The following is a 57671-nucleotide window of genomic DNA, read 5'->3' as shown; positions in this document are numbered from 1 at the left end:
GAAGAACTGTAATTGTCCCCATCATTCCGTAAGCAGCGGACCCTAAATAGATCACACTTTCTGGAGAACTCGCTCCGCTGATCCATAAAGCCGTTAATAAAGCACCTGTTACGATAAATGCAATGGTTGCCCAGCGCTTTCGTCCTACTTTATCAATTAAAAATGCACAAGCGAATACACCTACGGTCTGTAAAATATTTGTCAGAGAGGCTGCCCTTAATGAATCTCCAACTGGCAAATTGTAAACCGTATTATAAAGACTTGGTAACCAGTTATTTAAACCATTCGATACAAAGTAGGCAGAAAACCATAGTCCCCATACGATCAATGTTCTTTTACGGTAAAAAGTTGAAAAAAGCTCTTTCCAATCGCCCTTTTCAGTACTATTATATACTTGTTTTACAGGCATTCGTTTGTCAGTACTAGCTTCAATTTCTTCAATAATTCTTTCGGCCTCATCTAATCTGCCTTTCGAAATAAGCCATCTTGGAGATTCACGTAACATAAAAAAGAATACAAAGACGATTAGACCTCCAATGCCTCCAATTAAAAACATCCACTTCCACCCAAAGCTAGGTACAACAAATGCGCCGATTTGAGCTGAGATCATTAACCCTAAAGGAAAAATCATCTCATAAAGCATAAAAAATCTGCCTCTCCCTTGAGCCCGGGATAGCTCATTGATATATGAGGCTGCTACCGGCACCTCTCCCCCTACCCCAATTCCTTGTATAAAACGAAAAATAAACAGTGCCATAAAATTACCTGAAAACACACATGCAATACTCATGACGGACATGAGGAGTATAGTCCACTTTGCACTAAAAACACGGCCACGCCTTTCTGCTAACCATCCAAAGAAAATGGCACCAATCGCTTGTCCTATATAACCAGACCCAATAAGAAGACCAATTTGAGCAGGTGATAAACTCCACATGCCGATGAGAACTGGGAGAACAAACGCTAAAGACAGAGCATCAAAAGCATCAAAAAAGGTGGCAGATCCCATAATGATACGAGGCTTTAAATGCCATCTAGAAAAAGGTACACTTTCCATTCTCGTCAATAGTTGTGAAGCTCTATCAACAACTTGCCCATCATGAGAATTTGAATTTCCGCTGACTTCTAACGTCATGATATCTCCTCCTTATTAGAGGAAATGATGCAAAAGTACATGCCGAAGAGCGCTAAAGAAATCGCTTACATTTTAAATCAAGAGACATTCTAGAGCGTTCATACGAGTTTTCAGCATCTATCATTTCTTTTTTGGCGTTCCCGTGGTGCCCCGATCTATGTAGTACATAGGGAAGATATGTTCCATCGCCTCTAACTGTTCTCCTTCTAATACCTGTGTTAATAAAGAAACAGCTTTTCTCCCCATTCCAACTAAATCTACATGAACTGAAGATAAAGAAGGGGTTAGAAAACTTGCAATGGGCACATCATCGGCACCAACGACTGACAAGTCATGAGGTATGGACACATTTGCGTGATCTGCAGCTTTCATGACCCCCATCGCCAAAAAATCTGAAGAGCAAACAACTCCAGTCATGTGCTGGTTTCCTTGGAGAAATTGAGAAACCACTTCTACTACTTTTCCCCCATCAAATTCATCTAGCTCAAACACAAGTTCTTTGTTCATTGTTAACCCTAAATTTTTAAGTGTGCGCTCATATCCCTTGTAGTACCTCACACTATGCATCGAACTCATTGGACCATTGACCAGCCCAATGGTTCGATGACCTTTCTCAAATAAGGCCGTTACGGATTGACACACACCTTCTTCATCATCTGGCCTGACACATGGGAAAGGAGAATCCTCTAAGTAACTTCCAACAACAATAATGGGAATAGCTAAACTTTTTAACCAATCCATACTCAATTCTTCATTTCTTGGAGAAAATAAAATGGCACCATCTACAGCCTGTGTTTCAAGTAATCGCTGCTGCTGTATAGATGTAAATGACATCAACATATTGAATTCAGTTTCATCTAATTCCTTCGCAATACCATCTAAAATCGTCGAAAAAAATGGATTATTCAAAATATATGAACCACGCGGAACCACGACAGCTATATTGCCAGTCTTTCTTTTAACGAGCCCTCTAGCTCCTAAATTAGGGCGATAGCCTAACTCATCAATCACTTGTTTGATTCTTTCAGCCGTTTGAGCACCTACTCCTGGTTTACCACTTAATACTCTGGAAACAGAGGCGATAGACACTCCAGCTTTCAATGCGACATCTTTAATACTTACTGACACATTTCATACCTCCGGGAGTCTGTTGTTTTATACACTATTATAACCTGACTCACCTTCATCATGAAATCAATGGTCTGTTATCTACCGACGTTTTCCTTAAGCAAACCAACACTTTGAAGGCCCTGGCGAATTTCTTCTTTTTCCTCATCAGTTAAAGGTAATACCGGCTTCCTAGCAAGCGAGCTACTGATCAAACCTCGCTGATACATCGCTTCCTTCATGCGCAGATGAGAAGTAGATGAAGGTTCATCCATTTTATACACAGCATGCTTTAATTCAAAGATTCTATCGTAAACTTTATTAGCCGCTACAAGGTCTTTTTCTTCCACACATTTCACAAGTTCAGCGATCAAATCTGGCACGAAACAGCCGAAACCTACAAGTGCTCCATCAATGCCTTGAACCAATGTTGGCAATAAATATTCATCATGACATGTGAGTAACGATACATCTGGTGCATGTTTTTTCAATGCCCGTACATCGACCTCGTATTGTGCCATGTCTCTTTGACCAATTTTAAACGAAACAACATTCTCAATTTCCGACATTTCTAGTAATTGACTGGTTGTATATGAGGTTTTTGTCCATGTTGGATATTGATGGACAATGATTGAAATATCAATCGCTTCTGCAACATCTTTAAAGAATTGGACAGGTGATTCAGGCTGCATACCGAATCTTAGCCATGAATGTGGCGGCATGAGAAGTATACCTTCACCACCAGCTTCTTCAACGGCTTTTGCATGCTGGATCGCTTCAATTGTCCCTTCTGCAGAAACCCCAGAAATGACAGGTACTTCCCCTTTTAATTCGTCGGCTGCAATGCGCACTGCTTCAGCTCGTTCATGTGGCAGTAAAGTCATAATCTCGCCAGTATGTCCATTGACAACGATCCCGTTAATCCCTTTGTGATCCGCCACCCAACGGACAAGCTTACGAAAAGCAGGTTCATCAATTGAATAGTCATCTTTAAAAGGAATTAAGACAGCCGGGAATACACCGCTCCATTTTTCTTTATTTTTCATAAACAAATTCCTCCCCATTCGTTATAGTAAACGTTTACGGTAAGCGTTTACGTAAACTATCATAGAATGATATTGCCGGAGGTGTCAACATTATTTTTTAAAAATTATAATAATTCAAAAAACTATTGTTGAATTTTAGATACTATTTTATTTTTCCAAAAAAGAAAATAAGGGATATATTTTGTTTACCATATCAACCAAAAAAACCTCATCTTCATGAACTGGTTGAAGTATGATACCTCTTTTTCCAAACGTCAACATACCAAAAAAAGGATAAATAAATTTTACTGTCAAAACATCATCCTATCTACGAAGAAAAAGACATCAATAGAAAAAAGTCTACCCTAAATGGTAGACTTTTTTTATTTCGAATATAAATCCCAGCCAAGCTTGAGTGTGTCCACAATATAATTGGCGACTTCCTCAGCCTCTAAATGATCTGTTTCCACCCTGGAGTTATGAAGAGAATAAATCTCCCGGCGTTCTTCAAACAGCTCTTTCATTTCATCAAGCGTCCGGTTGTGAAGAACAGGGCGGTTTTCAATTAAAATATCAAGCCGCTGCTTCCAATTCTCCCAAGATAGGTCAAGGAAAAGAACCGTACAATGCTTCAAGCAGGCACGTTTGATTTCTTCCTGTTTGAATGCACCGCCTCCAAGTGAGACGATCTTGAGTTGTGTATGTTCGCATAAATCGACGATATAATCCTTTTCAGCCTGTCTGAAGAATGCTTCTCCTTTTTGCTGAAACATCTCTGGAATCGTCATGTTGTATTTTTTCTCAATCTCCTGATCGACATCAATAAAATCTCGATATAGCTTTTTGGCAACTAGCTGACCAATGGTTGTTTTCCCAACACCCATAAAGCCAATGAGAACAATATTCCGCTGTCTTACAGGGATTTCTCTATTGATTTTCATGATCGTGACACGTCCTCCTTACGACAAGGAATGCTACATAATGTTTCTATTATATGATAAATGGAGCGCGAAAAGATAGGCAATCTTAAAAATTGTGTTTGACGACGTAGCCGAGCTGTTCAGAAAGCCTCTGTGCCTGTTCTTTCACTTTTTGCTGCAGCTTGGGAATGACTTCTTCAGTAAACCGTTGGGTTGGACCAGATATGGATAAACAAGCCTTCACTTCCCCATGAATGTTAAAGACTGGTGCCGCTACTGCCGCAGATCCTACCTCTCGTTCATCGATGCTGCAAGAAGTATACGTGTCAAGAATATGTTTACATTCCTTTTGCCAGTCATCTCTCATCACATGATCAGCCTCAGACGCTAATACTTTTTGTTGAAATTCTTCACTTTGAAATGCCAATAATACCTTTCCGCCTGCACCTGCGTATAACGGCAGCTTCTCACCAACCTTGACAAGATGTCGAATCGATTGCAGCCCTTCCGCCTGTTCAATACAAACCCTGCTTGTTGCATCCAGTACATACAGGTTGACGGTTTCTTTTGTTTCATCACGAAGTGCGTACATGAGTGGTTTAGCCAGTTCTCTCAATTTAATGGACTTCCCTGCAATGTATCCAAGGAGATAAAGTCTTTGACCCAATCGGTATTTCATTGTGTCTGGATTCTTTTCCACAAAATGATTCATTTCAAGTGCCTTGAGCAGTCTCGTTGTAGTAGACATTGCTAAATTCATCTCTTTTGAAATTTCCGTTAGCGTCAGCTCTTGACGTTCTTCACTAAAACAATAAAGAATATCCAAAGCGCGCTGAACCGTACGCAGTCCTGATTCTTCTTTTGACTTCTTATCAGCCATGTTCACTTTCTCCTTTTCCCCTTTGATTTCTTATCGACATAAACGATCGATTTTGCTATAATCCATTTTAAACGTTCCACTAAAAGAAAACAAATTCCACCAGTCGGAATAAAAACGATTGGAGAGGTTTGATGGAGGAGATATTTGAATGTACCTGCTCGTTTTTACACTTCTTATTAGCCTATATATTGTTCATCAACTATTTCCCGCTCCCATACTCTCCTATTTTGTTGGTCTGCTGGCCGCTGCTTCGCTCATCATTTCTTTTAAGAAAGCAAGTGGGCTTTATTTGAAAACAGGTGCTATGTTTCTCATGATTGGCTTGTTCTTGTTTTTCTTATCCGACGAGCCATTGCACACGTTTTTTCTTCACTTTCATTCCATGCTAGGCTTGCTTTCTCTATTTTTCATGCTGCCTTTTATTCATTCTCTCATACATGTTGGACATTTCGATACACAATTAAATAAACTGCTCACACTGCATACAACGAGCACAAACCAGCTTTATCGCAAGAGTTCATTTGTCACTCATATTCTTGGCATGTTTTTAAATATCGCGACGATCCCCTTACTATATACATCGCTCAAACCGTCGCTGGATTCCCTAAAAGAACAAGTGAGACAACATCTTTATACACGCAACCTTTTAAGGTCATATGCATTATGTTTAAGCTGGAGCCCTGTTGAAGTGCTCGTAAGCGTCACCATTGATGCAACCAAACTCAAATATTATCAAATCGCACCCGTTACTTTTGGTTTAATGGTCATCGTGCTGGCGACAGATTGGATGCTCTTCTCTCGTCAAAGCAAACGATTCACAAACATCATTCAGTCCGCAGAAACAAACTCCAATCCTCGTCGAATTAAGCGAAAAACCCTTCAGCTTGCTTTCATGCTGCTGAGTTTTATGACTGCCGTCTCACTTGTCGATGCATGGATTGGGAAAGGCTATTTATTCGCTGTTGTGCTAACCATTATTCCATTTGCTCTATTATTCTCTTCTGTCATCAAAAAAAGAAAACAATATATCGCCGTCTCTGTCCCTCATTGGAAAGAAAAAACCCGTCAGCTCTCCAACTATATGTGTCTATTTTTAAGTGCTGGCTTCTTTGTCGATATGCTGCTTGCCACAAACAGTATGCAGCCGATTCAAGCATTTATTGTCAGTATATCAGACGATGCCATTTTGGTTTATTGTGTCATTGGGTTATATTTTCTAATCACCGCTCTTTGCGGTTTTCACCCGCTCGTCTCGCTTGCTTTGTTAGTCAGCATGATGGCACCTGTCATCCAAGAACTTCCTGCTCTTCCCATTGCCATCATGCTTATCGTTGCTGGAACATCAACTGTCATGTTTAGTCCTTTTAATGTTTCTGTCTCCCTGTTAGCTGATTTGATGAAGGTCAACCCATACCGTATCACTCGCTGGAATATATGGTTTGCTGGCTTTTATATCAGCATGGGTATCGCATGTGCAACGATCATCACTATTATCTTTTATTCATAAAAAAGAGAACTCAACTTGGTTTGAGTTCTCTTTTGCTTTCTCACTCTGGTTTTAATTGAATACGTTCAATTTTCCCTACGATAAAAATGTACGACAATGCCCCGCCTAATGCGACTAAACTGACGAATAAAATACCCCCGTTGTATGAGCCTGTCGCCGACACGATGAATCCGATAATAAGCGGAGTGATGATCCCAGCTAAATTAGCAAAAAAGTTAAATACACCGCCAGCCAGACCAACCATTTCCCTTGGTGCCACTTCAGACAGCATCGTCCAAGAGATATTAGACAGTCCTTGTGCAAATGAAGCGATGGATAAAATGGTCAGCACAAGCGGAATATTCGTTGTAAAGTTCGCTAAAACAATGGTACTCGTCAGAAGCAAGCCAATCACTACCGGCAGCTTCCTCGCTACATTAACGGATACGCCCTTTTTAAGCAGCCAATCAGACACATAACCTCCAAACAATACCCCAAAGAATGCAGCAATATAAGGAAGAGAAGCCGCAAAACCTACCTTAAGAAATGCCATATTTTTCGCCTCTGCTAAATAGGTCGGAAACCATGTTAAAAAGAAAAAAAGTGTAGACGCTACAGAGAATTGGCCAATATAGAGCCCAATCAATTTACGATATTTTAGAAGGGCGGCAAAGTCTGCCCATTTCAGCTTCCCCTGTGATGCTACTGTCAGTCCATCGCCTTGCCGAATCAATTCTAACTCCTCTTCATTCATCTTCGGATGCTCTTTCGGTTCGTGATAATACTTGTACCAAAAGAAAGCAAATATGATACCGAGCGCACCTGCCGTAATAAAGACGGTTCTCCAATCGAAAGTCGTCATGATCCAAAAAAGAAGAGGTGTCGCAAATGCAAGACCCACATACTCTCCAGCAGTATAAACACCTGTCGCAAAAGCCCGTTCCCGCCTTGGAAACCATGTGGTGACAATGCGGTTATTCGCAGGAAATGCGGGAGATTCTGTAATCCCAATAAACAAACGACAGCCGAATAAAAAGGCAAAGCTGTTCGCAAACGCCTGCAGGCCTGTGAAAATAGACCAGGTAATGAGTGATATCCCATACGTTACCTTTGAGCCAAATTTATCGAGAATAAAACCGCCTGGTATTTGCATCGCTGTATATGTCCAGCTAAATGCTGAAAAAATGAGGCCTAATAAGGCAGGATTTAATTGCAATGAAGATTGAATAGCAGGTGCAACAATGGATACACTGGCTCGATCAATATAATTAATGGCGGTAATAAAAAACAACAGAATCAATATGCCAAAACGGGCTTTCGTTGGCTTCATATAAGCGGGCCGCAATTCATTCCCCTTCAGTTCTGAATGCACTTTCATAACCATCCTCCTTTGTTTCCGCAGCGTGCGGTTCGGTTGAGCGCCTTAAATAACCCCTTTTTCCTCCAATTGTTTACACTCTTCTTCTGTTAAGCCAAGCATATTTGTTAAAATCTCATAATTATGTTCGCCTAAATCAGGTGCAATGTGCCGGATACTTCCGGGTGTTTTTTCAAACTTTGGAATGATCCCAGGCACCTTTACTTTTCCAAGACGGGGGTGATGCACCTCGACGATATTCTCTCGTGCTTTAAATTGCGGATGCTCGAAAATATCCTGAATACTTAAAATTGGGCTCACAGGAACGCCATGAGTATCTAGAATTTCTAATACGTCATCCCTTGTTTTCGACGCGATCCATTGAGAGACGATCGCATCCATCTCTTTGTTATGCTTCAGCCTAGATGCATTGACCGCGAATTTTTCATTCTCTAATAAATCTAATCGATTCATCGCCTCTGCCAATCGATTGAAGGTCGAATCCGTACTCGTCACAAGAACCAAATAATGCCCATCCTTTGTCACATAGGTGCCGGCAGGGCTTGAATGACCGCTTAACCCCGGTGAACGCTCACGCACCTTCCCAAGCTTGTCATATTCTGCAACCAAAAATTCTAACATACGAAACACAGATTCATAGAGGGCCAAATCCACCATTTGCCCAGTTCCTTCTGAATGTGTATCTCTGTAATACATCGCTGTCACAGTAGCAAACGCCACATATATGCCTGCAATATAATCTGTTAAAGAAAAGGAAGGACTGACTGGATGCCGGTCTGGAAACCCTTGAATATATGTAAATCCGCTAAACGCCGTCGCAGGTGTTCCAAATCCGGCCTTGTCCTTAAACGGACCCGTTTGTCCATAACCCGATACACGAATCATAATTAATTGAGGGTTTATTTCTTTTAATACGTCGTACCCTACGCCCCATTTTTCGAGAGTTCCAGGGCGAAAATTTTCAATCAACACATCGACCTGACCTGCAAGCTTTTTAAAAATGTCTTTTGCTTCGTCTTTGTGCAGATCCAGTGTTAGAGATTTCTTATTCCGTGAGAGACCTGACCATCTAAGTGGTTCACCTTCTGCAAAAGGGCCAACATGCCGCAGCGTATCGCCTTTACCAGGAATCTCGACTTTGATGACCTCTGCACCAAAATCCCCTAGAAGCACCGCGCCATAGGGGGCAGCGATCATCGTAGAGACGTCTAATATTTTCATTCCTTCGAGCGGTGTATTCATATTCATTGCTTGACTCCCTTTCATTCAAGTGATGAAGGGCTAAATAACTTTCTATTTTAGCCCTTGTCATCTTTCTGATTAACCCGGAAGACCCTGATGATTCAAAAGGAGGGCTTACCGGAGCAGTTTGTTAATCCTTCGGAAGCTGCCCTTGCGGTGTGTAAAGCCAAATCAGCCATAAAGGTTCATCTCCTGTATTTACATGCTGGTGCGAGACACCGTCTGGAATGAACATGAAATCATTTTGTTTAAAGGACTGCCTTTCTCCATCACAAATGACTTCGCCAGATCCTTTAATCACATAATCAAATTCCTCTGAACCTGGGTGATTGTGCACTGAACTTGCTTCTCCCGGTTCAAAAATGGTGAGACCTGCCATCATATGCTCTGACCCAACAGTATCTGGTGTAATGGTTTGAAATACCTTTCGAATCATTTGCTCCTCTGGATGATCTAAACCTAACCATAATGGGTTCCCATCTTGAAACGGATTCAATACTTTAATTTTCATTGTTACTTCCTCCTCGTTATGTTTAATTCACGCTGACATGTGAGCGCTTTGAATTTGGTGAATAAATATCATTAATATTCCAATGTCCATCCGTAGGGACAGGATCATTTTTCATTGCTACATCGATGACGCAAGGCTCTTGAGATGCAATTGCTTCAGCTAAAGCTTCTTTGAATTCAGAAGCAGAGGTGATTTTAATCCCCTTCATCCCATAACCTCTTGCAATGGCAGCAAAATCCGGAGAATAGCTTTCTCCACCTTTTCTGAAAACAGTACCGTACGTCGTTTCATAGTGCGCCATTTGCAAGCCAGCTATTGTTCCAAACGCACTGTTATTCATCACAATCCACACAACAGGAATGTTCTCTTCAACGGCTGTTGCGAGAACGGATGGATTTTGACCGAATCCGCCGTCCCCAACGAGTGACACAACGACACGGTCAGGCTGGGCAATCTTTGCCCCAAGTGCGGCAGGTGCTCCAAATCCCATCGTTGCAAAGCCGCCTGGTGTTAGAATGGTCCCTGGCGTGAGCACAGGAAATTGCTGTCCGACCCCATTTTTATTCCAGCCAACATCCGTTGTAATAAAGGCATCTGGCGGTAATACTTCCCGCACTTCCTGCAAAATACGCTGCGGCTTCATTGGGAAGGATTCATCTTGAATGTTCGTCAGGTTGCTCGCCTGAAACTCCTTACGATATGCCGCAATTTCCTTTTTCAATTCAGGTCGATTCAGCCCTTCTGGCAGTCTTTCTCTCGCCACTCGATTGAGTACAGTCAAGGCCTGCTTCAGATCAGCTACTGCTCCAATGTCAACAGGATAGTTACGTCCAATTTCATTCGGATCAATGTCAATATGAATGAGCTTGGTTGATGGGAAACGGAACGTATATTCTGATTCCCACGAACTCGCATCAGCTTCAGCAAAACGGGTGCCTAAAGCCAATATATAGTCCGCCGCTTTGCACTGATCATTGATAAATTTTGTCCCCCAAAATCCTGTCATTCCAAGGGTCATTGGGTGATCATCTGGCATGGCTCCTTTCCCCATCAAAGAATGGGCGACAGGGATACTTAGATGATCAGAGAATGCCTTTAATTCTTCAGGTGCGTCAGCTAGTAAAATGCCTCCCCCTACATATAAAAGCGGCCTTTCTGCCTGCAGCAATCGATCTAATATCCGATTGGCCGTTTGATCATCAATTGAAGGCTTTTCAATGGTGTGTGTATGATGGTTGATTTGTTCAAACAGGGACACATCTAGGTCTTTTGAGAACACATCCATTGGAACAGATATCAGCACTGGGCCAGGACGGCCACTTTCAGCTAACTGAAATGCTTTTGATAAAATCTCTGGAAATAATTCTGGAATATCGACTCGCCATGCTCTTTTCACAAACGGCCGGTAAATTTCGTATTGAGAGGCATCGGAATGAAGATTGATCTCTTGATGTGGGTGCTTTCCGTAGTAATGACTCGGGACATCTCCTGCAATGACAACCATTGGAATGGAATCAAGTGCTGCATTCGCTACCCCTGTTGCCGCATTGGTGAGTCCAGGACCTAGATGACTGAGAACAACAGCTGTCTGTTTCTTTGCTCGCGCATAACCATCTGCTGCATGTGCCGCTATCTGTTCATGTCTGACATTTACAAATTGGATCGAGCTTTTTTCAAGCGCTGATAAAAAAGCAATATTCGTATGACCGCAGAGACCAAAAATATGCTCGACTCCCCGATTCTCTAAATACTGAATAACCTGTGTAGAAATATTCTTCTTCATGTTTCTCTCCTCTCACGGTGCAGCTATGAATCTGCTACTCTCTTATTCTTTGAAAAACAATAGATAGAACGCTGTTCAAATCCTGTATTGCCACTTGCCCGGGAGCTGAGCTTTCTTTCCCTACAGCAAAGGTCATGACAGATCCAAAAAGTCCACCAACCATTCTTGTAAAAGCCCCATATTCCCCCATTGCCATCGAAATAACGGGAATCGACAGCTGCTTGTTCGCATGGCTGGTCGCAGAGAGCAGTGTTAATGCATCCTCATAGGAATGCGGCATCACTGCAATCTTTGCGATGTCGGCGCCGACTGATTCTGCATTGACGAAGAGCTGCACGAGACGATCCAACTCAGGGGTACGCTGGAAATCGTGATACGACACAATCAAGATGACCCCATTACTTTTAGCCGCCTGACTGACTTGCTGTAAATGTGTCACATCATGCATCAATTCATAATCAACGGCGTCCACAAGCTGTGTGGAACAAAGCTCGACAAGCAGAGAAACCTTCTCATTTTCTGAGAGTGATATACTTTCGCCGCCCTCCTTTTCAGAGCGGATGGTGAATAAAAATGGTATGCCCTTTGCCTTTTCTACCATCCCCTTAAGGGTTTCTATGACTTGTTCCTTGTCATGAAGGTGATGAAAAAAATCCGCCCGCCACTCTATCACATCAGGCTTCTTCTCAGTTAATACCTCGACCTCATGAAACAATTCTTCCTTTGTTTGCCCGATGAGCGGCGTACAAATCATTGGCTGACCGCCTGTCTGCACACTTTTTACCTTTTGCTGAAATGCATTCACATCCATACGCCCCTTTCACAGACCCTGTGGAAGCACGATCATTTTGGTTTCGGTCATCTCCTCAATAGCGAAACGCGGACCTTCTCTTCCAAGACCACTTCGCTTAATTCCTCCATAAGGCCAATGATCCAGTCTAAAATTTGATGTCCCATTGATGACAACACCGCCAGTTTCAAGCTCTTTTGCTGCGTGTAACGCAACATCCAGCTGATTCGTAAAGATCCCTGCCTGCAAACCATATCGACTATCATTTGCTTCTTTAATTGCCTCCTCCAGCTCCGCATAAGGGAGAATGCTGACAACTGGGCCGAATACTTCCTCACAGACGACCTTGGCCTGTTTCGGAGGGTTGAGCAAAATAGCCGGTGTGATGCTCGCTCCATTTCTTTTTCCCCCACATAAAAGCTGTGCCCCCATACTCTCTGCCTCTTGTATCCATGTCTCAACACGCTGCGCGGCCTGTGCATCGACCATACAGCCGATATCACTCTCACTGGACAGCGGATCTCCAACGACAAGCTGCTCTACTTTTTGTTTTAATACCTCAGTAAAAGACGGCATTATTTCCTGGTGGACATAAATTCTTTGAACAGAAATACAGCTTTGACCAGAATTACTAAAGCCTGTCTTGGCACAAAGGGATGCGGCTTGTTCAATATCAGCATCGTGATGAACAATCGTCGCGCCATTCCCTCCGAGTTCGAGCAATACTTTTTTTAATCCCGCAGAGGTTGTAATATGCTCTCCTCCGGCAGCCCCACCGGTAAAAGAGATGAGATTCGTTCTTTCATCAGTGACTAACTGTTTCCCAGCCTCGACCCCGCCAATCACAAGCTGCAAACTTGCCTCAGGGAACCCTGCTTCGAGAAGGAGTTTGACAAACGCTGTAGCAACAGCTGATGTTTGCGGTGCAGGCTTCAAAATAATGACATTCCCTCCCGCAAAAGCTGGACCAACTTTGTGACAAATTAAGTTGAGCGGTGCATTAAAAGGAGTAATCGCCAGCACAACTCCGACTGGTATTTTAAATGTCATGGCCATTGCTCCCTGCCCACGCGATGATACATTGCCTGGAATGGTCTCACCTACTAATCGATTCGCTTCTTCCGCCGACTGCGCTAGCGTCTCGATTGATCGTGAGACTTCATCTCTTGTATTTTTAAGCGGTTTGCCTAATTCTAACGAAATCAGTTTTGCGAAATGGTCTTTTTGTTCTTCAAGCAAGGTGGCTGCTTTCGTTAGAAGCTTTGAGCGTTCGATTGCCGATATTCCCGCTATTTGTTTTTTAGCATGCTGCGCAATAGAAAGTGCCTGTTCTATGTCTTCTGATGAGGCGAGATATGATGTACCGATCCTTTCTCCTGAGTAAGGATTGATGATATCTGTTTTCACACGATCGGTATCCATCCACTCGCCGTTTATATATGATAACGCTTTCAAACTACTCAAATTTTCTCTCCCTCCTTGAGGTGCCGCGTTCCATGTCCTGCATAACGAACCAATCTTTCTTCGTTTGGACAAGGTCCCTTCACGAGGGCTCCCTTTGTCAGCTCCTCATATGCATGCGCCACGATGCCCATTCCTCTGGATAAGGAAAAAATGCCTTTTGCTGCTTCTGCTGGAATGTTTAATTCACATTGGATTGCAGCAGATACACCGTCTATATTCATCGTGATTTTCTTCCCTTTCAGGTGTTCAAGCTCATGTCTAATCGCTTCGGCTAACCGTAAATATATCCCACTGATAAGACCTTGCTGGACATATGTGTGACTCAGCTCATATAGACGTCTAACCCTCGGATCATCATCATGAAGCTGATGGCCGATCCCCGGGATTTTTTCCTTGCGAGTTAACCATGTGTGACATACTTGCTTGGCCGCAGACTGTATATCCTTTTGATCATCGTAGATCGCTTTGGCTTCGTATAACATACGCATGGCCTTCTCTCCGGCTCCGCCATGAATATCACCTAATAAATTCACCCCTGTTGCAACAGAGGAATTAAACGAAATGCCGCAAGTCACCGCCATTCTGGCAGCTGCAATAGATGGCGCTCTTGGTCCATGGTCCGCGCCTGCGACAAGAACACTTTCAAAAAGAGCTGCTTTTGAATCATCCAATAATTCACCAACAAGCAGTAAATAAAGCATTTGTGGATACGACAGTTCGCCAATCAGTTCTTCAATCGGATAACCTCGAAGTTCAATTGAATTTTTTTGAATATGACTAATCTCAGTTTCCCACCAAGCGCCTCCCTCTTTGTAGATTTCCAGTGCACTTCGATTTTTCATTGTGTCAATCATTCCTTTAGCTTCTTATTTGGAGGTGAACCACCCCTTTATTCCATTCAGTGGAATCTAATTTCACTTTTCGGAATGTGGTTTCATTGTAAGCGTATTCTTTTTCTTCGTCAATCATTTTTTCTGAAAATACTGTAAATAGCAGTGAAATTAAGTGAATCGAACTAATTATGATTGCTTTTTTTGATCAAAAAAATCTTTATTTAGTTAAATGGACTTGAGTAGATCGTTCTACTAATTTAATGAATTTTTGGTTATTTTGTCAAACCCATTTAAAAATTCAACATAAAAAAACCTCTCCGTCTACTGGAGAGGTCGCTTTTTTATTTCCACCAGTCATCAAACATGGAAGCGGGTACTTGGCGTTTATGCTCTGATTGAACATAGCGCTTTTCAATCGCTTCTGCTGCTTGTTCTGACACGGGCTTACCTTCTAAGTAATCATCAATTTCATTGTACGTAATGCCTAGTTCTGTTTCATCCGTTTGCTGAGGTTTGTCATCAAGCAGATCGGCTGTCGGTTTCTTTAAGTATAGGCGCTCTGGTGCTTGCAGCGCTTCTAGCAGTGTCCGGCCTTGGCGTTTCGTCAGACCTGTGAGCGGGAGAACGTCTGCACCGCCGTCACCATATTTCGTGAAAAACCCAGTGACTGCTTCGGCTGCATGATCTGTACCAATGACAAGTAATCCTTCTTCTCCTCCAACAGCATATTGCGCGATCATTCGCATGCGTGCTTTGACATTCCCTTTATTAAAATCAGACAACGGTCCGCCTGTGTCTTTTTGATATTGTTCACTGAATGCCGTCACGGCAGGCGCAATATCATATTTCCACGACTTGTCCGGCTGAATAAATGATAAAGCGAGCTGGGCATCATCTTCATCCTGCTGCACGCCATGCGGGAGACGCACCGCAATAAAGACTGCCTCTTCCTTTCCTTCTTGACGCAGTTCAGATGCAGCGAGCTGTGCAAGACGGCCAGCGAGCGTTGAATCCTGTCCGCCGCTAATCCCGAGAACGAATCCTTTCGCGCCGGTTTTTTTCAAGTAGTCCTTTAAAAATCCAACCCGTTTTTCGATCTCCTGCTTCGGGTCAATTGAGGGCTGCACATGCAACTCTTGGCTGATCTTTTTTTGCAAACTCATACACTTTTCCTCCTAAGCATCCTCTACATGAAGAGAACAGGTTTTACTCTAAATTCATTGATTTGACAACGTTTTTTGAATCTTCATTATACCATGTTTTCAGGAAGAACATTTTGTAAGACGTTCCCCTATTTCATCAATGATCAAACATTCACAAATGAAAAAGACCCTGTCTATACGGACTGGCCTTTTTTTCAATCAATTTCTACCCGTATAGATGTACAGCTTGCGCCATTACACTTCCCAATATCAGCAGGGCATGCGGATACGGCCACAATGAGGTCCATTTCGGCTCGCAGACGAATGTAATCACCGGGAAGAGATTTTGGCAGCTCCACAGACAGCTTTCCTTTTTCATCAATGACTGTATTCATAAAGGCATTAAAAGGATAGTACATATCCTCCTTCGGAATCCCAAATGGTTCAAAGGCAGTCCTTAAATTATCGTAGCATGTATGCATGACCTCTAAATGCGTCCGTCCGTATAAAAGCTGGTACATTTCTTGCCGGCAAGCGGGCATATATAAATCATGGCACTCGACTGTATCTTCAATGACCGTAAACATCGGTTTGTATAAATTAGAATAGAGCTTATCGCCTTTTTTCACTTTGGACGAAAATAGGCTGTCCATTGTCGCGCCTTGGTCAAATTTTTCATAAAAATCCTTTTCGTGATAGGCCATGACATCTGCTACTTGCTGGCCTTCAACATCAACCACCCGCATACATTGGCCTTTTCCTAAACGAAAGCCCAGTCTGCCCTTTGGTAAAATGACATATTCTCCGTTCATCACATACACTCCTTTCCTTGACAGTATGCCCAAAACGTCCTCTTGATCATGTATAAAAAAAAGAGGCGGTCACAAGCTAATGTCATTGAAACAGAAAGGTGTTGCGCATGCATTGAAAGAAGAACAAACTTTATCTTGGTGGCAGCTTTCTCTCATCGGAGTCGGCTGTACGATTGGCACTGGTTTCTTCCTTGGTTCCAGCATTGCCATTACAAAGTCCGGTTTTTCCGTCTGCATTTCTTTTTTACTTGCTGCGGTTGGAACCTATCTCGTCTTTAAACATTTGGCTGCGATGACAGCCGATAATCCTGATAAAGGGTCATTTTGTTCCTATGCTCGTAAAGCATATGGACGCTGGGCAGGGTTTAGCAATGGCTGGGTGTATTGGTTCGCAGAAATGCTGATTACAGGAAGTCAGTTAACAGCGATTTCTCTTTTTACCCGCCACTGGTTTCCATCTGTGCCGCTCTGGGTGTTTTCTGCAATTTATTCCGCTCTTGCCCTGCTCGTGATTATCATAGGGCTCTCTTCTTTTCAAAAGACAGAAAATGTCCTTGCGGTACTGAAGACAGCTGCGATTTTTCTGTTTATGATCCTGGCGGCGCTTGTGTTATTCGGGATTCTGACAGATCATAAACCAACCCTTCACCTCCCAAACAAAGATCACGAATGGATGCCGCTCGGTCCGCTTGGTCTTTGGAATGGATTGATTTATGCGTTTTATGCATTTGGGGGAATTGAAGTCATGGGGCTGATGGCGGTTCATTTAAAGGACCCGAAGGATGCAGCAAAGTCTGGACGCGTCATGCTGATCATTCTAGCGGTCATCTATATCGTCTCAATTGGTCTTGCTCTCTTGCTTGTCCCGGTGACAGCCTTTAATGAAAACAGCAGTCCATTTATTACATCATTAGAGCCATTTCATTTATCAATCTTTCTTCATATCTTTAATGGCATTTTCATTATTGCTGGCTTTTCGACATTGGTTGCCTCACTCTATGCAGTCACGACGCTGCTTGGCACGATGTCGGAGCATCAAGATGCACCTGCTTGTTTTAAACAAAAAGACCCATCTCATGTCGGATGGCCTTCGATTATTTTAACTGCTGCTGGATTAATTGTCTCGATTTTGCTTGCACTCTTTTTGTCCAAACACATCTACGAGCATCTCACAACAGCAGCCGGTCTTACCCTTCTGTACACGTGGGTCTTCATTCTGTTCTCAAGTAAAAAGCTATCAAAGCCATCCACTCGCCAAACGTGCGAAATGTTTCTTGCACTTCTCCTGATTGGAGCCGCCATTTCAGGCACTTTAACAGAGGCAAGCGGACGACCTGGCTTTTTTATCAGCCTTGGGATCATTGCAGTGATTGCCATCATGGTGCTATTTATGAGGAAAAAGTGGAAGCAGCAGGATCAGACCGCATCATAATTTCATCATGTTTCTTAATGCAGTAAAAGGACATTTGGCGGAGGCTGGTTTCTCCGCCTCTTCATCTGGGAGAAAGTATTGCTTCCATTCATGATTGGTCGGATCACCGTACCATTTTAATGATGGATGAACGCCGACCTCATCATACGCTTTGAGCCGCTTGCGAACGAGCTGGCTCATTTTTTGACCAAACTTAGTCGATCCATTCAATTTCTCAAACACCCATCTAGGCTGAAATGCCATTAAGACATAAGGAAAGTGGCGGCTTTTTCTGAGCTTATGAGCCGGTGTGGAGCATAAAATAAAATACGCTTCCCCGTGAAAGCAATACTCCCACTCATGATGATGAGCATCTAGCGGAATATCCTCAGGCCATGGCACTTCATCTTTCTGGTGCAGTCGTTGAAGCAATGACCAAAACTGCTGCTCAAGCTCTTCAAGCGAACTTTCCTTTAAATCCTGCGGTGTTTCAAAAAAGCATATAAATGAAGCATATTGACCCGTTTCTTTCGCACAGCTTTGATATTCTCTCAGCAGCTGCGCTAATTCCTCAACAGCTTCCTCTTTTCTCGGATCACCCACAAACCCATAGCGTAAATGATCGAGAAAAAATCCCTGTCTTCCTGGGACACAAGGGAATGTATCTGCCTCATCTCCTACCATCTCTCCAAATAGCGTAAAAGCATCCTGCTTCCATTCTTCTAGTGATCGTAGATTTTGATCAAGGCAACTTTTTGCATACAACTGGGCCATTTCCTTCCACCTCGTTTTAGCGTCTTCTCCATAGCCTATGAGAAAAAAAGGCTGTGGTGACTGTCCCTAAGCGACTTTCCTTGCGCATTCCAGAGGTGGATGTTCTCATTCAAATTCAGCATGTATGTGCGTCTTTCACTCCATGCTGCTTCTTTTAATAGAGCGCTTTTGTATCTTCCCTATGATCGGTTCTTCATCAAAAAGACAGAATCGAGCACCCAATAAATGAGGGCTGAGCAAAAGCTAAACAGATAGACTTTGTAGCTAATGAACACAACCAGTCCATAATCAATCCATAACGCTAACGCAGAGCAAATCACCCACGCCGCAAGAAAATAAACAAGTAAGTCACGGCCTCGAAACCTTCTAGGATGCCTGTGTAAAACAAGCTGAATCGGTGCAGCAAACACTACATAAGCGATTAAAATCAGCAGACTTGTCATCTCCACATAACCAAAGCCTGATTCAGTCGGGATAAATAGCATGGTATATACGAATGTTGCTGTGATGACTGATAAGATCAGCATGCACAAATAGTTGAATACAGGAAGAAAAATACGCATGGCAAAGCTCCTTGAATCCATTTTATATCTCACCATTATTCAAGAATGTGTTATGTCTGTCAATCCTTACAAAAAAAGCAGACTGACATGAGTCTGCTTTTCTACCCAATCAACGCCATGATCCCTTGATACCCGAAATAAGCGCCGAAACCAAGTAAAGATAAGCCTGCAAGCACGGATAAGCCATGTAAGACACGTTCACTTAAATAGCGCCTAAACGAACTAGCAAGCAGCGCCATGCTGAAATCCCAGATCAACATGCCGATAAAAATAGCCAAGCTGTACATCAGCATTTGAGATGCCCCATACTTTTCGATCGTATTGGCCAAAATACTGCCGTAGATACCAAGCCAAAATAAAATACTGAGCGGATTGGAAAGAGAAATGAAAAACCCCGTCATAAATGACTGACCCATCGAAGTGTTTCCAACATCCTTTTTCGGGCTCTCCTGCAAATTGATTTTACGTAGGCTCTCAATGCCGGTATAGGTCAAAACAAAAAAGCCGAATAGCCACAAAAAGGTTTTCACAAGAGGTGCGGTCAAAAGCTGGGCGACACCAAAATAAATGAGGAGCATATAGACAATATCCGCAGCCATTGCCCCCACACCAAAAATCCACGCGTGCCAAAATCCACTTTTAATCCCTCTGTCGATTTGAGCTGCATTGACTGGCCCAACAGGCGCTGAAAGTGACAACCCTAAAAAGATATAACCAAAAAACACCGCCACATAGACGTCCTCCTTTTGATGCTGACTTGTACATATTATTCAAACGTTCTATGGTTTAGTACAAGTCCTTTTTCATCTTTTCAGGTGGATTCAAGGAGACATTGGATATTGCTTAACGATCGGCTTTCAGCGTTGATTGTTGCGGCAGGACCGTTTCCTTTTTCGTAGCACGTTTCATTTGAATCGCAGCTGCAAACAGAAGAACAGCTAAGAAGGCGAAAACAAAGACGGCACTTGCTGCTCCTGCCCATTCAAGACTAAAGCCGATCAAGAAGGACAAGCAGGCTCCGCCTAAACTTGCGGCTGCAATAAAGTAACTCGTCGCCTCGTCGATCGCATTTTCAATCATTAATGCAGATGCAGTCAGTGCGATTGGGAACATACCAGCTGCACACAGACCGATGAAAAAGATGAGAAGCAGCTGCGCGGCGATGTGGGTTGTCAGGGCAAATACAACGAGCAGCAGAATCATGAGTGCTGCGCTTAGCTTTAAAAAACGCAGCGGGTGCAACTTATCAGCTTTTCTCGCAATGACAGTTCTGCCAATGACGATCGCTGTCCAAAAGGTAGAGACTGCAAAGAGACCCCAATTGTCTCCCCCCTTCTCCAGCATGATCGACGGCAAAAAGTTCGCAAAGTTCGTTTCAATCCCTGCGTAGAAAAAGGCAAAGCAAATCATGATCACCACAATGATTCGATTGTTTCGATCAACAAGTAAGGACGGTTTTCTTACCTCATTGGAAGGAGCAGTCATCTGTCCACTAGGCAATTTGTTCATGAAGGCAAGCCAGAGCATAAGGAAGAATGTCAGTGCACCGACTTGAAATAAAAACACATAGTGCCACGTCTGTTCATTGACAGTTAGTAAAATCACAAGCGGAAATAACAGTGCTCCTAACCCAAAGAAGACCTCCATGATGCTGATTCGCTTCGCACTGTTTGCCATCGAAATCACATACGCTCCGGCTGTTGTCTCAAGACTGCCTGCCCCGCTCCCAAGAAAAAAACCTGCCAGCACAAGTGTTGACCAGCCAGGAACCAAAAGCCCAAGCAGAAGTGACCCGATCATCAGCAAAAGACCCATGGTCAGAACAGCGCCGTAGCCTTTTTTCCTCACAAGGATGGGGGATAAAAGAACCCCTGTCAAAAAACCAATAAACTGAAAAAAGATTAAAGAAGATAATTCCCCAGGACCCTTATCGTAACTAGACAGTAAATAAGGAGTTAAGCTGCCAAAAAACACATGAATGGTCCCAATAAAAAAATAAAAGACACAGCCAAAATAAAATACTTTTTTCATCTTTTCACTTCCTCTAAAAAGGAGCGGAGTTTTGACATCCTCCGCTCCACCTCTTTAATATGTCTGGGCAGACTCGACAGCCTCTTCCCTCTCGAAGCACGTATTAAGCGCTGCTTGTGCGCGATACCCGTCTACAAAATCAGCGACTTTCATATGAGATGGATATGGATCTGTATTCACCCAGTGCATCAGCTGATCACGGAACGTATCAGACCATCCGTAAAATTCGTTTGGCGGATCTGTCAGCAAGGTTTGCGGCATTTGATGACGCTCCACACACAAGCCATCACTGATCTCGTATTCGTTTTTCATGTTCGTATGGTATTTGAATACCTTGTCATGACCAACGACTTCAACACTAAATCCGCATTCCTCAGGCTGCGTGCTTTTGGATGTGACCAAGTGAAAGAACACTTGATTCTCCATCTGACCGAAAATTTCGGTATGATCATCCACCTGCACCTTTTTCTCTTCTTTTTCCTTTACATGTGTCAGCATCTTCGTATTAAGTGATTCTTTCTTCATGTCACTGCCAAATAAGTACCACAGCATATCAATTAAATGAATACCAAGATCTCCTAAAGCGCCGCTCGTGCGCAGACTCTCACCGCTGTCTCTCCATGAAAATGTCTTTCTTCTGAGGGCACTGTTTTTCTTAAAATGAGTCCTGACAGTCAAAATGCGGCCTAATTCACCATTGGCAATCAAGTTCTTCAAAATATTCACAAAGGATAAGTAACGATAGTTAAAGCCCATACTGGCTTGAACCTGGAACTGTTTGGCTGTCTCCACCATTTCCTCCGCTTCCTTCAGCGACACAGCCATCGGCTTTTCACATAAAATGGGCTGTCCTGCTCTTAGTGCCTGAAGGGCATGGTCTTTGTGACAAAAATTAGGGGAGGCAATGATCAACCCATCAGATGCATCTGCTAAAGTTTCGATACTTGAATACACGCGTCCGCCATACTGTTTAATGAATCCCTGTGCAACTGATTCATGTAAATCATAGACACCGGATAACTCTGCACCTTTGATCGTTGATAATGCTCTTGCATGTGCTTTTGCAATATTCCCTGCTCCAACAATTCCAATTTTCTTCATGAATGTGCCTCCTCATGTTTATACATCACTGTTTTCAGTGTTTCATAGATTCCTTTTGCATACCCATGATGACAAATTTGATGATGGTGCCGCTTGGCTTCGGCCGTCGCATTTTGGACGAGAAAACCATGCGTGACGGATTGAAGCATCCGCAAATCGTTCCCACTATCTCCAAAGGCAAAGCCTTGATCTTTCGATAAATCATATTGGTTCAGCATAAAGCGGACAATTTCATCCTTCCCTGTGCCGACTGGTAAAAAATCGACATCATAGCAGTCAGCAGGGTCTCCTGCGAGCGGATTGCATTTGTTGATGTTGACCGCCACCCCGCGCTCTTTGGCAAGTGTTTGGATGAATGATAGATGATGAAGATCTGTCCGTTCATCCTGCTCCTGATAATAGAAATTCTTCTTATACCCTGAGCTGCCCAGCTGCGTTTGCGGTCTGAGATGAATTCCCTTTTCACGTATGGTTTCGAGGATGTCTTCAATTTTTTCATCTGAGAAGCCCTTTGCATCCAGCCGCTTCATCCACTCCGCATCTGGCTGTCCAAAACGAGCATCCGATGTATACACAATCTCAGTCCCTAAGTTCGACGCAATAAAATGCGGGAATTGATAAAAACCGCCTGTTTCCATTTTACTTGTGACAGAATCGAGGCTACTTCCCGTGACCCAGCCAAGCATGAGCTGTCCTGCTTCACTCTTTTCTGCCACAAAGGCTTCCAGCCGCTTGACATCCTCTCTCTGCTCCTCTGTCATTTCGTGAGAATAATAGGTTTCATCAAAGTCACAGAAGACGATCCACTTCGGATTATCCGGCTGATTCAGCAGCTTTTTATTGAATGGAAGACTTGATAACATGATGAACCCCCTCGATGACCTTCTCCTGATCTTGCAGCGGCATGCCTGGATACAATGGCAAGTGAAGTAATTCCTGTGCTGCTTTTTCCGTTTGTGGAAGTGTCGTTTGTTTATACTTTTGAGAAACAAGATTTGTTTGATGCTGATGCGATAGAATCGGGTAATAAACATCTGTTTCTATGCCCATTTTCAGCAATTTTGCTGCAAGCTCATCTCGCTCTCCCTTCAGCACTCTAATTGGGAACAGATGCCAGACGTGGTCATCCGTTAGCTTCGGAAGCTTCAAGTATCCTTCTTCCTCAAGCGTTTGCAGCTGGTCAATGTATCGCTTTGCTAAGTAGAAACGTTTAAAGTTTTGTAATCCTAAATACTTCATGCGTTCGAGTCCGATCGCTGCCTGCAAATTATCAATTTTCGAATTAAAGCCGTAGTCACTGCGTTTGACATTTTTCTTTCCTACTTCAAAGCCGTGATAGCTGATCTCCATGCATTTCTCCGCTAAGGCTTCATCATTTGTTGCAATGGCTCCTGCCTTGCCGCAGACACCAAGATTTTTGTATGGATTAAAGCTGAGAACAAGCCCATCTCCATATGCTCCAAGGCCAGTGCTGCCGATCGCTTGACAGCCATCTTCAATGATTTTTAGCCCATGCTTTTTTGCAATCGCCGAAATGGCCTTCATATCCGCTTGTTTTCCATATAAATGAACCGGAAGAATGCATGCCGTTTGATCTGTGATATGCTTCTCTATTTCACTCGGTGCCAAGCAGTAAGTATCTGGATCAATATCGGCATAGACTGGAACAGCACCAATCGCAAGCACTGCATTTTCTGTTGCAGCAAAGCTATTCGCTGGCAAAATGACCTCATCTCCTGGAGTGACGCCTGCTGATATAAGGCTGATCATTAGGGCATCTGTTCCACTTGACGTGGCAATGACATATTTCTTCCCTAAGTACTCAGCGAGCTGCTTTTCAAACGCCGGGATATATGGCCCTGAAGTAAAACGGCCAGAACTCAATACTTCTTTCAGCACCTGCATAATATCATCGATTTCATCCTCTGAAATCAGTTTATCAACTGGCAGAAACGGTATCTTTTTTTCCTTATTTTGTTTATAATGGAAGAGAATTTTTTCCAAACTTGTGCGCTCTTTATCTTGCTCGAGGAACGTCACCAGCTTTTCATTTGCTAGGTGCTTCTCAACTGAATCAGACTTTACTTGAACACCTTGATTGATCATATCCAGCAAAGGAAGATAATCCTTGCTTTTACCTGATATCTTCGTCAATATTTGCATTCCATTCCCTCCAATTAATCAATTCCATTTGTTAATATTTAACTTGTTTCACATTGTAAATGATGTTATCGATTTCAGAACAATAACTTTGTGTAAAGGATTTGTTAATATGTGTACAATTTATGAAATTGCCAAACGCTGCGGGGTTTCAACCACCACCGTTTCCAGAGTGCTGAATCATCATCCATATGTGTCAGAGGAAAAGCGCCAGCTCATTTTACAGGTGATGAAAGAAATGGAATATACACCGAGTTCAGCGGCTCGCACCCTTCGTTCACATCAGACAAAAACCATTGCTGTGTCTGTCCCGGCTGTGGACCATCCTTTTTTTGCACAATTCATTAAAGGAATTTCAAAAGAAGCACTGGATCAAGGCTATAAAGCCATCGTGCTTCAGACGTTTTATCAGGAATCATTAGAGCTTGAAGGGCTTCAATTATTAAAAAGAAGAGAAGTAGATGGGGTCATATTAGGGGCATTAGAAAATCCGTGGGAAAAGATCGAGCCATTTTTAACGAACGGCCCTATTGTCATGGCGAATGAATATCATCAAACAGCAGACATCCCGATTATTGGATACGATGAGCGGGAAGCTGCCTATAAAGCAGTTGACTACTTGATTCAGTCGGGGCGGAAATCGATCGGGTTTTGCTTTGATACAGAAAGCAGTGAAGCACAGAAACAAAGGAAACAGGGCTATCTCGATGCTCTTTCTGCACACGGCTTGCCGCTGCATGACGATTGGCTGTTCGGCGAGGCCTTCACCATTGAAGACGGTTTTCGCTTAATGGATGTCATCCATGACATGAAGAATGCACCTGATGCCATTTTCACCGGTAATGATCAAGTCGCAGCAGGACTCATTAAACAGGCCATTTCATATGGTTATCAAATTCCTCAGGATCTAGCGGTGATTGGCTATGACAATCAAGACATTTGCGAGGTGACGGCTCCAACGATCACCACAATCGACATCCCGATCGTAGAGCTTGGCCAGCGGTCTGTGCAGCAAATAATCGAGATCCTGCAAGACCAAAAACCATTACAGCGTGAACATATCCAGCTGCCTACCCGGCTCGTGACAAGGGAATCGACATAAACAAAAAAGACTAAGAGCTGTCTCAGTCTTTTTTGGTGACAAAGGGCTAAAATGATCTTTATTTTAGCCCTTTGTTTTCCTTTTTTCAGCGTGATAGAAAACCTTTGCAGTCTAGGAAGGACGAGCAACGGAGCGGAGCGAATTTGACATTCGTGAGCACCGGAGCACAGGCCTGACAAAGAATGCGAAGATTTGTCTACACGCTGTGACTGAGAGCTGTCTCAGTCTTTTTTTAAACCTATATAAATTGAGCAAGAATGAATGTCCATACACACACTATGCCGAGCAGGATGAAGCTGTACTTCACAGTCTTTTGGAAGAGCTCAGATTCTTTACCTGTTTCTCCAACTGCTGCTGTAGCAATGGCGATAGATTGTGGAGAAATTAATTTCGCCATGACCCCGCCTGTTGTATTTGCTCCGATTAACAAACCTGCTTGAGAGCCGATTTGAGAAGCAGTAACCGCTTGAAGGTTACCGAATAAGGCGTTGTTACTCACGACAGATCCTGTAATAAACACCCCGATCCAGCCAAGCACTGGGCTGACAAGCGGGAACAAATCGCCTGTTTTGGCAAGTGCAAGCCCAATGGCTGAACTTAGTCCAGCGAAGTTCGCCAAGTTGGCAAAGCCCATGACAAAACAAATAGTGAGAACTGGTACCCAAAGCTCTTTCACTGATGCTTTTAAGCAGGCAGCGCCTTCTGTTAATGTAATATGTCTGCTAAACAAACCTGTCAGCATCACCGCAATCAGAATGGCAGTACCCGTTGCACTGATCACATCAATTTTAAAGATCGCATCAATAGGTGTTGCTGTTTGTGCAATTGGTGGTAATTTTACAATTTGCTGATGCAAAAATGGCATTTTTACTAAAATGGTTGTCCAGTTGAACGGGCCTCCTACAGCAAACAATGCTTTAAATGCTGGCAGACTCCATACCGTAATCACGGCAGTTAAAATATAGAATGGAGACCATGCTTTCAGCACTTCAACGCCGCGATACGTTTGTTTCTGTTCAATGTCTGGTGCCCCTTCTTCACGATAAATATGTTTCGGCTGCCATTTTCGAAGAAATAAAGCCAAAATCCCCATACTTGCTAAAGCTGAAATAATATTGGCAAGCTCAGGACCCATTGTCACCATTGTGACAGCTTGCAAAATGGCATAGCTTCCACTCACAACAAGCAAGGCAGGGAGCGTTTCTTTAATCCCTTTGAATCCGTCCACAATGAGAATGAGTAGGAACGGAATACAGAATGAAATAAACGGAATCGTAAACACAAGGGTTTGAGATAATGCAAGCGGCGTCATATTGCCCATTTGCGCCCCTGTAATGACTGGGATACCCACAGCACCAAATGCGCCAGACGCAGCATTGGCAATTAAGCAGAGCATCGCAGCTTTCAGCGGTTTAAACCCAAGCTCTGTTAAGAGAGCGGCACTAATCGCAATCGGTACACCAAACCCAGCGGCTCCCTCTAAAAATGCGTTAAAACTAAAACCAATTAATAAGAGCTGAAGACGTTGATCTTGAGAGATTCCTGCAATACTAGAACGAATAACATCGAATTTACCAGATTTCACAGCAATTTTATAGAGCCACACCGCCATGATGACGATATATCCAATCGGCCACAGCCCATTAGATATACCGAGCAGCACAGCAGATAATGCTTTTTCAATTGGCATATGAAAGAAGAAAACCGCTGTTACAAAACTGACGATTAAGGTAAAACAAGCGGCTAAAACACCTTTTAACTTAAATACGGTTAATGCAAGTAGGAAAAACAAAATTGGAAGCATTGCTACCAATGCACTCACGAACTCATTACCAAACGGATTATATATTTGCTGCCACATAGTGATTCATCCTTTTCTGCTCAGATAGGTTGCTTTTGATTAAAAATGAGGAGCCAAAATCTCTTTTAACACATTCACACTGTGCGCGAATTGTTCTTTTTCTGTATCATTCAGTGCAAGCTCTATCACTTCTGTTGCGCCATTTCGATTCACAAGGGCAGGTACACCAATGTAGACATCTTCTGCTCCGTACTCTCCATCTAAGTAAGTGCTGACAGTCAAAATACTGTTTTCATTGTGCAGAATCGCTCTTGTTATGCGGGCCAAACTCATCGCTACGCCGTAGTAAGTAGCGCCTTTTTTCTCAATGATTTGATAAGCGGCATGACGGACATTTTCCATCATCTCATCTAAATCTTCTTGTTTGTATTGATCATTTTTCTTCATTAATTCTGTAATCGGTACACTTCCGATATTCGCATGACTCCAAACAGCAAGCTCTGTATCCCCATGCTCTCCAATGATGTACGCATGCACATTGTGTGCCGCTGCGTCAAAGTACTCACTAAGCATGTATCTAAATCTTGCAGTATCAAGTGTAGTTCCACTGCCGATCACTCGTTCTTTTGGCAGTCCACTGAATTTCCAAGTCGCATATGTTAAAATATCAACAGGGTTTGTGGCGACTAAGAAAATACCATCGAATCCACTTTCCATCACATTGTCTACAATGCCTTTAAATATATTTAAGTTTTTTTCAACAAGGTCAAGTCTCGTTTCACCTGGCTTTTGGTTCGCTCCAGCACAGATACACACAATGTCCGCATCCTTACAATCCTCATAATCTCCATACCATGTGTTCACCGGATGCGGAGCAAATGCTTTCCCGTGGTTTAAATCCATGACGTCACCCATTGCTTTATCTTGATTCAAATCGATGACAACCAATTCATCTGTGATCACTTGATTTATTAATGTAAAGGCATAACTGCTACCTACAAAACCTGCTCCAATAAGTGCTACTTTGTTTACTTTTTCGTTTGTCATTTATCTCATCCTCCTGAGTAAAACTAGGTTGTTTTCTGTTTGTGAAGTATTTCACATTCTTATTGTGCAACACTTCACAAACTTTTGCAAGGGTGTTTCTGAAAAAAAATATGTAGCGAATTTGTGAACACACTTATTGTGCTTTCAAAGCGCTGTCTCCATGCATATTTCCACAAGAAAAAAGCTGCCAAGCCATTGTCAGCAGCTTTATACATGTTAATAAGGTCCCCAATTGATCATCACGCCGATGCAAATAAAGACAAGGCCAATGACAAACCAAATGAGCGCAAGCGGCACCATAAAACGAAGCCACTTCACATAAGGAATACCACTTGCAGCGAGCACAGCCATGAGCACACCTGACGTCGGATTGATACAGTTAACCACCCCTTCGCCAAGCATCACCGCTTCTACAGCGACCTGTCTTGTGATGCCCATTAAGTCAGCCAGCGGCGCAAGAATTGGAATAAAGACAACCGCTTCTCCTGATCCTGATGAAATCAAAAAGTGAAGAAGTGCACTCGCAATATACATCCCGATCGCACCAGCAATTGGACTAAATCCTGTCAGCATACTCGCCAAGCCATTAACCACAGTATCAAGCAGCTTACCGTTTTCCAAAATGACAGAAATGCAGCGTGCCATTCCAACAATGAGTGCGCCGTAAACAAGACTTTGACAGCCGATGATAAACGTTTTCGCAATATCATTGGCTGCTAATCCGCCAAGCAATCCAGCAGCAATGGCCATGAAAATGAAGACTCCTGCCATTTCCTTATCGGTCCAGCCAAGCTGAAGCGCGCCATATAAGAAGCCCCCAAGAGACAATCCACACACTGCTAAAATCAGCTTATGCCTGCCCGTAAATGCAGGCTTGTCCACAGATTCTGCATCAGATCCGCCAAGTCCCTTCGCAGGAAACCATTCATCTCCAAGAAGACTTCCCTTCTCTTTATTCTTTAGGCGTCTTGTATATAAATAGATGTACACAATACTAGATATAAGAAAACAAAGATAAATAATGACACGCAGGCCAATGCCAGAAAAAATCGGCAGCTCTGCAATCGTCTGAGATAACCCCAGTGGAGATGGAGACAATATGGTTGCGTTAAACCCGGCATAACAGCCGATATAAATGACCGCAGCTCCTGCCACAGCATCCCATTTCAAGGATCTTGCCACAATGATCCCGATTGGAATAAATCCTATAACAGAGTTCACGACAATTCCGGTCGTTCCAAGCACTGAAAATAATCCTCCAACAATGCAAATAAACAATAATTGCTTTGTTTGAAATCTGCTGATGACATGGTGAATCATTCCGTTAATGGCACCTGTTTTCTCCAAAATGGCTATGGTTCCACCAGTAAATAGAATGAGAAAAATAATAGAAGAAGACCCTACCATCCCTTCCTGAATGGCTGTAAAAAAGCCCACTGGACTTACGGGTGATTGATCAATGCGGTGATAGCTGCCAGGAACAGCTGTTGTAATTTCCCCTGACGTCTTTCGGTCAAATTCACCTGCTGGCACAAAATACGTTGCAACGGTACAAATGAGCGCAATGATAAATAAGAGAACATACGCATCCGGCATTTGAAGTTTTCTTTTTTGTTTCTCTGGTGGTAATACTGCTGCTGTTTTCATGTGTCAAAACCCCTTTGTCCCGATTGGAATTTCACTTAATTTTCTGAATAATCAAATGATGTGTTATATTATAAACACTGATGATATTTAAGATCAATATTATTTCACTAAAAGAATATTTTGACAGATTTTCTGTCAGCAAGGAGGCTATTCATGACAACTTTGACAAACGACATGCAGCAAACGGTGAAAGACATCTTTGATCACCTGCACGCCCACCCTGAAATCAGCTGGGAAGAAACGAATACGACGGCTTATCTTGAGGACTTATTAAAGAAAATGGGCTGTCAAACTCGAACATTTGACGACTGTACAGGAGTGATCGGTGAAATGGGAGAAGGTTCACCAGTGGTCGCTGTGAGAGCCGATATTGATGCACTTTGGCAGGAAGTAGATGGTGAGTTTCAAGCCAATCATTCATGTGGTCACGATGCACACATGACAATGGCTCTCGGCACCTTCATGGCATTAAAAGAAAAGGAGCTCCCAAACGGCACCATCCGGTTCATTTTTCAGCCTGCTGAGGAAAAAGGCGGCGGTGCGCTGAAAATGATTGAAAAAGGTGTGCTAGCAGACGTTGATTACTTATACGGAGTGCATGTGCGCCCAATTCAAGAAACATTAAACGGACGCTGCGCACCTGCGATCTTACATGGATCGAGTAATCATTACATCGGCACAATTATTGGTGAGGAAGCCCACGGTGCACGCCCGCATCTAGGGGTCAACGTCATTGAAGTGGCTTCTACCCTCGTGCAAAGACTCGCGCATATTCATGTCGACCCAAGAGTTTCACATTCTGTGAAAATGACCAACCTACATGCTGGCGGAGGTAGTTCAAACATCATCCCCGGCAAAGCTTCTTTTACATTAGATGTCAGAGCACAAACAAATGAAGTGATGGATGAACTAGAAAAAGAAATTGAAAGAGCCGTACATGCTGTAGCGGATGCCTTTGGCGCTTCCATTACCCTTTCAACAGATCATCGTCTGCCTGCCGCTACCTTAAATGAGGAAGCCGTTCAGATGATGTCTCAAGCCATTGAAAAGATTTTAGGGAAAGAACAGCTTGATCCTCCGATCGTAACGACAGGCGGAGAGGATTTTCACTTTTATGCAGCGAAGGTTCCGCATATCAAATCCACGATGCTTGGTTTAGGCTGTGATCTAAAGCCCGGTCTACATCATCCGTATATGACATTCGACCGCTCTGCTATTTTTACCGGCATTGAAATTTTGACTGAAGCTGTTTATCAAACCCTTCAGCAGCATTCATCATAAAATCAAAAAACCACCCGTTTTTTCTTTAAACGGGTGGTCTGATTGTTTTATGCATTCAAATCTGTCATGGCTGGGACGTTGATTTCTTTAACACAGGATACCCTTGATAAATGAATCACACATCTCGCAAGCTCTACTATATCCTGTACAGGAATTCTCGTTTCATCATATAGAGCGATGGCTTTTTCGGCACCATCTTCATATGGTACCTCTGCCGCCAGCTCTCCTGGATTAATACAGGTGACAGATATTTTATCTTTTCTCACATGCTCTCTTAGTGCATTCACAATTCCGCGCAGGCCAAATTTAGATGCAACAAAAGAAACTTGCGGTAGGTTTGTATGATCAAGTCCCGCCGTTGAACCAATCACGATGATTTTTCCATTCTCCGATTTTCCTACGTGCGGAAGCAGTGCTTGGATGTAAGTAATCGTAGACGTGACGTTCACATTGATTAAATGAGCGATATCCTCTGGCTGATCGTGATCAAATGAATAATCATCTTCAAAGCCTCGTTTTTCCCATAAGCCGACGTTATAGATCAGGACATCAATGGTTTTATCCCCCAATGCTTCGATCATGTATGGGATATGAGATTGGCTTGATAAATCAATTTTCAGCCAAATTCTATGTACACCGTCATCTAATTTCAAACTGCTCGGTTCACTTCGAGACACAATCCAAACTGTATCTCCGCTTGAAGGAAGACCTTTAACAAAAGCATCCCCTAATCCTTGACTTGCACCGAATATGATATAGTTTTTACTCATAGCTCCTCCTTCTACGTCTCGTGAGCTTTCAGTCAGACAGTAGCTCATCTGTAAGCGTTTTATACCTCTATCATATAGGTTCTAAGATTTGGCTGCCTCTTTTATGCCTGTCTTTACTTTCGGTTACTTGATTTCCTTTAATTCCACTGGTAATGCGCGTTCCTCTATAAAGCATTGAACCATATCCATAAACAGTTCTTTCTTCTCAAACGTAAATGTATGTCCAATAGCGGGAACGACCACACCTGCTGCCTGCGGATGTGAATTCGTTATTTTCTTTGCTGACCGTTTCATGATGCCTTTTTCCTTTTCCCCCACTGTGACAAGAATTCGTGCCTTCGCTTGTTGAAACGTGTCTGGGAGCTTGTAATGGAGATTTTCTTGAAACATCGTCAGAAGGGTTTTCTTCTGCAAATTCTTCGAATCCGCCACATAGTGATTGAGTACATCGTTTGGAAGCCCCATTTTTTCAGCTTGGAGCTCGATAAACCAATCTTTCTTTAATAATGGATACGTAAGAGGTAAAAGAGGTCTCACCATCAAGTAAAGCCATGGCAGCGGCATTACAAGAGCACTATTGATGACGGCTATGTCTACGATGTCAGGCTCTTTTGATAACACCTCAACGGCAACCTGTGCACCTAGAGAGAAGCCAACGAGTATTACTTTATGTCCGTGCGCATGCTGCTTGATCCATGAGATGACTTCAAGAGCACTTTCTCGCATGGAAAAGGACTGTTCATCTGCTCTAGTCCCGTGACCAATGAGGTCAGGCGTATAGCATTCATACGCTTCTTTGAATGTTTTTATCTGCTCCTGCCACATCCAGCTACTTACTCCTCCGCCATGCAGGAAAATCATGATTGGCTTAACCATCATCGACAACTCGTCCACCTTCCTTATATATAAGAAAAAAGCAGCCGCTTTTTGAGCAGACTGCTTTTTCATATGCTCCCTTCTATTATAAGGGAACCTCATCATAATTGGCTATTTTTTCAAATCCTCAATCGAGTTGACGTTCTTCATATATGTCGGAACAACTAGACCCATGCGAAGACCTTTCATACTTGTGCCTAGATCATCATATTTCCCTTTAAACTTCGCTGCATACGTTTTATGCGTATTTGGCAGCCAAGCAGATAACGAGGCATCCGCACTTCCAGTTGCAATTGCTGTCCACATTGGACCTGCTTCCACCTGAGTCAAGGTCACTTTAAATCCGAGCTCACGCAGTACTTCTGCAGCAACATTGGTACTTGCAATCTCACTATCCCACGCAACGTAGGCAAGATTGACTTTGTCACCATTCGACTTTTTCACGCCTTTTGTCCATTTCGCTACTTGGTCTTTATGTTTCTTCACATATTTAACGGCGGCATCCTTTGGATTGATACCATCTTGGATATCCATCATGACTTCGCCCATGTCATCTTGAGACCATTTAAACTGACCAAGCATTTTGGCTGCATCCGGCTGATCCTTTGCAAACCCTTTACGTGAAATCGTATGAATCTCTTCCGCTTCACCGTAAGATTTCTTTGGGTCCTCTAAATATTTTAAATCATATCGAGAAAACATCCAGTGTGGATTCCAGCCAGTGATGATGATTGGCTTTTTACGGTCGTAAGATTTCTTGAGCGTTGCAGTCATGGCTGCACTTGATGCAGACACAACCGTCCAATCCTCTAAGCCGTAATCCTTTTTCGCTTGATCCGTTAGCGCCATAATTCCTGAACCGGGATCAATGCCGATAATGGTTTTATTCACCTGCTGTGCTGCACTCGCATTTGAATCTGACTTTGCGCCACAAGCGGCTAGTAAAAAGACAAGCAGGGCGGTCATCCCAATGTAGAGAGACTTTTTCCACATTAAGCATTCCCCCTGGTTTTTTTCGTTTTAATGTTTTGTGTAATACGGTCAAGTGTAATTGCCACAATGACAATGGCAATACCTGCTTCAAATCCAATTCCTGTTTTCAGCTGCGTTACCGCACTATATACTTCTGAACCAAGTCCTGGTGCACCTACCATTGCCGCAATGACGACCATTGATAGAGCAAGCATGATACTTTGGTTAATACCAGCTAGGATGGTTTTTGTTGCAAGTGGAAGCTGAACTTTGAACAAACGCTGGAATGTCGTTGAACCAAATGCTTCTGTTGCTTCAATTAAATCAGCTGGTACTTGTTTAATACCGAGAATCGTCATACGAATCGTTGGCGGCATAGAGAAAATAACCGATGCCACAACTCCAGGCACAACGCCAATGTTAAAGAAAAAGATGGCTGGTAATAGATAAACGAATGCAGGCATTGTCTGCATTAAATCTAAAATCGGTGTCACAATTTTACGCACAGTTTCCTTCTGTGATGCCCAAATACCGATCGGAACCCCGATTACGATGGAAATGACCACAGCTGTCAAAACGAGCGCAAGGGTTTGAAGCATTGGATGCCAGTAGCCTAAATAGTCAATCAGCAAGAATCCAATAAGTGTGAAAAGAGCAATTCCTCTTGTACTGATCCACCAAGCAATGCCGGCAAAAATAAGGGTTAAAATAATGGATGGAATCACACCAAGTACTGCCACAATTCCATTTACTGTACCGGCTAATCCATTTGTGATGCCATCAAAGAAACCGCCAAACGTTAATGTTAACCAGTCAACAAATTGATCGATGTAATCCGCGAACGGAATTCTAGGTAAATCACTCATACTAAACATCTTATTCTACCTCCTGTGCAGAAGGCTCTTGTGTTTTAATTTCCTCAAGCTTGTTAGAAGACATGTTGATATACTCATCATTACCTGATAACGCACCAATTAATGCACCTCTGACCACAATACCCTTCATTCTGTTTTTCTCATCGACAACGGCAATTGGAATGTTTGCCGCATCAGACACTGCATCAAAGATTTCTGTCAAATACGTAGATTCCAATACTGTCGTGAATTCTTTATCAAGAACAGTTTCAAGCGATGCTCCCATTTCTGCCGCCTTTTTCGCCGCTTGTGCAGAAATAACACCTAATAAATGCTTTTTCTTATCAACTGCATAGATTGACGAAATTCCAAGGTTTTTCATGAGCGTGAGCGCAACACGTGCCCCTTTGTCGAGCTGGACTGTTTCTGCACGTTTCATAATATGACCAGCGGTTAATACTTTAGAAAGGTCGACATCTTCAACGAAACGTTCAACATATTCATTCGATGGGTTCATCAAAATTTCTTCTGGTGTTCCGATTTGGACGATATTCCCGTCCTTCATGAGCACAATGCGGTCGCCAATCCGAAGCGCCTCATCTAAATCATGGGTAATGAAAATGATCGTTTTTCCTACAGATGTGTGAAGCTCAAGCAATTCATCCTGCATGTCTTTACGAATTAATGGATCGAGTGCGCTGAATGCTTCATCCATTAATAAGATGTCAGGGTCATTTGCTAATGCACGTGCCAATCCAACACGCTGCTGCATCCCACCACTTAATTGGTTTGGATATTGCTCTTCAAAGCCTTCAAGTCCAACAAGCTTTAAAGATTCAAGCGCTTTTGAGTGGCGCTCTTCTTTGTCTACACCTTGTAATTCAAGACCATACTCTGTGTTCTCAAGAATGGTGCGGTGCGGGAACAATGCGAAGTTTTGGAAGACCATGCTGATCTTTTTCCGTCTGACTTCACGCAATTGATCCTTTGACATATTTGTTATCATATCCCCATCAATATATATTTCGCCGGAGGTTGGTTCGATTAACCTATTTAGCAGCCGCACAAGTGTGGACTTTCCGCTCCCTGATAGCCCCATGATGACAAATATCTCGCCGTCATACACATCAAAATTTGCTCGATTGACACCAACTGTTGCGCCGGTCTCTTTTAGGATCTCTCTTTTTGTTTTTCCTTTTTCAAGCATTTGAGTTGCTTTTTTAGCATTTTTACCGAAAATTTTAGATACATTATTTATCTTGATTTTGATATTTCTCTCTTCAGAATTCATATTTTCCCTCCAAATTAGCATCTTTATAACCGTAACATAAGCGTTATGATGCGAACAATCTTTAGAATTCGCTTATTTCCGCACAATATGTATGAATTCCATATAAGAGGTCTGGTGATTAGAGTTTATACGCCGTATTACTCGTAAATCCTATAGAATGCTTCATAAACAACATATTTTACGGGGTATTTCCTCTCATCAGACAATATTTTACTTGAAATTCCTAATTGTGCTAAAAAATAACTCAAATCCTCACCATAGCGGACTTTTTCAAACATGGGTGAACCATTCCCCTGAACAGGATTTACCCGAAAATGGTCACATAGAAACCTTTTTCATTCAAATTTTAATTAAAATATTAAAAAACTGCCTGCAACTTTAGTTACAGACAGCTTATTTTTTAGGACTCTAGTGCAGCTCGCTTAATATTATCTTGCAATTCAAGCATACGCTTTGTTCCATCTTCGCGTAATCGTTTGTTTTCTTCTTCGATCTGTTTTGTCTCTTTCATCCCTTGTACAATCGTATTAAAGGAAGATTCGATCGTTTCAATGTCGATACTTGGACGTCCAGACAATTTGGCAATCTCTACACTTTGGCTTGAGATGTTTTCAGCATTTCGTTTCAGCATTTCATTTGTTCTTCTATCCAGCTCACTCATTGAATCAGCCACAAGCTTTTGTCTTTTCGCTGTCACAGCTTGAATGATGCCATTTTTAAAGATCGGAATCGTGATAATGAACGCTGAGTTGATTTTACCGATTAGTTTCGTATTCCCACGCTGCAGCAAACGAATTTGCGGTGCTGTTTGAAGAGCCACCATCCGTGCCATATCAAGGTCATATACACGCTCTTCCAACGCTTGAATGCCGTTACGAAGTGTATCAAGCTCCATTTGTGCGAGCTGGTTTCCACTAACTGCTTTTTCTTCATAAGAAGGAACCAATTGCTTTAATTCCTCGATTTTCATTTGACCTGCAACGACATACTTTTCAAGCTCCATATAGTATTGAATGTTATGCTCATACATTTCTTCAAGCGTCACAGTCGATTTGGTCATTTCATCTTTATATTTACTGATTTCCACATTAATTTTTTCAATCTCTGCACCGAGCGTTTGATATTTACTGAAAATCTTTTCAATCATGCTGCCGCCGCGTTTAAAGATTTTTGACAGTAAACCACCCTTTGGCTCGTCAAAATCATTTTTATCAAAACGATCCATAATTTTTCCAAGCTGCGTCAGCATCGTTCCTGAGTCAGTGACACTAGTTGAACGCATCATCGAAAGAATACGATCAGAGAACTTAGAGATTTCAACGGCCGGCTGTTTTCCGTATTCAAGCAGCTCCAGCTGATTTTTCGCATCGATCTGTCTCGCAATATTTTGCACTTCTGGTTCATTTCGAAGCTGAACGCGAATATCGTCTGCCTTCTCAATGGAGATTTCCTCTTTATCAATTGAAATGATGTCATTTCCGTTTGTATTTGTCATAAGCTTTGATCTCCTTATCGGTTTTTAATGGATTGAAATAATTTTCTAACGATGGACGGCTCTTTAAACTCCTGGTTCATAACCATCTCATCAAGCCAATGGGTATCAAATAATTGGTCATCTATATACCGCTCAATACACTGGTATCCCGCCGGATGATACACGAAGAGATCCACACCCATTTCATTTAGAAAAATCAGGGCAGCCGCATCAGAACGAGTCAGCTCACCATTATATTCCGTATGATATAAAATCACTTTCGGTACGGTTTGTGCATAATCAAAGGTTTGAATGAGTTCAATGAGCTCCTGGCCGATATGCAGTACCTGTTTGAATAAATAAATACGGACATCTAATTCAGTCTCATTGCCTTCTTTTAATAGCTTCGGATGCTGACAGATTCGAGATATCGCCTCTGCTATCGCACGCTGCGTCCCCTCATATAGATGAGAAAACTGCCACACGTTGCTTTTCATTAATAATTCAGGATCAATCTCTCCAGCAGACGAAAGGGCATGCTGATAATGAAATTGATAATTCGAAGACACTTCTTTCGTAAAAGGAAAATGGCGAATGGTCTTCGTCTCTTTCCATTCCATTAACGTGTGGATACGATCCCAGTATTCACGCTTGTCTCGTGTGACTCCCATCATTTTCGCAAAGAGGTTCGGAATCTGTATCGTGTCGCGGTCTGCTTGAAAATTAGGGCGGATAAAGGAACGTTCCTTTGCAATTAAAAACAGCTCATCATACGTTGTCTTCAGCGTAATAGAATGAGGAGTATGATCTCTGAATTGCCAAGGCTTATACAGCATTGAATCTTCCGTGTGGAGCACCTCTTCAAGCTCTCTTGTCGAGCGGTACGCCACCGTTGACTTCCTCTCAGGCTTTTCAGTAGGGAACGGTTCCAGCTTTGAAGTCCCCGGATACTGATCAATAAAAGTCAGCTTTTCTTCTGGATCTAGTTCGCGGAACGAATCCTCGCCCTCTGGATGAAATAGCACAACATCACAGCCAATCAGCATGACATAGTAAAGAAAATAAAGCTGACTTTTATTCGCCTCTCCATACCAAATGACAGCCGGCATTTTTTCTTCTATATTGACTTCCTTCAGCCATGGACCTAGATGATTATTTGAAAACTTCACTACATCCAGGAGTACCCGGCGGAAATCAGGATGCTGAAATCCCCCTTCATGCAGCTGTTTGAAATGCTCAAACACCTTGATCAATGAAAGGCGGATATGCCGGTTCATCACAGGGTTTGGATGGCGTACAATCAGCTGTTCACCATCTAAGAAAGCCACAAAGCGATTCACAGATAATCCCTTTTCTTCTTGGTTAATCAAATGAATGCGTTGAAGCGCTTGAAAATGCTCCGGCTCAATATGACGATTGAGCGTTTCACTTAAAATGTGAACGCCATCTGTTTCATATAATTCATGTAAATAAATAAAATAATCGGTTGCATCATGCGGAGTTCCAAGGACCCGGGCGGCGAGACGCGGCAAGGACAATGTATGCTCGTCCTTTACATAACCGTCTCTTTCAGGGAGCGGCTTTTTCAGCACGTTTTTCCAGGCTTCCTGCTCCGCCCGTGTTTGGTTAACATTGATTTCTTTATAACTCACGCCGCTCCTTCCTTTCTCCTATATTTTCTCGAAAGCTACTACTATCATATCATTCACCCTTCTACTTCTGCTATCGAATCGAAGGCTTTTTTGCGGTCGTCATCTGGTTCATGACACAAGCGGTGATTTCATCTGCTGCTGCCATGCCAGATGCTGCTGTCGGCTCAAGTAATGGATCAAAGTCGAGCACTTCTCCATGCCTTGGGGCAAAGCCCATATCTGCCTGTCGAATGAGACCTGCATCTAAGAGGGAATCACCCGCACCGTATACATATTCAAGCTCCAGCCGCTCCTTTAGAAAAGCAACAGCATCCCACTTATTGAGCGGTGACGGAATAAAGTAAAGCTTCCGTCCTTGTAGAGACACCTGCCAGCCTCTCTCCTCGCCCCACTGCTTCAATTCAGCAAGTGGAATGCGAGACAGATACTCATCTTTCATAATCAAATAAAGAAATCTTCCCTCTGCTGTCCGGGTACGCTTCACCCATGCGGCAACTGGAAGTTCGGAGATGGCTCTTAGCATCTCTCTGACTGACATACACGCTTTGAGCCTCTCATCAACGATGACCTGCCAATTCTCAAGCGGCTTGCCGTGATGAAGGATACAGCCCCCATTTGTCGTGATGGCATACTCCGGTTTGAGCTCTTGCTGAAAGAAGGTGATCCGTTCATACTGAGCGGTCGTTCTTGTCGTCACTGGAATAAACCAGCCCAATTGATGAATCTTCTGCAAGGATTTTTTCGTTTCAACCGACATATAGGAAAGCGGACGTTCATCCAGCATCTCAACTAAATCATAATCTCCTTCATACTCATACTGATCCAGCACTCGGTGTGAGTAAATCAGTGTCCGGTCTAAATCGCTGGCAAACGCACTTGTCTTCATGACGTCTGCTCCAGCGGACGAATGAGTCCACAGCACGTATAGGACATATTGGCATATTCAATGACAGGAACGCCTCTGTCCTCTGCCAAAAGCAAAATATGCTTTAGCTTCTCCTGAGACCCAGGCTGAATCAAGATTTTCCAAGGGATTCTTCTCAGCAGCACACGAGTCGTCTCACCAACACCCGGCTTAATCAAATGGGTGTTTTCAATTTGAAACTCCTGACCGATCGCTTCAATGGACGCCATCCCTCGCCAATCCGCAGGCATTCCGTGCGCGAGGATGGTTTCTGCTTTCTCTTCTACATTTGGTTCGAGGCTAGAAAATGCTTCTTCAATTGTATCCACATACAGATTGGATACATCCTCTTCAAGCAGCTCTTCATAATATTTTGCCCCATGGAAATCATCGGCATTGATCCAGCGGTTGTTTAGTACGGTACGACTAACAAGTCCAGATACAGTCGAATTCAGGCAAGCACTTGGAATGAGAAAATCCTCTCTCGTTCCGTAGACATGTGTACAATAGCCAGGATCAGCGAGTACAGCTAGTTCACTAGAAAGACGAATACCGTACTTTCTTTCAAAATCAATCACCGCTTTTTGGAGCTCTCTCGAAATCGCACCTTTTCCGGTCCATCCATCAATAAAGGCAATCTCATAGCCCGGATGCTCCTTGAGCATATAATGCAGCGCATTCTCATCTATTCCTCGATCACGAATAATCGAGATGCTGTAATGAGGCAGTTCAAGACCATATGTCTTTCGAATATATCGTTTGATAAGTACCCCGATCGGCGTTCCCGCTCTAGCCAAACTGCAAAGCACCGTTTGGAAGCCTCGCTTTTTCACAATCTGTTCTGCTACAACAGCTACTGCTTCTGCTACCTTCTCCTTACTTTCTTTCAGAGATTCATAGAATAAATCCATATAAGATTCCGTTGGTTTATATTCAATCGGCAGCATTTCTGAATAATGGGCACCACTCTGAATCGAACGTTCCCGCTCCTCTGTACTTTTCTCCATCTCAATGGATGATAAATCTTTGAGTAAGAAGGTTACATCCTGCTCTGGATAGCTTCCCATCTTTGTATACACATTAGCCATTCACCTTCACCTCGTCTGATAAAGTCACAATATGCACATGCTTCACATGCCGCTCGGCAAATAAATGAACAAGCGGAAGCAATGCCTCCTGAGAAACCTTTTTCTCAAAGAAGAGAAATACATCATCGTATTGACCTTTTGGTATGTTGTACACGTAATGCTGGATTCGAGCATCCTCTGGATTCACAAAGGTGAACCCATTTTGAACAGCGTATCCATCCTTTTTAACTGGATGAATTGGGCTTCTCGTCGTTGAATGAAAGAGAACGCCCTCTCCCATATGTGCAGCCACTCTCATCGGCACATACATCAGCTCACCTGTTCCTAAACAAAGTGTCTGCTTTCCTTTGCGATCCTGCTTTAGTTGCAGCCCAGCCTCTGCAGCTGCTCGGTCGATGGCTGCCGTATCTGCTGCGTTTAAACCAAAACGACCCGTTTCATGTATATATGGCGAATGACCAGCCGAATTGGTTGCATGAGAACGTGCATATGGCTCTTGCTGAAAGAAAGATTGAAGGGAGTGAACAGAGAGACTTGGCAGATCCTTTTGCTCAGCTATCTCATACGAATAAGCTGGTTCATCCAGCGTTTTGCCTCGAAAAACCATTTGCCCTTTTAATAAAGACAGTGAGGTGATGTGAATACCAAGCTCCTTTTCAAGCTCACACATGGCTTTCTCGTGCTCCTCTGTCCGCCAGTCTAAAATAGAAAGAATCGTGTAAGAATGCCGTGGGTGCTTTGCATGAAGGTCCCGAATGATATTGATATTCGTACGACCTGTCGTGACTTCATCATCTACTAGCACGATGGGACGGTTTGTGCGAAGTAATGCTTCGTCTGCATAACAAAGCTGATCCGTTGCATGCGAATGCTCTTCTTCAAATACCAATGAAGGATCAAGATCCAGCAGCTGTTCACGTGTCGTATGAATGTAAGATGCTCCTTCTAATACGTCATACACACCGTGGCCAAGAGCTGTGGCTGTTTCTGCAAAGCCGATCACGATCGGCTGTTTTCCTGTTGAAAGCTTCTCTTTTTTGAGCGCTTCGTAGGCTTTAGTTAATACCGTGTGGTCATCCGTCTTGAGTGCTTCTACTAAAAGCTCTTGATATGGAGACGTCTTGCCTGTTTGCTCTTTGGCATACGCCATGGCTAAAAGTCCCGAGACAAGGAGCGGTTTTACTGGATGAACAGGAATGTGCTTACCGAGCACCTTACTAACGAATAAAAAGGCTCTTTTTTTGTTCACCCTTGCAGCCATGTCAAAAAGATGCTCTTTTTCTAGCTGAAGCGCACCTTCTTTGAGAACAAGCTCAACTTCCATATGTTCCAAGATGCTCAGCGTATGCGGCTTCTGTTTCTGTGAGTATGTCGATATAGCTTCTATTTTCATGAAACACCCCGTAAATATCTGACTTCATTAAAATGTGCTCTGCCCATCTGTAATGGGGCTTCGTTTCATTCATTTTATTAGAGAAGGTACTCTTCATTACGCCAACTGTGCCGTCTGCATGTTCAAGAATGCTTAATGCATCCATATACTCTTCCTTCGTCACAACATACATGCTTTGAACCGGCTTGAGATGTGTTGGATGAATGACCGTCTTTCCGTGAATGCCGTTAGCCACATCGAGTTTTGTCTCCTTGAGTAAACCTTGTACGTCATCAAATTCAGATGAAGACGATTCGCCACTCTTATGAGAAAGTGCCCGGATGAATGGCTTTTGTTCCTTTCGTGCAGGGCCAAAATGCTCCCACACAGCACCTGATACCACAAAGGAACGGCCAAAATAATTGATGATATCTGTGATCAGATCAGCAATCAAATTAATTTCATAAATGGTCGTGTCACGATCACGGCGAATCCCGTACAAACCGCAAAGATCTGTTGCCCCAATGCGAATATTCAAAATATATTCCTCGTCATTCAGCAAGATCTGCTTTAACTCTGACAACACCGTATATCTTGTTTCTTTTTCTAGTAAATCAGGTGTTTCCAAAATGGGCATCCCATAAAGTGTTGTCTGCGTTTGGGACGATGCCTGTTTCAGACTGTCCAAATAATCCTTCGCATTATGAACCGAGTACTTCGGGAACACAAAACCGGTAAGTAATTGAAGAGAGGAACCGAGCAAGTCTGCCATTTTGAGCAGCTGTTTCGGCGAACGAACGCGAATAAATATAAGAGGCAAATGTTCAGCCGTTTCAGGCGCATGCGTGACTTTCTCTTTGAGACTGGCCAGTTGTGCCACTAGATTCTGTTCAGCCATGTCCACTTCTTGATCACCGATGGCATCCTCCAAGCAAAATACAACAGAGCAAAGCGCTTCATATTTCTGCGACAGCAGCATATCTGCTATATCTTGTCTTGTCGCAGGCATATACAAAGTAGCACCTAATGCATGCGCAAGTACATGCCTCGGTGTCAGTGAATGCATCGCCCCCGGCCGCTTGAAAAAAAGATCGTGCTGCCTCGCCTCTGATAAAAAACGAAAATACCGCATGCTGTGCCACCTCCTGTTGTTTAGAGAAAATCAATAACCTGATGATTCAAAAAAGGATGGAGCCGCTAGTTCAACTCCATTCCTTTTTGATCGTCCTATTCTTCTTTTGAAGCCGCAGCTTCATTTGTCACATCTTGATGTTTCTTCTTATTGATTTTATGAACAATAAACGTTCCGATAAACGCTAGAATAATAATCGCAAAGAATGCAAGATGCGGAATTTCAATATGTGCAGCACTTAAGCCCATTTTGATAGCAATAATCCCGATGAGAATAAACGCGGTATTCTCAAGCTCTGGGATACGGTCAATGAGGACAAGGAATAACTGTGCCACTGTACGCATCATGAGAATGCCAAGCATTCCGCCTAATAGAAGAATCCATACTTCCTCAGATACAGCGAATGCCGCAAGAATACTGTCCACCGAGAAGGCAAGGTCCATAATTTCCACAGAAATAACGGTTGCCCAGAACACGCCAAATACGCGAATCATCCAGCCTTCTTTTTTCAATTCCTTCGCTTCGTCATCGCCGTCACCTAACCAGAAATGCTTAATGACAAGCCATGCTAAATATGCAGCTCCGAGAACCTTAATCCACCAGAACTTAATAAGCAGCATCCCCACGCCAATGAATAGAAAACGGAAGAAATAAGCGCCAATTAATCCGTAGGTTAATGCCTTTTTACGCTGCTTTTCTGGTAAATGTTTCACCATGACAGCTAATACAAGTGCGTTATCTGCTGATAACAATCCTTCAAGCACAACAAGGGTCCCAATGAGCCCCCAAGAGACAGGGTTTGTTAATACCTCTGCCCACATATGCCAATCAAAAAACGAGGCATACGTGTCCAACATATGTTTCAAAATGTCCAACTGGTTTTCCTCCTATAAGTGTAGAAGCATCAGCAGGCTTTCGCCTGCTGTTATTCTTGATCGCTGTTTCTTTCTCACTTTGGAAAAGGCCCTCATATGAGTCATTGGCAGCGCCTCTTGAATTTTGTTTCTCTCGTTTATACTTCTAACCCATAATTTTGACAAAGAGCTGCAAGTCCGCCAGAGAATCCGCTTCCGATCGCGTTAAACTTCCAATCGCTTTCGTGTCGGTACAATTCACACACTACGACAGCCGTTTCAATTGAGAAGTCTTCCCCTAAATCAAAGCGAATCAATTCTTCCCCGCCCTCTTCATTTACAACACGAACAAATGCATTTGAGACTTGTCCAAAATTCTGGCTGCGCGTCTCTGCATCATGAATCGTCACTGTAATTCCGATACGATCAATGTTAGCAGGAATTTTTGAGAAATCAACGAGAATTTGCTCGTCATCTCCATCTCCTTCACCCGTCCGGTTATCACCTGTATGAGTGACACTGCCGCTTGGGTGCTGAAGGTTATTATAGAAAACAAAATCTGTGTCTTGCTGACAACGATTGTTTGCATCCACTAAGAATGCCGAAGCGTCCAAATCAAATTCGGCTCCGCCAGAATATTTATTCGTATCCCAGCCAAGACCGATCATCACTTTCGTCAGTCCTGGGTTGGTTTTTGTTAAATCGACACGTTGTCCTTTTGAAAGCTGAATCGCCATATTCGTATCTCTCCTGTCTCCTGAAAATATGAAAACGGGTCGTTACCCGATATCTAAACCGAAGTCTGTTGCAATGCGGGCAAGTCCGCCTTGATAGCCCGATCCAACAGCCGAGAATTTCCATTCTCCGCCATGACGGTATAATTCACCTACAATAATCGCTGTTTCAATTGAAAAGTCCTCCGCCAAATCATAGCGAATGAGCTCTTCATTTGATGCTGCATTTAAAATACGCACATATGCGTTCGTGACTTGTCCGAAATTTTGACTGCGCGCTTCTGCATCATGAATCGTGATGACAAATGAAATCTTCTCAATACTCGCTGGTACAGCTGATAAGTCGATGTTGACCTGCTCGTCATCTCCGTCGCCTTCACCAGTGCGGTTATCGCCTGTATGAACGACACTGCCGCCACCGCCAGTTGTTTGATTGTAAAAGACAAAATCAGATGGTGAGCTTGCCTTACCTGCCGCATCTAAAAGAAATACACTTGCGTCTAGATCAAAGTCTTGTCCGCCGTCATACTTATTGACATCCCAGCCAAGACCAACGACCACTTTTGTTAAACCTGGATTTGTTTTTGTTAAATCAATTTTTTGACCTTTCGCTAAAGAAATTCCCACTAGGAACCTCTCCCTTCTAATTTAAATGTAGTTTCTCGTAATATCGGCAAGCTTCGCATCATTTGTACCGTCCCCAACAGCCGCAAACTTCCACTCATTCTCGTGACGATAAAGCTCTCCGACGATTAATGATGTTTTCCCTGCATACTCATCTTTTAAATTATATTTCACTAATTCTTGATTGTTTGAACGATCCACGATGCGAATGTACGCATTTTGAATCATACCAAAGTGTTGATTTCTTCTAAGGGCATCATAGATGTTCACAACAAACACCAATTTATTCACATTGCCCGGCACCTTGCTCAAGTTGACGAGGACTTGTTCATCATCTCCGTCTCCTTCACCAGTCAGGTTGTCACCTGTATGCTCGACACTGCCGCATTTGCTTTTCAAGTTGCCAAAATAAATCAAATCTTTATTTTCCGTAAACTTATCATTTTTCAGCATGAGCACTGAAGCATCACAATCAATATCAGCGCCGCCTCCGCCGCCAAACAGCTTTCCTAAAAATCCGCCGCCTTGTGATACAGGGTCCCAGCCAAGTCCAACTAGGATACTCGTTAGTCCTGCCTTCCCTTTTGTTAAATCAATACGTTGACCTTTTTCTAATGTAATCGCCAAATCAATCACTCCTCCAGCATAATAAAAATCTATTTATTAAGCGATGGACCCTATTAAAATCATCATACATGAAAATTCGACAAAATTCATGAAATGACATTGGAGCCTCTTACTCTTTTTTCTATTTACTAGTATATACGATCTACGTTCAAGATAGGTTTCAAACAGATGATATTTTTTTAACGAAAGATCCATGTTGAAAATGGTTCATGTCGTAAATGAAGTGTTTCATGTGAAACATTGTCGAAAATTCTTGTCCACAGCTCTTGCTGATAAATAGCGTATTGAAGTGGTTTCATATGTTGATATAGAAAAGATAAAGCATGAGATCAAAGGATAAACCCTTTCGTTTCCTTCCATCCGTGGATTTCTTTATACTTATATCCAACGTATTATCGAAAGGATGTTGATGATGCCATCACTTCACATATTAGATCAAGTCGCTATTCCTAAAGGTCAGACAGCGCAAGAGACATTGATTCACACAACGCAGCTGGCTCAGCTTGCGGAAACGCTTGGGTATGAGCGTTATTGGTTTGCTGAACACCACAGCACAAGAGGGCTCGCTAGTACAGCACCTGAAATATTAATGGCACATATTGCTGCTCATACATCGACCTTACGTACCGGGTCTGGCGGCATTTTACTTCCGCAGTACAGCCCCTTGAAAGTAGCAGAGGTCACGCGGCAGCTTGAGGCTCTGTATCCTGGACGAATTGAAATCGGTGTCGGTAAATCTCCGGGCGGGATTGAAAGGACGAGACTGGCTTTGACAGACGGCGTGCATAAAGACCTGTCTCAGTTTGACCGCCAGCTGAAGGATCTTCTATTTTACTTATCAGACAGCCTGCCTTCTGGGCACCCGCATGCAGGGGTCAAGGCTTCTCCGCTTGTTGATGCTCGTCCGCCAGTTTGGCTGCTTGGTCTAGGAGAAAATAGCGCCATGCAGGCAGCGGAACTTGGGATCAACTATATTTTTGGTCACTTTATCCACCCTGCACGTGGCAAACAAGCATTTGAGACGTATCGGTCTCACTTTTCTCCATCTGTCTTTTCCACCCAGCCGCACGCTATGTTTGCCGTGTTTGTCATTTGTAGTGAAACCGATGAAGAGGCCGAACGGATCGCCAGCAGTACAGATTTATGGCTGCTGCGTGTTGAAAAAGGACTAGACAGCCGCGTACCTTCTATAGAAGAAGCCAGTACCTATCACTACACCTCGCAGGAAAAGAAAAAAGTGTTACTAAACCGCCAGCGGATGATCGTTGGCTCAAAGACAACGGTGAAAGAGCAATTACTTAGCTTGATGGACCGATATCAAACGGATGACATCATGATTTTAAACAATTCATTTGATCCGATCGAAAAACAGCGCTCCTTCAAACGAATCGCCGAATTATTTTGAAGACAAAGGGCTGAAATAAAATCATTTTAGCCCTTTGTCAACGATCTGAAATGGGAAATGTAACATCAAGATGTCAAAATCCTTCCGCCTGTCATCTGATCGCAAATGTGTCTTCTAATCGTTAGCGAACTGTAAACGCATAAGGGGTGTACCTTTTATATAGTAGAGGTACATATGAAAGACACGTTTACAACGCTAGAAGGAAGGAGATGACAGGCCATGAATAAGAGACTCGAATGGGTCGATGCAGCTAAGGGAATTGGTATTCTGCTCGTAGTCATGGCACATGTGCCCATTCCAGATCCGCTCAAGCAATTCATTTACTCTTTTCATATGCCGCTTTTCTTTTTACTATCAGGCATGATGTTTCGATCATCCTCACGCCCTGCTCTGTCATTTATTCAGAAGAAAGCCAAGAGCTTACTCTTGCCCTATCTCTATTTCTCCATCATTACGTATGTTTTCTGGTTCACCGTTACTCGTTTTTTTGCCTTTAAGGGACAAACGGATATTGACCCTTTCGTTCCGTTTACAGGTATTTTTATATCCAATGCAGATGAAGCTAGACTCACACATAATCCAGCCATCTGGTTTTTAACGACGCTCTTTTTAGTGGAAATAATCTTTTTCTTTATGCACCGTCTGACAAAAGGGAAACCTGCTGTCTTGAGCTTACTGACCCTTCTTTGCGGAGGTGCTGGATATGCCTCTACCTTGCTTTTAAACCAAAGTCTGCCGTGGAATGCCAATGTCGCCTTGACGGCTGTTGTGTTTTATTCAATCGGATTTTTGACAAAGCAATGGTTTGTGGAATTAAAAACAGACCCAACCCTTCTTCTTTGTACAGGTCTGCTTGTACTGACGGCTTACATGCAAAGCTTTAATTCGCGGATTGATATGCGCGTGAATGACTATGGTGATCTTTTTCTTTTCTATGCATGTGCGTTGCTCGGTTCAGCTGCTGTGATTTATTTAAGTTTCAAATTCAAGTCGTCCCCAATTTTGACGTATCTCGGTCGAAATTCCATTGTTATTCTTGTCTTGCAGTTTGCCGGCATCGATATCATGAAAGCATTTGTTTATTATGTACTTGGTATCAATATTGCAGATACAGCGCAGCTCTCTTGGACTCTCTTTTACACGATCGGAACATTGCTGCTCATGGTGCCATGTATCTCCTTCCTAAGCAAATACCCGATGCTACTCGGCAAACCAGCCAAAGCCGCACACCGCTACGAACAAAAAACATCCGCCGGCTAATTGGGCGGATGTTTTTTTGGATTAATCATTGATTTGAGAAGGGTAAAGCGTCATTCCTCCATCTACAAATAAAGTGGTGCCTGTGATATACGAAGCTTCCTTAGATACGAGAAATGCAGCAGCGGACCCAATCTCCTTCGGTTCACCAAATGCTCTCATCGGAATCTTTTCAAGCTGCTTTTGTTTTTTCTGTTCATCCTGCAAATCATCATTCGATTCGGTCGCCATTGTACCTGGTGCAATTGCATTGATCCGAATCCCTGCTTCTGCATAATCAAGAGCCAGCGTTTTTGTCATCATGTTCATTCCGCCTTTGGAAGTGGAATAGTGAACATTGAACGGGCGCGGTATTTCCTGATGGACACTGGATATATTTAAAATAGACCCTTTGATGTCATGCTCCATCATATAGGCAATTGCGACCTTTGCCCCTAAAAAGGCGCCTGTGATATTGACATCAATGACTTTTTGCCATTGCTTGAGCGTCATCTCATGCGGCATCGCTTCTTCACCATTAAAGCCTGAATTATTGACGAACACATCGACTGTTCCGAAATGCTCCAGTGCTGTATCCATGATGGATTGAATTCCTTCCTCTTTGGAGACATCTGCGTGTACTTTCACCGCCCTACCTCCGCGCTGCTGAATGGCTTGGACCGTTTCTTCAGCACCCTCTTCATCACCTTTATAGTTCACAACCACATTCATCTGCTCTTGTCCAAATCGTAATGCGATGGCTTGTCCGATTCCTTTTGAAGAACCTGTGACAATGGCTGTTTTCCCTTTTAAATCTTGATACATCTGTATTTCCTCCTATCACGTGCTTCATCTTGTTGATACACAATGGTTACCCATTTTGAAAAAAAGAAAAACACAATCCTCTACAATCGTTGACTAAGAGGATTGTGCTGTTCATCAAGCTAAAAGGTGTTATAGACATTTTCACAAGTTTCAGCGGTTGGCTGATAAAAGCAATGAGACTTATACCTTGCCACAAACGGCTGATTGTACCATGTCGGTGGACAATTACCAGGCGGCTTAAAATACCAAAGGCTGAATTTTGCTGGCCAAAATCGTTCTCCGTTAATATTCCTCCGTGCAAGTGTTTTTTCTGTTTCTCGTGCTCGTTGATAAAAATAACCATGCGTGACTGCTTCAAATGCATGCTCCTGATAAATCATTTGTGGAATCGTACGCAGCCCTTTAAAGTCAGAGCAGTTGGCACGCAACCGGTTGATGCCCACATTTCCTACAAGCAGCATCCCTTGCTTCCCTTCACCTTCTGCCTCCGCTCTCAGCAGTCTGGCCATGAGGTCAATATCAGAGCTTGTCGCTCTTACCACTGCCATACATCCACCTCCATTCGTTTCTCTTTTATTTTATGTAGGGTTTCTGTGTAGATGACTGCCATTTTGAAGGGAAAAGACACATTCCGTGTCGAGAGCCTGTCTAAACACCTCAACATTTTGCTGGACATGTGTCTCTCTGCCAACAACACACAAACCTAGTGATCATGCACATTACAGGAAAAAATATTCATTACTATAGACTCACTTACAAGTCATAAAAATCCTTCTAATTGCGACACCAGCATCAAAAACAGTCATTTGAACCTATTCAACAATCCGACTCAAAACCTTAAAATATAAAATATTGAGTTTTTACAGGAGACATCAAATCATATTTTACAAGTTTCTCCTTTCAACTTAGTGTCATTTTTACTACTTGAAGCTGTGCGACCTTAGAAACGCACTGAAGTATTGACAGTACTTCCGCTTCATTCTACAGTAAAAAACATACAGTATTTTTCTTTTTGTGCAAAAAGAATGATATGAACTAAAGCTTTTCAATAAAATTCATCATAAACCCGAGGAGGAAAACACGTCATGTTTAAAAAGAAATTATCCCTGTTTCTTCTGATCTTATGTGTCACTGTTGTCGCTGCTGCTTGTAGTGGTGGAAAAGAAAAGTCAGCTGCAAAGGAAAAAGATACAAAATCTCTTGATGCAGCAGAGGTAAAGGTAGAAAGTGCTGAGTACACATTACCACCTCAATACGATACATCTGTACAGGATGATCAGTATGTACTAAAAGTGAACGTATCTGTAAAAAATATCAGCAAAGAGCCTCTAAATGTTGATAAAAGCAACTTTACGCTTTACCAAGATGACTCACAGGTGTCTACGATCTCTCCAGATGACTACAATGAAGTATTATCTTCAAGCTCTCTAAATGCAGACAAAGTATCAAAAGGCGGTCTTTTCTTTGTTGTTGATAAAGACAAAGACTATCAGCTTGTGTACAATGAGCCAGGTAGTGGTTCTAAAAAAGATGACAAAACACTAGAATTCGATATTAAAGGTAAAGACTTAATGAAAAAAGCAGATACACTTCAAGCATCTGCAAAAGCTCTTTCTTCTTATATTGATGTGATGATTTTCGGTAAGAATAACGACGAGTTCGAAAAACTAACAGGTGATAACAAATCAACTGTAGTCAACCAATTTGATAAATCATTCAAACAAGGCTACATCACGTCATCAGGTATTTCTTCTAGCTCAGCGAAGGACGAAAACCTTGATAAGCTTCTAAAAGCTGTGAAAGAAACATTAGCTGAAAAATCAAAAGTATCAACAAAAACAAAAGCGATCAGTGGTGATAAAGCTGTTGTGACTGTAACTCTTACACCAATTGATGCAAGCCCGCTTGTCGATCGTTTAAAAGAAAAAGCGACTGAGTTCTACAGCAAAAACCGTTCAGCTTCTTACGATGAAGCTCAAAAATACCTACTCTCGATCTACCCAGAAGAGTTCAAAAAATTAGGACCATCATCTTCTGAAGAAACAGTAGAAGTCAACATGAAGAAAAATGACATCGACCAATGGAAACTTGATTTGAACGATTACAAAACAAGCTCATTAGTTGAAAAGTTCATCAAGAACTAATAAAAAACCCCCGATGCCGGGGGTTTTTTGTTATGATTTATAATCTAGTTTGGCGAACGTGAACCCCCTCTATCATAAAAAACCAGAATATAGTCAAGTTACCTTACCCTTGACAACATTTCTTTCTATAATCAGTGTTCCATTTCTTTAGCTTGATCCCTATGAGATATTCAATCCTGATTATTATTTTTTGTACTTAAGATTTTTTTTCTGCTTATTTGTGTTAAAGATGAAATGTAAACTCGAAGTAAAAAAATGTACTCTTCATTCTTTATTTCTATTGAAGATATTATAAATCTAGCTTCTTTCCTAACTCATTATAAAAGTAAACCATCATTTTCATTCACCAACTCTTTTTTTCGATTTAAGTTATTCCTCAATAAAACTCTTCGAAATATAAATAATTCCATTTTTATAAAATAATCAAAAAAAGGTTCTATATGCTCATTTTAAGGTGATTTTAAACTTTTTATCATTGTTATTGTGCTAGAATTAGTAACTACTTCAAAGAGAAAATTTACCATGAAATTAAATCATTTTTTAAGTTAATCGCTAAATGAAGTCAAAAAAGGATATTTGGTCTATTTCTTCTAGTCAGGCAGAAGTTGTTGCAGCTGGAGCTAATACAAAAGGTAAACCATTTAAAGAAGTAGATAGATACAAAGGTAAGCCGAAGAAAGGTTATTATTATCACTGGCATCCCTATAAAAGAACTCCAAAAGCTCATTCATTCTACGGAGGTCCTGTTAAATAGTTAATAGAGGTGAATCATGTACAATTACGAAAAGCTATATAAACAGTATTTATATAAAAAAGATCAATTGATTTTTACTAAAGAACAAGTCGTTGAAATGATAACGTCTAAATTTCAAGCTAGAGAATTTTCAAAAACAAAGATTTTAGATTTAGTAAATGATGATCACTTTGAATATACTAAGATATATAAATGTTTTGTCATTGATGATCCGAGTATATTGATTCAATTGTTTTCGAATGAGGAAAGAAAGGATCACCGTGAAGAAGTACTTTATAATCGTCTTCATCCGTTAAATCCTAAAAGAGTGAAAGAATGGGAGTATAATCACTTATTGCTTGATGAACAAGAAGGTAGAAGAATTGATATCATTTTAGAAAGTAAAGATGGGTTATATAATTCAGAATTTCAAGTAAGAGCTAGTTGCGAAAAGCTTGATAGGTATATAAATGCTTTAATTGTAGGCGCACTTATCGAAAATGAGTTAGAAGAATATCCAGTTGATATTCATGACGAGTATTTTCAATTTTATTTAGAGAACTTGGATCAATTCGGTTTCTTAAACTGAAAAATACGGTGATCGGCATTCACCTGAAAACGCCCTCTATCATAGAGGGCGTTTCTTTATTTTGCAAGCATCCATTTTTCTTTCATAAACAAGCTTCTCACGATGACAAACAAGATGACGACTGCGAGGGCTGAGGAGCCGAGTGTCAGAGTGACGGCCATCGGATCAATGATCCCAAACATCAATTGCTTACAGAGCGCATGAATATTGAGGAATGGGACAGCAAAGTAATACGTATCTAGCTGCGTAGCACCTGCTCTCATGGTAAAGAACATTGGGATCACACCTAATGTAATGATCATGGACATGTACGATTGCGCTTCTTTCACTGAGCTTGAAACGACACTGAGTAGCAGTTCAATCATCGATACCATGAAGGAGAAGATGATGAGCGCCGCAAACATGACGCCGATAATGCTCCACATTTGATCACCAAAGTTCAGTGCTTGTTTTAGCTTTTCTGTAAAGAGCAGCGTGGATAGTAGCAGCATGCCGATCGCCACAATTCCGCTTAAAATCCCGAACATGGAGACAGCCAGCCATTTTCCGATGAGAATTTGGAGTCTGCTGGCAGGTGTCAGGAACAACGCTTCAATGGATTTTCGGTCTTTTTCACCCGCTACAATATCAAGCGCAGCTGGCAAAGCACCTGAGATGACGGAGGTCACCAAAATCATTGGAAGAAGAATCGACAAAAGCATAGAGGTCATGCCATTTTCTCCTTCATCGCCCTCTTCTACATCAACAGCCTGCACCTGAAATGGATGAACAACAGACGTATTGATTTGATCAGCGGCTAAACGCTTTTCTACGACTTGGTTTTGATACTGCTCCAGTAAGGATTGCAGCATTTGAACCGTTATCACCGAATCATCATCTGTTGTGTACCCATGAATTTTAATCGCAAATGATTGTTGATGCTGAAGCATGTCGTCTGCCTCTTTCGGCATTTCCAGATAAGCATTCGCCTTTCCATCTTTGACAGCTTGCTGCGGGTCATCAAATGTTTCAAGTGTGAGGTTTTTGACCTCTTTGATCATTTGATTCATTTCAGTTGGAAGCTGTTCATTCACTGCGACCGTATAGGTTTCATTTCCTGGATCTGCAATCATGCTTTCATAAAAGAACACCAATCCAAGCATCGTCAAAAGAGGTATCAGCACTGTTAAGAGTAGCGTTTTTCGGTCTCTTAGCGCATCTGTCATTTCTTTTAAAAATACGGTTTTCCACATTATGAAATCCCCCTAGCGAGCTTCGACATAAAGATATAGTTCAAGTCATCACTTTGTTCCTGTGTATATAATTCTGGAAGTGTCCCTTTATACACAAGCTCTCCTTGATGAATCATCATGACACTGTCACAAAGCTGGCTGACTTCTTCCATGATGTGGCTTGAAAAAAGGATGGTTTTATTTTGCTGCTTGAGCTGATGAATAAAGTCTCTGAAAATATTACTTGATGTAATATCCAAGCCTGTTGTCGGCTCATCAAATAAAATAATGTCAGGATCATGAATCAAGGTTCTGGCAATCGCCACCTTTTGTTTCATTCCTCTTGAGAATCCTTTCACCTTGCGATCCATGTATTGTCTCATCCCAAAACGCTTTGCCAAATCCTCTATTCTTGCTTTGATTTCATGCTGATCTAAGCCATACAATTTGCCAAAGTATTCAAGGTTTTCTCGTGCCGTTAAACGATCGTAAAGCCCCGTCTCACCGCCAAACAAGACACCAATTCGCTTTTTCACTTCCGTAGATTCTTTCACCGTATCAAAGCCTGCGACAGTGACTGATCCGTGCGTAGGTTCTAATAATGTGGCTACGGCGCGTAATAATGTGGTCTTCCCTGCACCATTTTCTCCTAGGATGCCAACGACTTCCCCTTCCTTCACGGAGAACGTCATATGTTTCATCGCTTTCACGACTTTTTTCTTATCTTTAAACCAGCAGCTGCAATCGCTGAGAGTAATCATGTGGTTCGCCCCTTTCAACTTTCTAAGTCTATGATAGAAAAAATAACGCTTCCCTGACATAAAAATGTCGCGAAACGTCCTTTTTCTGTCTTGAAATGATCTATTTTAAAAAACAAATGATAAAATAGACAAATAATACGATGAGTCATAGGTGATTTTTATGATAAAAGTAGGTCTCGTTGACGATTACCGAGTAGATTTAGAAAAACTGCATGCCATTGTAGGCAGAATGGAGACTGTGGAGATTGTCTTTGTCACGCAGTCAGCAGAGGATGCTTACGAGAAGGTCAAAAAAGGAGATATTGATCTGTTGTTCGCAGACATTGAAATGCCCGGAATGTCCGGTTATGAATTAGCGGATCTCATTCACTCTCATGCACTGAATGTCGATGTTGTCTTTGTGACAGGAAACAGCGGATATGCGGTCCATGCGTTTGATTTAAATGTTCACGATTATATTATGAAGCCCTACCAAGCCGATCGAATTGCCAAATCCTTAGAGCGCTACATGTCCACCAAGCAGGAGAAAAGCATTCATGGACGGCTTCTCATTAAACAGCAGTCAGATATTCATGTGCTGCAAAAGAAGGATGTCATTTTTGTTGAGCGAACAGGCCGGTCAACCACCATTGTCACAACAACAGGGGACATCCAAACATATCAGACATTAAACGAGTTAAAGGGCGATCTAGCTGAAAAAGATTTTATCCGCTCCCACCGATCGTTTATCATCAATATTCATTACATTAAGAACTTCTCGGCGTATGCCAAAAATTCATTTATCGTGTCTTTTGAAGGTACAGATAAAAAAGCCATGATAACCAAGCAGCAATTAGAATACTTTAAGAAATACTATTTTTAAGGAGAACGAACGTGAACGCTTTCTATCTTGGATTCCGCATGTATGCTCTCATATGGCTAGGTCTTGCGTTTCATGCAGCTGCTGAAGCTATTCTGCCGCTATCATCAGGAGTGCTGTGGCTCCTCACTTTTTGTGTGATTTGTCTTTATACATTTTTCATATTCAAAAGGTTTTTGCCTCAGGTGAGTGGTTATGTGATGTTGGGCGCTTTTGTGCTCTTTACCTGTGCAGGTCTTTCCCTTTTTCTGACGCAAGGAAATGGATGGAGCTCTCTTTTAGTTTTGATCATCCTCATGACAACAGATATCCTTTCATTGAAGATGATGCAGACGGAGAGACGATTAAACGGGCGGCTTCAAGAGCTGATCAACGCAGAATCAAGAACCAATGAATTGCTGCTTGAGCTGCGCAGTAAACATCATGAAACAGCTAGACATTTAAATGCCTTTTCCGCGTCGAACGACGAGCACGAGATCAAGGATTTGATTCAGCAATACGTAAAACATTTCCCTTGGATGAAAGGAGAAAATGCCTATTTGGCCTCAACCCTGCATTCCTTTTTTAAACGGGCTGAAAAAGAGGACATTGACCTTTCTCTAGATTTTCAAGCACCTTTTTCATCGCTTCCCTTTTCTAAGGCGGAGCAGGTTAGTTTTACTGGAAACTTGCTTGATAATGCCCTAGACGCAGCGATTGAAGCGAAGCAAGCCGGGAAAGAGGGCAGCATCTCGATTGCGACCTCTATTCGGAGCGGGCTCTTCTTAATCCATTGTGAGAACAGCACAAAAGGAATGGAAAAACACGTGTTAGACCATTTGTTTAAAAACTTTGGCCGCTCGACAAAAGGCGGGGATCATCAAGGAATGGGGACGTATATCATTCATCAGCTTGTTGAAAAGGCAGACGGTACTCTTGATTTCACTTACCGGTCTCCACATTTGCGGCTTGTCATCAAAATCCCTCTCACGATGTCATAAAAAAAGGTGCAGCTAAGCACCTTTTTTGATTAAGAGAAAATGTGGTCAATTTGATTGATTTCCTCTTTTGTTAATTGAACTTCGTTTGTTTTTAGGTTTTGCTGAACTTGCTCAGCTCGTTTTGCACCTGGAATAATGGCGTCGATGCCGTCCTGTGCTAAAAGCCAAGCGAGTGCGACGTGTGCCGTTTCGGCGTTCTTTGATTGTGCAATTACCTTCAGCTTGTCTACTTTTTCGAGGTTTTGAAGGAACGCCTCGCCTTGGAAAAGCGGATCTTT

Annotated in this window: 55 protein-coding genes (2 of these 55 only partly in view); 11 read left to right on the top strand and 44 right to left on the bottom strand. The window is 42.5% G+C overall.

What is annotated here, in order from left to right; translation table 11 throughout:
- The 5 genes from MHH41_RS01855 to MHH41_RS01835 form a co-directional block, all read right to left on the bottom strand.
- Positions 1–1135 carry the 5' portion of an MFS transporter gene (locus tag MHH41_RS01855; RefSeq protein ID WP_106035951.1) on the bottom strand. The gene continues 239 nt to the left of window position 1, outside the view, so the window shows 1135 of its 1374 coding nt (coding positions 1–1135); the start codon lies at positions 1133–1135; the stop codon falls past the left edge of the window.
- Positions 1136–1255: 120 nt separating this feature from the next.
- A complete protein-coding gene (locus MHH41_RS01850; protein ID WP_003213988.1) occupies positions 1256–2263 on the bottom strand; it encodes a LacI family DNA-binding transcriptional regulator in 1008 nt (335 codons plus the stop codon).
- 77 nt (positions 2264–2340) lie between these two features.
- Positions 2341–3288, bottom strand: coding sequence for a dihydrodipicolinate synthase family protein (locus tag MHH41_RS01845; protein WP_003213849.1), 948 nt, complete (start codon positions 3286–3288; stop codon positions 2341–2343).
- 362 nt (positions 3289–3650) lie between these two features.
- Positions 3651–4208: a shikimate kinase gene (locus MHH41_RS01840; protein ID WP_003214270.1), complete on the bottom strand. Its 558-nt coding sequence runs from the start codon at positions 4206–4208 to the stop codon at positions 3651–3653.
- An 85-nt stretch (positions 4209–4293) separates the two neighbouring features.
- Complete coding sequence (locus MHH41_RS01835) at positions 4294–5067, bottom strand: IclR family transcriptional regulator (RefSeq protein WP_050943261.1); 774 nt, start codon at positions 5065–5067, stop codon at positions 4294–4296.
- 148 nt (positions 5068–5215) lie between these two features.
- On the opposite strand from MHH41_RS01835, the gene MHH41_RS01830 reads away from it, so the two are divergent.
- Positions 5216–6574, top strand: coding sequence for a hypothetical protein (locus MHH41_RS01830; protein ID WP_340865480.1), 1359 nt, complete (start codon positions 5216–5218; stop codon positions 6572–6574).
- 40 nt (positions 6575–6614) lie between these two features.
- On the opposite strand, the gene MHH41_RS01825 is transcribed toward MHH41_RS01830, so the two are convergent.
- From MHH41_RS01825 to MHH41_RS01785, 9 genes are all read right to left on the bottom strand, one after another.
- Entirely contained in the window at positions 6615–7931 is a 1317-nt protein-coding gene (locus MHH41_RS01825; RefSeq protein ID WP_050943265.1) for an MFS transporter, read from the bottom strand.
- Positions 7932–7976: 45 nt separating this feature from the next.
- A complete protein-coding gene (locus MHH41_RS01820; protein ID WP_080984713.1) occupies positions 7977–9179 on the bottom strand; it encodes a CaiB/BaiF CoA transferase family protein in 1203 nt (400 codons plus the stop codon).
- A gap of 124 nt (positions 9180–9303) precedes the next feature.
- Positions 9304–9684, bottom strand: a complete 381-nt coding sequence (locus MHH41_RS01815; protein WP_003216877.1) for a cupin domain-containing protein — start codon at positions 9682–9684, stop codon at positions 9304–9306.
- A gap of 22 nt (positions 9685–9706) precedes the next feature.
- Positions 9707–11467 (bottom strand): thiamine pyrophosphate-binding protein, encoded by a 1761-nt coding sequence (locus MHH41_RS01810; protein ID WP_340865477.1) that lies wholly within the window; start codon positions 11465–11467, stop codon positions 9707–9709.
- Between the two features lie 34 nt (positions 11468–11501).
- Entirely contained in the window at positions 11502–12278 is a 777-nt protein-coding gene (gene aroD, locus MHH41_RS01805) for a type I 3-dehydroquinate dehydratase (protein WP_251191158.1), read from the bottom strand.
- Positions 12279–12287: 9 nt separating this feature from the next.
- On the bottom strand, positions 12288–13721 hold the full coding sequence (locus MHH41_RS01800; protein WP_050943270.1) for an aldehyde dehydrogenase family protein: 1434 nt from the start codon (positions 13719–13721) through the stop codon (positions 12288–12290).
- Positions 13718–14575 carry a citryl-CoA lyase gene (locus MHH41_RS01795; RefSeq protein WP_080772930.1) on the bottom strand — a complete coding sequence of 286 codons (858 nt, stop codon included), beginning with the start codon at positions 14573–14575 and terminating at the stop codon, positions 13718–13720. The genes MHH41_RS01800 and MHH41_RS01795 overlap by 4 nt, the downstream gene beginning before the upstream one ends.
- 320 nt (positions 14576–14895) lie before the next feature.
- Positions 14896–15717, bottom strand: coding sequence for an ammonia-dependent NAD(+) synthetase (gene nadE / locus MHH41_RS01790; RefSeq protein ID WP_044139266.1), 822 nt, complete (start codon positions 15715–15717; stop codon positions 14896–14898).
- Between the two features lie 194 nt (positions 15718–15911).
- Entirely contained in the window at positions 15912–16508 is a 597-nt protein-coding gene (locus MHH41_RS01785; protein WP_003217259.1) for a DUF1989 domain-containing protein, read from the bottom strand.
- 79 nt (positions 16509–16587) lie between these two features.
- Between MHH41_RS01785 and MHH41_RS01780 the strand changes: the two genes are divergently transcribed.
- On the top strand, positions 16588–17940 hold the full coding sequence (locus tag MHH41_RS01780; protein ID WP_065098752.1) for an amino acid permease: 1353 nt from the start codon (positions 16588–16590) through the stop codon (positions 17938–17940).
- Here the strand turns inward: MHH41_RS01780 and MHH41_RS01775 are convergent.
- From MHH41_RS01775 to MHH41_RS01745, 7 genes are all read right to left on the bottom strand, one after another.
- Positions 17935–18693, bottom strand: coding sequence for a YqcI/YcgG family protein (locus MHH41_RS01775; protein ID WP_003216950.1), 759 nt, complete (start codon positions 18691–18693; stop codon positions 17935–17937). The genes MHH41_RS01780 and MHH41_RS01775 overlap by 6 nt on opposite strands.
- 179 nt (positions 18694–18872) lie before the next feature.
- Positions 18873–19256: a UPF0715 family protein gene (locus MHH41_RS01770; protein ID WP_003216904.1), complete on the bottom strand. Its 384-nt coding sequence runs from the start codon at positions 19254–19256 to the stop codon at positions 18873–18875.
- 101 nt (positions 19257–19357) lie between these two features.
- The gene (locus tag MHH41_RS01765) at positions 19358–19987 is read right to left on the bottom strand and encodes a LysE family translocator (RefSeq protein ID WP_003217164.1); all 630 of its coding nucleotides are present in this window, start codon (positions 19985–19987) and stop codon (positions 19358–19360) included.
- A 112-nt stretch (positions 19988–20099) separates the two neighbouring features.
- Complete coding sequence (locus tag MHH41_RS01760; RefSeq protein WP_340865473.1) at positions 20100–21287, bottom strand: MFS transporter; 1188 nt, start codon at positions 21285–21287, stop codon at positions 20100–20102.
- A gap of 54 nt (positions 21288–21341) precedes the next feature.
- Positions 21342–22388 (bottom strand): Gfo/Idh/MocA family protein, encoded by a 1047-nt coding sequence (locus tag MHH41_RS01755; RefSeq protein WP_050943283.1) that lies wholly within the window; start codon positions 22386–22388, stop codon positions 21342–21344.
- Positions 22385–23251 (bottom strand): HAD-IIB family hydrolase, encoded by an 867-nt coding sequence (locus tag MHH41_RS01750; RefSeq protein ID WP_226804619.1) that lies wholly within the window; start codon positions 23249–23251, stop codon positions 22385–22387. Before MHH41_RS01750 ends, MHH41_RS01755 begins: the two co-directional genes overlap by 4 nt.
- Complete coding sequence (locus MHH41_RS01745) at positions 23226–24551, bottom strand: DegT/DnrJ/EryC1/StrS family aminotransferase (RefSeq protein ID WP_340865471.1); 1326 nt, start codon at positions 24549–24551, stop codon at positions 23226–23228. Before MHH41_RS01745 ends, MHH41_RS01750 begins: the two co-directional genes overlap by 26 nt.
- 109 nt (positions 24552–24660) lie before the next feature.
- Here MHH41_RS01745 and MHH41_RS01740 point away from each other — a divergent pair, with 109 nt between their 5' ends.
- Positions 24661–25650 carry a LacI family DNA-binding transcriptional regulator gene (locus MHH41_RS01740; RefSeq protein WP_137055227.1) on the top strand — a complete coding sequence of 330 codons (990 nt, stop codon included), beginning with the start codon at positions 24661–24663 and terminating at the stop codon, positions 25648–25650.
- A 238-nt stretch (positions 25651–25888) separates the two neighbouring features.
- On the opposite strand, the gene MHH41_RS01735 is transcribed toward MHH41_RS01740, so the two are convergent.
- The 3 genes from MHH41_RS01735 to MHH41_RS01725 form a co-directional block, all read right to left on the bottom strand.
- Entirely contained in the window at positions 25889–27511 is a 1623-nt protein-coding gene (locus MHH41_RS01735; RefSeq protein ID WP_003216990.1) for an L-lactate permease, read from the bottom strand.
- Positions 27512–27550: 39 nt separating this feature from the next.
- Positions 27551–28498: an L-lactate dehydrogenase gene (locus MHH41_RS01730; RefSeq protein WP_251191164.1), complete on the bottom strand. Its 948-nt coding sequence runs from the start codon at positions 28496–28498 to the stop codon at positions 27551–27553.
- A 216-nt stretch (positions 28499–28714) separates the two neighbouring features.
- Positions 28715–30145, bottom strand: a complete 1431-nt coding sequence (locus MHH41_RS01725) for a YfcC family protein (RefSeq protein ID WP_003217247.1) — start codon at positions 30143–30145, stop codon at positions 28715–28717.
- Between the two features lie 153 nt (positions 30146–30298).
- Here MHH41_RS01725 and MHH41_RS01720 point away from each other — a divergent pair, with 153 nt between their 5' ends.
- Positions 30299–31426, top strand: coding sequence for a M20 peptidase aminoacylase family protein (locus MHH41_RS01720; protein WP_050943291.1), 1128 nt, complete (start codon positions 30299–30301; stop codon positions 31424–31426).
- 47 nt (positions 31427–31473) lie between these two features.
- Here MHH41_RS01720 and MHH41_RS01715 read toward each other — a convergent pair whose 3' ends face one another.
- The 15 genes from MHH41_RS01715 to MHH41_RS01645 form a co-directional block, all read right to left on the bottom strand.
- On the bottom strand, positions 31474–32196 hold the full coding sequence (locus tag MHH41_RS01715; RefSeq protein ID WP_340865467.1) for an SDR family NAD(P)-dependent oxidoreductase: 723 nt from the start codon (positions 32194–32196) through the stop codon (positions 31474–31476).
- A 123-nt stretch (positions 32197–32319) separates the two neighbouring features.
- A complete protein-coding gene (locus MHH41_RS01710; protein WP_003217161.1) occupies positions 32320–33144 on the bottom strand; it encodes an alpha/beta fold hydrolase in 825 nt (274 codons plus the stop codon).
- A 39-nt stretch (positions 33145–33183) separates the two neighbouring features.
- Positions 33184–34065, bottom strand: a complete 882-nt coding sequence (locus tag MHH41_RS01705) for a glycine betaine ABC transporter substrate-binding protein (protein WP_003217117.1) — start codon at positions 34063–34065, stop codon at positions 33184–33186.
- Positions 34065–34910, bottom strand: a complete 846-nt coding sequence (opuAB, locus tag MHH41_RS01700) for a glycine/proline betaine ABC transporter permease subunit OpuAB (protein WP_034620780.1) — start codon at positions 34908–34910, stop codon at positions 34065–34067. The genes MHH41_RS01705 and opuAB overlap by 1 nt, the downstream gene beginning before the upstream one ends.
- A gap of 10 nt (positions 34911–34920) precedes the next feature.
- Complete coding sequence (gene opuAA / locus MHH41_RS01695) at positions 34921–36189, bottom strand: glycine/proline betaine ABC transporter ATP-binding protein OpuAA (protein WP_003216978.1); 1269 nt, start codon at positions 36187–36189, stop codon at positions 34921–34923.
- A gap of 400 nt (positions 36190–36589) precedes the next feature.
- Positions 36590–37684 carry a toxic anion resistance protein gene (locus MHH41_RS01690; protein WP_251191166.1) on the bottom strand — a complete coding sequence of 365 codons (1095 nt, stop codon included), beginning with the start codon at positions 37682–37684 and terminating at the stop codon, positions 36590–36592.
- A gap of 14 nt (positions 37685–37698) precedes the next feature.
- Positions 37699–39315: a YceG family protein gene (locus MHH41_RS01685; protein ID WP_003217097.1), complete on the bottom strand. Its 1617-nt coding sequence runs from the start codon at positions 39313–39315 to the stop codon at positions 37699–37701.
- A 70-nt stretch (positions 39316–39385) separates the two neighbouring features.
- A complete protein-coding gene (locus MHH41_RS01680; RefSeq protein WP_268460062.1) occupies positions 39386–40201 on the bottom strand; it encodes an HAD family hydrolase in 816 nt (271 codons plus the stop codon).
- Entirely contained in the window at positions 40198–41307 is a 1110-nt protein-coding gene (locus MHH41_RS01675; RefSeq protein ID WP_106029646.1) for a cysteine protease StiP family protein, read from the bottom strand. Before MHH41_RS01675 ends, MHH41_RS01680 begins: the two co-directional genes overlap by 4 nt.
- Positions 41300–42631 carry a phosphoribosyltransferase family protein gene (locus MHH41_RS01670; RefSeq protein ID WP_340866659.1) on the bottom strand — a complete coding sequence of 444 codons (1332 nt, stop codon included), beginning with the start codon at positions 42629–42631 and terminating at the stop codon, positions 41300–41302. Before MHH41_RS01670 ends, MHH41_RS01675 begins: the two co-directional genes overlap by 8 nt.
- On the bottom strand, positions 42621–43811 hold the full coding sequence (locus tag MHH41_RS01665) for an HpcH/HpaI aldolase/citrate lyase family protein (protein ID WP_340865463.1): 1191 nt from the start codon (positions 43809–43811) through the stop codon (positions 42621–42623). Before MHH41_RS01665 ends, MHH41_RS01670 begins: the two co-directional genes overlap by 11 nt.
- 95 nt (positions 43812–43906) lie before the next feature.
- Positions 43907–44686 (bottom strand): TerC family protein, encoded by a 780-nt coding sequence (locus MHH41_RS01660; protein ID WP_012008834.1) that lies wholly within the window; start codon positions 44684–44686, stop codon positions 43907–43909.
- Positions 44687–44823: 137 nt separating this feature from the next.
- Positions 44824–45402, bottom strand: a complete 579-nt coding sequence (locus tag MHH41_RS01655; RefSeq protein ID WP_003216935.1) for a TerD family protein — start codon at positions 45400–45402, stop codon at positions 44824–44826.
- Positions 45403–45444: 42 nt separating this feature from the next.
- The gene (locus MHH41_RS01650) at positions 45445–46026 is read right to left on the bottom strand and encodes a TerD family protein (RefSeq protein ID WP_003217119.1); all 582 of its coding nucleotides are present in this window, start codon (positions 46024–46026) and stop codon (positions 45445–45447) included.
- A gap of 21 nt (positions 46027–46047) precedes the next feature.
- Positions 46048–46650 carry a TerD family protein gene (locus MHH41_RS01645; protein ID WP_340865461.1) on the bottom strand — a complete coding sequence of 201 codons (603 nt, stop codon included), beginning with the start codon at positions 46648–46650 and terminating at the stop codon, positions 46048–46050.
- A 412-nt stretch (positions 46651–47062) separates the two neighbouring features.
- Here MHH41_RS01645 and MHH41_RS01640 point away from each other — a divergent pair, with 412 nt between their 5' ends.
- Both MHH41_RS01640 and MHH41_RS01635 read left to right on the top strand, forming a co-directional pair.
- On the top strand, positions 47063–48055 hold the full coding sequence (locus tag MHH41_RS01640; RefSeq protein ID WP_340865459.1) for an LLM class flavin-dependent oxidoreductase: 993 nt from the start codon (positions 47063–47065) through the stop codon (positions 48053–48055).
- A gap of 219 nt (positions 48056–48274) precedes the next feature.
- On the top strand, positions 48275–49315 hold the full coding sequence (locus MHH41_RS01635; protein WP_340865458.1) for an acyltransferase family protein: 1041 nt from the start codon (positions 48275–48277) through the stop codon (positions 49313–49315).
- A 21-nt stretch (positions 49316–49336) separates the two neighbouring features.
- Here MHH41_RS01635 and MHH41_RS01630 read toward each other — a convergent pair whose 3' ends face one another.
- Together MHH41_RS01630 and MHH41_RS01625 are read right to left on the bottom strand one after the other, a co-directional pair.
- A complete protein-coding gene (locus MHH41_RS01630) occupies positions 49337–50116 on the bottom strand; it encodes a glucose 1-dehydrogenase (protein WP_335365101.1) in 780 nt (259 codons plus the stop codon).
- Positions 50117–50235: 119 nt separating this feature from the next.
- On the bottom strand, positions 50236–50664 hold the full coding sequence (locus tag MHH41_RS01625; protein ID WP_003217242.1) for a cell wall hydrolase: 429 nt from the start codon (positions 50662–50664) through the stop codon (positions 50236–50238).
- A 537-nt stretch (positions 50665–51201) separates the two neighbouring features.
- Here MHH41_RS01625 and MHH41_RS01620 point away from each other — a divergent pair.
- From MHH41_RS01620 to MHH41_RS01610, 3 genes are all read left to right on the top strand, one after another.
- Positions 51202–52260 (top strand): DUF4352 domain-containing protein, encoded by a 1059-nt coding sequence (locus MHH41_RS01620; protein ID WP_003217128.1) that lies wholly within the window; start codon positions 51202–51204, stop codon positions 52258–52260.
- Between the two features lie 556 nt (positions 52261–52816).
- Positions 52817–53014 carry a hypothetical protein gene (locus MHH41_RS01615; protein ID WP_310427422.1) on the top strand — a complete coding sequence of 66 codons (198 nt, stop codon included), beginning with the start codon at positions 52817–52819 and terminating at the stop codon, positions 53012–53014.
- A 16-nt stretch (positions 53015–53030) separates the two neighbouring features.
- The gene (locus tag MHH41_RS01610) at positions 53031–53582 is read left to right on the top strand and encodes a hypothetical protein (RefSeq protein WP_340865457.1); all 552 of its coding nucleotides are present in this window, start codon (positions 53031–53033) and stop codon (positions 53580–53582) included.
- A 56-nt stretch (positions 53583–53638) separates the two neighbouring features.
- Here MHH41_RS01610 and MHH41_RS01605 read toward each other — a convergent pair whose 3' ends face one another.
- Together MHH41_RS01605 and MHH41_RS01600 are read right to left on the bottom strand one after the other, a co-directional pair.
- Positions 53639–54814 (bottom strand): ABC transporter permease, encoded by a 1176-nt coding sequence (locus MHH41_RS01605; RefSeq protein WP_253621887.1) that lies wholly within the window; start codon positions 54812–54814, stop codon positions 53639–53641.
- Positions 54814–55554, bottom strand: coding sequence for an ATP-binding cassette domain-containing protein (locus tag MHH41_RS01600; RefSeq protein WP_003217123.1), 741 nt, complete (start codon positions 55552–55554; stop codon positions 54814–54816). Before MHH41_RS01600 ends, MHH41_RS01605 begins: the two co-directional genes overlap by 1 nt.
- Before the next feature lie 160 nt (positions 55555–55714).
- On the opposite strand from MHH41_RS01600, the gene MHH41_RS01595 reads away from it, so the two are divergent.
- Both MHH41_RS01595 and MHH41_RS01590 read left to right on the top strand, forming a co-directional pair.
- Complete coding sequence (locus MHH41_RS01595) at positions 55715–56416, top strand: LytR/AlgR family response regulator transcription factor (protein ID WP_106032912.1); 702 nt, start codon at positions 55715–55717, stop codon at positions 56414–56416.
- Positions 56417–56427: 11 nt separating this feature from the next.
- A complete protein-coding gene (locus tag MHH41_RS01590; protein WP_340865453.1) occupies positions 56428–57393 on the top strand; it encodes a sensor histidine kinase in 966 nt (321 codons plus the stop codon).
- A 29-nt stretch (positions 57394–57422) separates the two neighbouring features.
- On the opposite strand, the gene MHH41_RS01585 is transcribed toward MHH41_RS01590, so the two are convergent.
- A protein-coding gene (locus tag MHH41_RS01585; protein WP_340865452.1) for an aldo/keto reductase crosses the window boundary here: on the bottom strand, positions 57423–57671 show its 3' portion. 681 nt of this gene lie beyond the right edge of the window; 249 of the gene's 930 nt are visible here — the last part of the coding sequence; its start codon lies off the right edge, out of view; its stop codon occupies positions 57423–57425.

The organism is Bacillus sp. FSL K6-1145, assembly GCF_038003425.1.
GTDB lineage: Bacteria > Bacillota > Bacilli > Bacillales > Bacillaceae > Bacillus > Bacillus pumilus.
This window is presented reverse-complemented; position numbering and strand designations above follow the sequence as displayed.

Excerpts from the sequence above, each read along its gene's own strand:
- MHH41_RS01830 (WP_340865480.1), top strand. The coding sequence starts at position 5,216 with ATGTACCTGCTCGTTTTTACACTTCTTATTAGCCTATATATTGTTCAT.
- MHH41_RS01655 (WP_003216935.1), bottom strand. The coding sequence starts at position 45,402 with ATGGCGATTCAGCTTTCAAAAGGACAACGTGTCGATTTAACAAAAACC.
- MHH41_RS01770 (WP_003216904.1), bottom strand. The coding sequence starts at position 19,256 with ATGCGTATTTTTCTTCCTGTATTCAACTATTTGTGCATGCTGATCTTA.
- MHH41_RS01720 (WP_050943291.1), top strand. The coding sequence starts at position 30,299 with ATGACAACTTTGACAAACGACATGCAGCAAACGGTGAAAGACATCTTT.
- MHH41_RS01615 (WP_310427422.1), top strand. The coding sequence starts at position 52,817 with ATGAAGTCAAAAAAGGATATTTGGTCTATTTCTTCTAGTCAGGCAGAA.
- MHH41_RS01635 (WP_340865458.1), top strand. The coding sequence starts at position 48,275 with ATGAATAAGAGACTCGAATGGGTCGATGCAGCTAAGGGAATTGGTATT.
- MHH41_RS01605 (WP_253621887.1), bottom strand. The coding sequence starts at position 54,814 with ATGTGGAAAACCGTATTTTTAAAAGAAATGACAGATGCGCTAAGAGAC.
- MHH41_RS01665 (WP_340865463.1), bottom strand. The coding sequence starts at position 43,811 with ATGCGGTATTTTCGTTTTTTATCAGAGGCGAGGCAGCACGATCTTTTT.
- MHH41_RS01785 (WP_003217259.1), bottom strand. The coding sequence starts at position 16,508 with ATGAACGGAGAATATGTCATTTTACCAAAGGGCAGACTGGGCTTTCGT.
- MHH41_RS01840 (WP_003214270.1), bottom strand. The coding sequence starts at position 4,208 with ATGAAAATCAATAGAGAAATCCCTGTAAGACAGCGGAATATTGTTCTC.
- opuAA (WP_003216978.1), bottom strand. The coding sequence starts at position 36,189 with ATGAATTCTGAAGAGAGAAATATCAAAATCAAGATAAATAATGTATCT.
- MHH41_RS01815 (WP_003216877.1), bottom strand. The coding sequence starts at position 9,684 with ATGAAAATTAAAGTATTGAATCCGTTTCAAGATGGGAACCCATTATGG.
- MHH41_RS01690 (WP_251191166.1), bottom strand. The coding sequence starts at position 37,684 with ATGACAAATACAAACGGAAATGACATCATTTCAATTGATAAAGAGGAA.
- MHH41_RS01675 (WP_106029646.1), bottom strand. The coding sequence starts at position 41,307 with ATGGCTAATGTGTATACAAAGATGGGAAGCTATCCAGAGCAGGATGTA.
- aroD (WP_251191158.1), bottom strand. The coding sequence starts at position 12,278 with ATGGATGTGAATGCATTTCAGCAAAAGGTAAAAAGTGTGCAGACAGGC.
- MHH41_RS01820 (WP_080984713.1), bottom strand. The coding sequence starts at position 9,179 with ATGAATATGAATACACCGCTCGAAGGAATGAAAATATTAGACGTCTCT.
- MHH41_RS01705 (WP_003217117.1), bottom strand. The coding sequence starts at position 34,065 with ATGTGGAAAAAGTCTCTCTACATTGGGATGACCGCCCTGCTTGTCTTT.
- MHH41_RS01740 (WP_137055227.1), top strand. The coding sequence starts at position 24,661 with ATGTGTACAATTTATGAAATTGCCAAACGCTGCGGGGTTTCAACCACC.
- MHH41_RS01595 (WP_106032912.1), top strand. The coding sequence starts at position 55,715 with ATGATAAAAGTAGGTCTCGTTGACGATTACCGAGTAGATTTAGAAAAA.
- MHH41_RS01600 (WP_003217123.1), bottom strand. The coding sequence starts at position 55,554 with ATGATTACTCTCAGCGATTGCAGCTGCTGGTTTAAAGATAAGAAAAAA.
- MHH41_RS01610 (WP_340865457.1), top strand. The coding sequence starts at position 53,031 with ATGTACAATTACGAAAAGCTATATAAACAGTATTTATATAAAAAAGAT.
- MHH41_RS01715 (WP_340865467.1), bottom strand. The coding sequence starts at position 32,196 with ATGAGTAAAAACTATATCATATTCGGTGCAAGTCAAGGATTAGGGGAT.
- MHH41_RS01730 (WP_251191164.1), bottom strand. The coding sequence starts at position 28,498 with ATGACAAACGAAAAAGTAAACAAAGTAGCACTTATTGGAGCAGGTTTT.
- MHH41_RS01640 (WP_340865459.1), top strand. The coding sequence starts at position 47,063 with ATGCCATCACTTCACATATTAGATCAAGTCGCTATTCCTAAAGGTCAG.
- MHH41_RS01795 (WP_080772930.1), bottom strand. The coding sequence starts at position 14,575 with ATGATTGACACAATGAAAAATCGAAGTGCACTGGAAATCTACAAAGAG.
- opuAB (WP_034620780.1), bottom strand. The coding sequence starts at position 34,910 with ATGAGTGATTTACCTAGAATTCCGTTCGCGGATTACATCGATCAATTT.
- MHH41_RS01745 (WP_340865471.1), bottom strand. The coding sequence starts at position 24,551 with ATGCAAATATTGACGAAGATATCAGGTAAAAGCAAGGATTATCTTCCT.
- MHH41_RS01670 (WP_340866659.1), bottom strand. The coding sequence starts at position 42,631 with ATGGAAGTTGAGCTTGTTCTCAAAGAAGGTGCGCTTCAGCTAGAAAAA.
- MHH41_RS01780 (WP_065098752.1), top strand. The coding sequence starts at position 16,588 with ATGTCATTGAAACAGAAAGGTGTTGCGCATGCATTGAAAGAAGAACAA.
- MHH41_RS01755 (WP_050943283.1), bottom strand. The coding sequence starts at position 22,388 with ATGAAGAAAATTGGAATTGTTGGAGCAGGGAATATTGCAAAAGCACAT.
- MHH41_RS01620 (WP_003217128.1), top strand. The coding sequence starts at position 51,202 with ATGTTTAAAAAGAAATTATCCCTGTTTCTTCTGATCTTATGTGTCACT.
- MHH41_RS01625 (WP_003217242.1), bottom strand. The coding sequence starts at position 50,664 with ATGGCAGTGGTAAGAGCGACAAGCTCTGATATTGACCTCATGGCCAGA.
- MHH41_RS01750 (WP_226804619.1), bottom strand. The coding sequence starts at position 23,251 with ATGTTATCAAGTCTTCCATTCAATAAAAAGCTGCTGAATCAGCCGGAT.
- MHH41_RS01775 (WP_003216950.1), bottom strand. The coding sequence starts at position 18,693 with ATGGCCCAGTTGTATGCAAAAAGTTGCCTTGATCAAAATCTACGATCA.
- MHH41_RS01835 (WP_050943261.1), bottom strand. The coding sequence starts at position 5,067 with ATGGCTGATAAGAAGTCAAAAGAAGAATCAGGACTGCGTACGGTTCAG.
- MHH41_RS01725 (WP_003217247.1), bottom strand. The coding sequence starts at position 30,145 with ATGAAAACAGCAGCAGTATTACCACCAGAGAAACAAAAAAGAAAACTT.
- MHH41_RS01845 (WP_003213849.1), bottom strand. The coding sequence starts at position 3,288 with ATGAAAAATAAAGAAAAATGGAGCGGTGTATTCCCGGCTGTCTTAATT.
- MHH41_RS01710 (WP_003217161.1), bottom strand. The coding sequence starts at position 33,144 with ATGAAAAAGCAGTCTGCTCAAAAAGCGGCTGCTTTTTTCTTATATATA.
- MHH41_RS01680 (WP_268460062.1), bottom strand. The coding sequence starts at position 40,201 with ATGAAGACAAGTGCGTTTGCCAGCGATTTAGACCGGACACTGATTTAC.
- MHH41_RS01735 (WP_003216990.1), bottom strand. The coding sequence starts at position 27,511 with ATGTGGCAGCAAATATATAATCCGTTTGGTAATGAGTTCGTGAGTGCA.
- MHH41_RS01630 (WP_335365101.1), bottom strand. The coding sequence starts at position 50,116 with ATGTATCAAGATTTAAAAGGGAAAACAGCCATTGTCACAGGTTCTTCA.
- MHH41_RS01760 (WP_340865473.1), bottom strand. The coding sequence starts at position 21,287 with ATGAAAAAAGTATTTTATTTTGGCTGTGTCTTTTATTTTTTTATTGGG.
- nadE (WP_044139266.1), bottom strand. The coding sequence starts at position 15,717 with ATGAGTTTGCAAAAAAAGATCAGCCAAGAGTTGCATGTGCAGCCCTCA.
- MHH41_RS01825 (WP_050943265.1), bottom strand. The coding sequence starts at position 7,931 with ATGAAAGTGCATTCAGAACTGAAGGGGAATGAATTGCGGCCCGCTTAT.
- MHH41_RS01810 (WP_340865477.1), bottom strand. The coding sequence starts at position 11,467 with ATGAAGAAGAATATTTCTACACAGGTTATTCAGTATTTAGAGAATCGG.